This window comes from Variovorax sp. VRV01 (genome assembly GCF_014852545.1).
GTDB classification, from domain to species: Bacteria; Pseudomonadota; Gammaproteobacteria; order Burkholderiales; family Burkholderiaceae_C; genus Variovorax; species Variovorax beijingensis_A.
On record NZ_JACVBS010000017.1, the window covers coordinates 1 to 55,440 of the forward strand.

Annotated in this window: 54 protein-coding genes and 3 pseudogenes (1 of these 57 only partly in view); 44 read left to right on the forward strand and 13 right to left on the reverse strand. The window is 66.1% G+C overall.

Going from position 1 to position 55,440, the window contains the following annotated elements:
- Positions 1 to 127, reverse strand: a pseudogene (locus IB278_RS25305) (5-dehydro-4-deoxyglucarate dehydratase); the annotation flags it as partial.
- A 295-nt stretch (positions 128 to 422) separates the two neighbouring features.
- Here IB278_RS25305 and IB278_RS25310 point away from each other — a divergent pair.
- Genes IB278_RS25310 through IB278_RS25320 form a run of 3 tightly spaced genes read left to right on the forward strand, consistent with a single transcriptional unit; the run spans position 423 to position 5,417 of the window.
- Positions 423 to 2,171, forward strand: a complete 1,749-nt coding sequence (locus IB278_RS25310) for a PHB depolymerase family esterase (RefSeq protein ID WP_192326327.1) — start codon at positions 423 to 425, stop codon at positions 2,169 to 2,171.
- 19 nt (positions 2,172 to 2,190) lie between these two features.
- Complete coding sequence (locus IB278_RS25315; protein WP_192326329.1) at positions 2,191 to 4,581, forward strand: MBL fold metallo-hydrolase; 2,391 nt, start codon at positions 2,191 to 2,193, stop codon at positions 4,579 to 4,581.
- Positions 4,578 to 5,417, forward strand: coding sequence for a tetratricopeptide repeat protein (locus tag IB278_RS25320; RefSeq protein ID WP_192326331.1), 840 nt, complete (start codon positions 4,578 to 4,580; stop codon positions 5,415 to 5,417). The genes IB278_RS25315 and IB278_RS25320 overlap by 4 nt, the downstream gene beginning before the upstream one ends.
- A 24-nt stretch (positions 5,418 to 5,441) precedes the next feature.
- On the opposite strand, the gene IB278_RS25325 is transcribed toward IB278_RS25320, so the two are convergent.
- Positions 5,442 to 6,458 (reverse strand): LacI family DNA-binding transcriptional regulator, encoded by a 1,017-nt coding sequence (locus tag IB278_RS25325; protein ID WP_145746990.1) that lies wholly within the window; start codon positions 6,456 to 6,458, stop codon positions 5,442 to 5,444.
- A gap of 91 nt (positions 6,459 to 6,549) precedes the next feature.
- Between IB278_RS25325 and IB278_RS25330 the strand changes: the two genes are divergently transcribed.
- From IB278_RS25330 to IB278_RS25345, 4 genes are all read left to right on the forward strand, one after another.
- Entirely contained in the window at positions 6,550 to 7,632 is a 1,083-nt protein-coding gene (locus IB278_RS25330) for a LacI family DNA-binding transcriptional regulator (RefSeq protein WP_192326333.1), read from the forward strand.
- Between the two features lie 82 nt (positions 7,633 to 7,714).
- Complete coding sequence (locus IB278_RS25335; RefSeq protein WP_225613160.1) at positions 7,715 to 8,818, forward strand: mandelate racemase/muconate lactonizing enzyme family protein; 1,104 nt, start codon at positions 7,715 to 7,717, stop codon at positions 8,816 to 8,818.
- 22 nt (positions 8,819 to 8,840) lie between these two features.
- A complete protein-coding gene (locus tag IB278_RS25340) occupies positions 8,841 to 9,830 on the forward strand; it encodes a tripartite tricarboxylate transporter substrate binding protein (RefSeq protein ID WP_225613161.1) in 990 nt (329 codons plus the stop codon).
- The gene (locus tag IB278_RS25345) at positions 9,823 to 10,383 is read left to right on the forward strand and encodes a carboxymuconolactone decarboxylase family protein (RefSeq protein WP_192326335.1); all 561 of its coding nucleotides are present in this window, start codon (positions 9,823 to 9,825) and stop codon (positions 10,381 to 10,383) included. The genes IB278_RS25340 and IB278_RS25345 overlap by 8 nt, the downstream gene beginning before the upstream one ends.
- A gap of 31 nt (positions 10,384 to 10,414) precedes the next feature.
- On the opposite strand, the gene IB278_RS25350 is transcribed toward IB278_RS25345, so the two are convergent.
- The gene (locus IB278_RS25350; RefSeq protein ID WP_145746987.1) at positions 10,415 to 11,200 is read right to left on the reverse strand and encodes a helix-turn-helix domain-containing protein; all 786 of its coding nucleotides are present in this window, start codon (positions 11,198 to 11,200) and stop codon (positions 10,415 to 10,417) included.
- 127 nt (positions 11,201 to 11,327) lie between these two features.
- Positions 11,328 to 12,041: a response regulator transcription factor gene (locus IB278_RS25355; RefSeq protein ID WP_192326337.1), complete on the reverse strand. Its 714-nt coding sequence runs from the start codon at positions 12,039 to 12,041 to the stop codon at positions 11,328 to 11,330.
- Between the two features lie 28 nt (positions 12,042 to 12,069).
- On the opposite strand from IB278_RS25355, the gene IB278_RS25360 reads away from it, so the two are divergent.
- From IB278_RS25360 to IB278_RS25370, 3 genes are all read left to right on the forward strand, one after another.
- On the forward strand, positions 12,070 to 14,160 hold the full coding sequence (locus IB278_RS25360; RefSeq protein ID WP_192326339.1) for a sensor histidine kinase: 2,091 nt from the start codon (positions 12,070 to 12,072) through the stop codon (positions 14,158 to 14,160).
- Between the two features lie 220 nt (positions 14,161 to 14,380).
- Positions 14,381 to 14,662, forward strand: a complete 282-nt coding sequence (locus IB278_RS25365; protein ID WP_192326341.1) for a YlcI/YnfO family protein — start codon at positions 14,381 to 14,383, stop codon at positions 14,660 to 14,662.
- Positions 14,659 to 14,985 carry a type II toxin-antitoxin system RelE/ParE family toxin gene (locus IB278_RS25370; protein ID WP_192326343.1) on the forward strand — a complete coding sequence of 109 codons (327 nt, stop codon included), beginning with the start codon at positions 14,659 to 14,661 and terminating at the stop codon, positions 14,983 to 14,985. Before IB278_RS25365 ends, IB278_RS25370 begins: the two co-directional genes overlap by 4 nt.
- A 356-nt stretch (positions 14,986 to 15,341) precedes the next feature.
- Here IB278_RS25370 and IB278_RS25375 read toward each other — a convergent pair whose 3' ends face one another.
- Positions 15,342 to 15,770 (reverse strand): GNAT family N-acetyltransferase, encoded by a 429-nt coding sequence (locus IB278_RS25375; RefSeq protein ID WP_192326345.1) that lies wholly within the window; start codon positions 15,768 to 15,770, stop codon positions 15,342 to 15,344.
- Between the two features lie 96 nt (positions 15,771 to 15,866).
- Here IB278_RS25375 and IB278_RS25380 point away from each other — a divergent pair, with 96 nt between their 5' ends.
- The 8 genes and pseudogenes from IB278_RS25380 (at position 15,867) to IB278_RS25415 (ending at position 21,779) form a co-directional block, all read left to right on the forward strand.
- Positions 15,867 to 16,091, forward strand: coding sequence for a hypothetical protein (locus IB278_RS25380; RefSeq protein ID WP_192326347.1), 225 nt, complete (start codon positions 15,867 to 15,869; stop codon positions 16,089 to 16,091).
- Between the two features lie 284 nt (positions 16,092 to 16,375).
- Complete coding sequence (locus IB278_RS25385) at positions 16,376 to 16,975, forward strand: TetR/AcrR family transcriptional regulator (protein ID WP_192326348.1); 600 nt, start codon at positions 16,376 to 16,378, stop codon at positions 16,973 to 16,975.
- 41 nt (positions 16,976 to 17,016) lie between these two features.
- Positions 17,017 to 17,538, forward strand: a complete 522-nt coding sequence (locus tag IB278_RS25390; protein ID WP_192326351.1) for a DUF2147 domain-containing protein — start codon at positions 17,017 to 17,019, stop codon at positions 17,536 to 17,538.
- Positions 17,535 to 18,536, forward strand: coding sequence for an NADP-dependent oxidoreductase (locus tag IB278_RS25395; protein WP_192326353.1), 1,002 nt, complete (start codon positions 17,535 to 17,537; stop codon positions 18,534 to 18,536). Before IB278_RS25390 ends, IB278_RS25395 begins: the two co-directional genes overlap by 4 nt.
- A gap of 49 nt (positions 18,537 to 18,585) precedes the next feature.
- A complete protein-coding gene (locus IB278_RS25400; RefSeq protein WP_192326355.1) occupies positions 18,586 to 19,290 on the forward strand; it encodes an SDR family oxidoreductase in 705 nt (234 codons plus the stop codon).
- Positions 19,291 to 20,127: an alpha/beta fold hydrolase gene (locus IB278_RS25405; RefSeq protein WP_192326357.1), complete on the forward strand. Its 837-nt coding sequence runs from the start codon at positions 19,291 to 19,293 to the stop codon at positions 20,125 to 20,127.
- Positions 20,128 to 20,576: 449 nt separating this feature from the next.
- A pseudogene (locus IB278_RS33955) lies at positions 20,577 to 20,771 on the forward strand (HipA N-terminal domain-containing protein); the annotation flags it as partial.
- A gap of 486 nt (positions 20,772 to 21,257) precedes the next feature.
- Entirely contained in the window at positions 21,258 to 21,779 is a 522-nt protein-coding gene (locus IB278_RS25415; RefSeq protein WP_225613163.1) for a Dps family protein, read from the forward strand.
- A gap of 64 nt (positions 21,780 to 21,843) precedes the next feature.
- Here IB278_RS25415 and IB278_RS25420 read toward each other — a convergent pair whose 3' ends face one another.
- Complete coding sequence (locus IB278_RS25420; RefSeq protein ID WP_192326361.1) at positions 21,844 to 22,578, reverse strand: response regulator; 735 nt, start codon at positions 22,576 to 22,578, stop codon at positions 21,844 to 21,846.
- 164 nt (positions 22,579 to 22,742) lie between these two features.
- Between IB278_RS25420 and IB278_RS25425 the strand changes: the two genes are divergently transcribed.
- The 6 genes from IB278_RS25425 to IB278_RS25450 all read left to right on the forward strand — a co-directional run bounded on the left by IB278_RS25425 (position 22,743) and on the right by IB278_RS25450 (position 29,766).
- On the forward strand, positions 22,743 to 23,132 hold the full coding sequence (locus IB278_RS25425; protein WP_192326363.1) for a response regulator: 390 nt from the start codon (positions 22,743 to 22,745) through the stop codon (positions 23,130 to 23,132).
- The gene (locus IB278_RS25430; RefSeq protein ID WP_192326365.1) at positions 23,129 to 25,240 is read left to right on the forward strand and encodes an ATP-binding protein; all 2,112 of its coding nucleotides are present in this window, start codon (positions 23,129 to 23,131) and stop codon (positions 25,238 to 25,240) included. The genes IB278_RS25425 and IB278_RS25430 overlap by 4 nt, the downstream gene beginning before the upstream one ends.
- A 343-nt stretch (positions 25,241 to 25,583) precedes the next feature.
- Positions 25,584 to 26,282, forward strand: a complete 699-nt coding sequence (locus IB278_RS25435; protein WP_192326367.1) for a YoaK family protein — start codon at positions 25,584 to 25,586, stop codon at positions 26,280 to 26,282.
- 135 nt (positions 26,283 to 26,417) lie between these two features.
- On the forward strand, positions 26,418 to 27,764 hold the full coding sequence (locus IB278_RS25440) for an Nramp family divalent metal transporter (RefSeq protein ID WP_412556336.1): 1,347 nt from the start codon (positions 26,418 to 26,420) through the stop codon (positions 27,762 to 27,764).
- Positions 27,765 to 28,084: 320 nt separating this feature from the next.
- On the forward strand, positions 28,085 to 28,792 hold the full coding sequence (locus IB278_RS25445; protein WP_192326371.1) for a VOC family protein: 708 nt from the start codon (positions 28,085 to 28,087) through the stop codon (positions 28,790 to 28,792).
- Positions 28,793 to 28,827: 35 nt separating this feature from the next.
- Positions 28,828 to 29,766 (forward strand): tripartite tricarboxylate transporter substrate binding protein, encoded by a 939-nt coding sequence (locus IB278_RS25450; RefSeq protein WP_192326576.1) that lies wholly within the window; start codon positions 28,828 to 28,830, stop codon positions 29,764 to 29,766.
- Positions 29,767 to 29,803: 37 nt separating this feature from the next.
- On the opposite strand, the gene IB278_RS25455 is transcribed toward IB278_RS25450, so the two are convergent.
- From IB278_RS25455 to IB278_RS25460, 3 genes are all read right to left on the reverse strand, one after another.
- Entirely contained in the window at positions 29,804 to 30,070 is a 267-nt protein-coding gene (locus tag IB278_RS25455) for an amidohydrolase family protein (RefSeq protein WP_263864268.1), read from the reverse strand.
- Between the two features lie 38 nt (positions 30,071 to 30,108).
- On the reverse strand, positions 30,109 to 30,237 hold the full coding sequence (locus IB278_RS34125) for a hypothetical protein (protein ID WP_263864269.1): 129 nt from the start codon (positions 30,235 to 30,237) through the stop codon (positions 30,109 to 30,111).
- Positions 30,238 to 30,485: 248 nt separating this feature from the next.
- Positions 30,486 to 30,932: a hypothetical protein gene (locus tag IB278_RS25460; protein ID WP_192326375.1), complete on the reverse strand. Its 447-nt coding sequence runs from the start codon at positions 30,930 to 30,932 to the stop codon at positions 30,486 to 30,488.
- 360 nt (positions 30,933 to 31,292) lie between these two features.
- On the opposite strand from IB278_RS25460, the gene IB278_RS25465 reads away from it, so the two are divergent.
- Positions 31,293 to 31,967 carry a TetR/AcrR family transcriptional regulator gene (locus IB278_RS25465; protein WP_192326377.1) on the forward strand — a complete coding sequence of 225 codons (675 nt, stop codon included), beginning with the start codon at positions 31,293 to 31,295 and terminating at the stop codon, positions 31,965 to 31,967.
- 36 nt (positions 31,968 to 32,003) lie between these two features.
- On the opposite strand, the gene IB278_RS25470 is transcribed toward IB278_RS25465, so the two are convergent.
- Positions 32,004 to 32,993 (reverse strand): LysR family transcriptional regulator, encoded by a 990-nt coding sequence (locus IB278_RS25470; protein WP_192326379.1) that lies wholly within the window; start codon positions 32,991 to 32,993, stop codon positions 32,004 to 32,006.
- Positions 32,994 to 33,042: 49 nt separating this feature from the next.
- Complete coding sequence (locus tag IB278_RS25475; RefSeq protein ID WP_192326381.1) at positions 33,043 to 34,014, reverse strand: LysR family transcriptional regulator; 972 nt, start codon at positions 34,012 to 34,014, stop codon at positions 33,043 to 33,045.
- A gap of 111 nt (positions 34,015 to 34,125) precedes the next feature.
- On the opposite strand from IB278_RS25475, the gene IB278_RS25480 reads away from it, so the two are divergent.
- A complete protein-coding gene (locus IB278_RS25480) occupies positions 34,126 to 35,346 on the forward strand; it encodes an MFS transporter (RefSeq protein WP_192326383.1) in 1,221 nt (406 codons plus the stop codon).
- Positions 35,347 to 35,357: 11 nt separating this feature from the next.
- Here the strand turns inward: IB278_RS25480 and IB278_RS25485 are convergent, their stop codons facing one another.
- On the reverse strand, positions 35,358 to 36,698 hold the full coding sequence (locus IB278_RS25485; RefSeq protein ID WP_192326385.1) for an MFS transporter: 1,341 nt from the start codon (positions 36,696 to 36,698) through the stop codon (positions 35,358 to 35,360).
- 411 nt (positions 36,699 to 37,109) lie between these two features.
- Here IB278_RS25485 and IB278_RS25490 point away from each other — a divergent pair, with 411 nt between their 5' ends.
- The 12 genes and pseudogenes from IB278_RS25490 to IB278_RS25545 all read left to right on the forward strand — a co-directional run bounded on the left by IB278_RS25490 (position 37,110) and on the right by IB278_RS25545 (position 48,819).
- The gene (locus IB278_RS25490) at positions 37,110 to 38,360 is read left to right on the forward strand and encodes an ABC transporter substrate-binding protein (RefSeq protein ID WP_192326387.1); all 1,251 of its coding nucleotides are present in this window, start codon (positions 37,110 to 37,112) and stop codon (positions 38,358 to 38,360) included.
- Positions 38,361 to 38,394: 34 nt separating this feature from the next.
- Positions 38,395 to 39,255, forward strand: a complete 861-nt coding sequence (locus IB278_RS25495; protein WP_192326389.1) for a branched-chain amino acid ABC transporter permease — start codon at positions 38,395 to 38,397, stop codon at positions 39,253 to 39,255.
- On the forward strand, positions 39,252 to 40,187 hold the full coding sequence (locus IB278_RS25500) for a branched-chain amino acid ABC transporter permease (protein ID WP_192326391.1): 936 nt from the start codon (positions 39,252 to 39,254) through the stop codon (positions 40,185 to 40,187). The genes IB278_RS25495 and IB278_RS25500 overlap by 4 nt, the downstream gene beginning before the upstream one ends.
- Positions 40,188 to 40,252: 65 nt before the next feature.
- Positions 40,253 to 40,924 (forward strand): annotated as a pseudogene (locus tag IB278_RS25505) (ABC transporter ATP-binding protein); the annotation flags it as partial.
- On the forward strand, positions 40,914 to 41,639 hold the full coding sequence (locus tag IB278_RS25510) for an ABC transporter ATP-binding protein (protein ID WP_225613164.1): 726 nt from the start codon (positions 40,914 to 40,916) through the stop codon (positions 41,637 to 41,639). The pseudogene IB278_RS25505 and the gene IB278_RS25510, both read left to right, overlap by 11 nt.
- 41 nt (positions 41,640 to 41,680) lie before the next feature.
- Complete coding sequence (locus tag IB278_RS25515) at positions 41,681 to 42,823, forward strand: amidohydrolase family protein (protein ID WP_192326395.1); 1,143 nt, start codon at positions 41,681 to 41,683, stop codon at positions 42,821 to 42,823.
- A 23-nt stretch (positions 42,824 to 42,846) separates the two neighbouring features.
- On the forward strand, positions 42,847 to 43,959 hold the full coding sequence (locus tag IB278_RS25520) for an NADH:flavin oxidoreductase/NADH oxidase (protein WP_192326397.1): 1,113 nt from the start codon (positions 42,847 to 42,849) through the stop codon (positions 43,957 to 43,959).
- Positions 43,960 to 43,994: 35 nt separating this feature from the next.
- Positions 43,995 to 44,477 carry a (2Fe-2S)-binding protein gene (locus tag IB278_RS25525; protein ID WP_192326399.1) on the forward strand — a complete coding sequence of 161 codons (483 nt, stop codon included), beginning with the start codon at positions 43,995 to 43,997 and terminating at the stop codon, positions 44,475 to 44,477.
- Positions 44,474 to 46,588, forward strand: a complete 2,115-nt coding sequence (locus IB278_RS25530; protein WP_192326401.1) for a xanthine dehydrogenase family protein molybdopterin-binding subunit — start codon at positions 44,474 to 44,476, stop codon at positions 46,586 to 46,588. The genes IB278_RS25525 and IB278_RS25530 overlap by 4 nt, the downstream gene beginning before the upstream one ends.
- 52 nt (positions 46,589 to 46,640) lie before the next feature.
- Positions 46,641 to 47,111, forward strand: coding sequence for a VOC family protein (locus tag IB278_RS25535; RefSeq protein ID WP_192326403.1), 471 nt, complete (start codon positions 46,641 to 46,643; stop codon positions 47,109 to 47,111).
- Entirely contained in the window at positions 47,108 to 48,358 is a 1,251-nt protein-coding gene (locus tag IB278_RS25540) for an FAD binding domain-containing protein (protein ID WP_192326405.1), read from the forward strand. The genes IB278_RS25535 and IB278_RS25540 overlap by 4 nt, the downstream gene beginning before the upstream one ends.
- A 131-nt stretch (positions 48,359 to 48,489) precedes the next feature.
- Positions 48,490 to 48,819 (forward strand): cell envelope biogenesis protein TolA, encoded by a 330-nt coding sequence (locus IB278_RS25545; protein WP_192326407.1) that lies wholly within the window; start codon positions 48,490 to 48,492, stop codon positions 48,817 to 48,819.
- A 6-nt stretch (positions 48,820 to 48,825) separates the two neighbouring features.
- Here IB278_RS25545 and IB278_RS25550 read toward each other — a convergent pair whose 3' ends face one another.
- Positions 48,826 to 49,746: a LysR family transcriptional regulator gene (locus tag IB278_RS25550; RefSeq protein ID WP_225613165.1), complete on the reverse strand. Its 921-nt coding sequence runs from the start codon at positions 49,744 to 49,746 to the stop codon at positions 48,826 to 48,828.
- A gap of 109 nt (positions 49,747 to 49,855) precedes the next feature.
- Between IB278_RS25550 and IB278_RS25555 the strand changes: the two genes are divergently transcribed.
- The 6 genes from IB278_RS25555 to IB278_RS25580 form a co-directional block, all read left to right on the forward strand.
- Positions 49,856 to 51,313 carry an NAD-dependent succinate-semialdehyde dehydrogenase gene (locus IB278_RS25555; RefSeq protein ID WP_225613166.1) on the forward strand — a complete coding sequence of 486 codons (1,458 nt, stop codon included), beginning with the start codon at positions 49,856 to 49,858 and terminating at the stop codon, positions 51,311 to 51,313.
- 34 nt (positions 51,314 to 51,347) lie between these two features.
- Complete coding sequence (locus IB278_RS25560) at positions 51,348 to 52,343, forward strand: Bug family tripartite tricarboxylate transporter substrate binding protein (RefSeq protein WP_192326411.1); 996 nt, start codon at positions 51,348 to 51,350, stop codon at positions 52,341 to 52,343.
- Positions 52,344 to 52,357: 14 nt separating this feature from the next.
- Positions 52,358 to 53,353, forward strand: a complete 996-nt coding sequence (locus tag IB278_RS25565) for an NAD(P)H-quinone oxidoreductase (protein ID WP_192326413.1) — start codon at positions 52,358 to 52,360, stop codon at positions 53,351 to 53,353.
- Between the two features lie 278 nt (positions 53,354 to 53,631).
- The gene (locus IB278_RS25570) at positions 53,632 to 54,210 is read left to right on the forward strand and encodes a hypothetical protein (protein WP_192326415.1); all 579 of its coding nucleotides are present in this window, start codon (positions 53,632 to 53,634) and stop codon (positions 54,208 to 54,210) included.
- 245 nt (positions 54,211 to 54,455) lie between these two features.
- Complete coding sequence (locus IB278_RS25575) at positions 54,456 to 54,797, forward strand: carboxymuconolactone decarboxylase family protein (RefSeq protein WP_192326417.1); 342 nt, start codon at positions 54,456 to 54,458, stop codon at positions 54,795 to 54,797.
- Positions 54,798 to 54,808: 11 nt separating this feature from the next.
- Positions 54,809 to 55,440, forward strand: partial view of an FUSC family protein gene (locus tag IB278_RS25580; RefSeq protein ID WP_192326420.1) — the beginning only. It continues 1,492 nt past the right edge of the window; only the first 632 of its 2,124 coding nucleotides appear in the window; the start codon lies at positions 54,809 to 54,811; its stop codon lies off the right edge, out of view.

Sequence of the window (55,440 nt, forward strand, 5' to 3'; positions counted from 1 at the left end):
AGGGAGCGAGCCATTCGAGACGCTGCTCGTAGCCCTTCTTGTTGAAGTCCCCGTTCGCGTCGAAGTCGGTCAACGGGAACGAGAGCAGGCCGGAGCCCATGATGGATTTGAGTTCTTGAGGGTTCATGAGGAAAGCGCCCCAGGCGGAGCGGGGATGTGCCTGACAAGAGATGCTCGCGCGGCGACGGGCCGTGCGATCTGCGCAGCGCATGTTAACGTTAACAGTCAATTTGCCTCTTGGGACTAACCCCAACCTGCCTGGCGAGCGCCAAGTGCGCACCCCTGCCCTCGCTTCCACTGGGAAAACAAACCCTCCCTGCCGGGTTTATCCGAATGAACGATCAATTTGGTTGCGCTAACAATTCCATTTGTTAACGATAACTATCCCGCGCCGAGGGCGGGCCATCCACAGGAGACAAGGCATGAAGAAATTCACGATGCTGGCGGCTGCATCGGTTGTGGCCGCAGGATGCGGTGGCGGCGGGTCGAACGGATACGCCTTCATTCCAGCCCCCGCGGCACCTCCGCCAGCCCAGGCGACGGTGACCGACGACTGCGCCGCCGTGCCGGGCGCGGCAGCAGCGGCTCCCTCTTCGGCAGCACTTCCCCTCGTCCTGCAGACGATCAAGGTCAACGGCGAGGACCGCCAGTATTACGAGTACGCGCCGCGCGACGTCGCTGCCCTTCGCGACCAGGATGCCAGGGGCGTGGAAGTGGTCGTCTCGTTGCACCGGGCGGGGCAGTCCGCGGAGGACAACGCCCGTCTCACCGGCTGGCCCACGCTCGCGGAAGAGAAGGGCTTCGTCGCGATCTTTCCGGTGGCCAAGCCGACGGGCTGGAACACGGCCAAGGACACGGCCCGCTCCGACGATCACGCGTTCATCGTGGCAGCGGCCGCAGCCGTGCGCACGCGCTACGGGCTTCCATCGACGATGTCCACGTTCCTGACCGGCGCAGGATCCGGCGGCGTCATGGCGCAGGAGCTCGCCATGCGCGAGCTCGGCGTCATGGCCACCGGCGTCGCGTCGTTCGGCGCCGCCGCCGAACCGGCAACGCTCGATCTCCCCGCGGAAAGTCTGCCCAGGACCGCGATGGCCGTCTGGCAATTCCAGTGCGGCGCCGATCCATTTGCCAAGCAGACGGGCTTCTGGCGGCAGGCGAACGCAACGGATGCGCAGAACCAGCAGGCGGTTGGCGACCTTCCGACAGTGACGGATTTCGTGAAGGACAACCCGGTCCAGCAAGTCAGGCTGTCACGGCTCGACCGACCGGCGGAATCGCCCGCGATCTCGAGGCTGGTGTGGGAAGAGCTGTTCGGCAAGGTGGTGCGCTTCCCGGACAACAAGTCCTACAACGGAACGCTGCATGCGGAAAGGAGCATTGCGGACATGGGGCTCACGGAAACGATCAAGAGCCTGCGCCCCGGCGAGCCGCGGCGCTGGTTGACCTACGTCCCTCCGCAATACCAGAAGCTGGTGGCGGAAGGAAAGAAGCTTCCGCTCCTGTTCTCTTTTCACGGCCGCAATGGGTCGGCACGCTTCCAGGCGGAGATTTCGGAATGGCACGACGTGGCGCGCGACGAGGGCTTCATCGTCGTGTATCCGCATGGTCTCAAGGCGACCTGGACGACATCGATCGATGCAGACAATCCCGACGTCCAGTTCTTCCTCGACCTGCTCGATGAGATGAAAAGGACCTACCAGATCGACGATGGCCGTGTCTTCCTGAACGGATCGTCGCAGGGCACCGCGCTCACGAACCGCATCGCCGTGCAATACCCGCAGCTGTTCGCGGCGATCGCGCCTTGCTACTCGGGGCACCTCTCGGCCGCCAGCTATGCGAATCCCATTGTGCGGACCGATATCGCACTGCCGGTGTGGCAATGCCGGGGGGAGCAGGAACTGCCGAGCGAATTCCCCGGGGGCACCGCGGGAGAGACCGCCGCGAGGACGTTCTGGCGCGAAACCGTCAACCAGAACTTCTCCTCGCCGGCCATCGCGATCGACGGGCGGCGCACGACCGAGATCTGGAACAGCGGACGCGCGGAGTACCGCTGGCAGATCACCTCGGACATCGGGCATGCGTGGCATCCGGGCCAGGCCCGAAAGATGTGGGACGAGATGCTGAAGCGCTATCGCCGCAACCCCGACGGCTCCCTGCAACGCCTCTGAAGCCCACCTGAGACCCATCATGAAAACAGTCCTGAACCAACGGCGCATCTTTCCTGCGCTCCTCGCATCCTTGCTGGTGCTCGGCTGCGGCGGAAGCGACTCGCGCGGCAACGGAGGTATTTCGATCCCTGGCCAGCTCCCGGGCCAGATCCCGGGCGCAGGACCTGAGAACCCGCCGGAGCCACCTGCTGCGCCGGTCTTCAGGGCCGCCGGCCTGGTGTACGGGACACCCGCCGCGACCTCGGACGACAAGGGCAACGACACCATCAGCATCCCGGTGCTCACCCAGAGCGGCGCCAGAAGCCTGTCGGTCGCCGTTCCCACTGCGAAGACGGCCGCCCTCCTCGCCAGCCTCGCGCCCGGCAACCTGGTGGACTGGATACCCGGCAGCGATGCCGGCACGGTGGCCGTTCCGGCCGGCACCACGCCGGTCTTCAACGTCATCCTCGCGAAGGGCAAATCGACCGCCGCCCAGTTCAACCTGAAGAAATACGGCGCGGCGGTCAGCCGGAACGACAACGCGCCCGGACCGATGGTCGCGGCGGGCTGGGTCTACGACAAGACGGGAGCCACCATCACCGTGGGCGACGGCCACACCCTGACGGCGGACCAGGCCGGCCGGCCCTATGCGCAGCCGATCAGGCGCTACGAGGAGACCTATGCGGTCTCGCCCGATGTGAAGGTGTTCAACGTCAACACCGCCGACTATGCGAAGAGCGCCGTTTCCGACTTCGCTTCGATTCCGGTCACTGCCAGCTACGACTACGGCACCACGTCGCGCCAGAGCGCCTATCTGCTTTTCGACAACAACTACCTCGCGGCCGATACGGCCAAGGTGGTCGCGATCTGGTACTTCACGCCGCCATCGACCACGGACGGCAAGCCGGTGTGGGACGTGCCCACGCTCAGCACCATGCTGGACGACAAGGGCAGCGATCCTGTCTCCGGTCAGCCCTACAGCAAGATCAACGCGACCTCGCCGTCGTCGGCGCCGTACTCCCGCAGCACCGAGCCGTTCGAGATGGTGAAGAACACGATGTACTACGTGGGGGACAACGAAGTCGCCTCGTACCTGCTCAAGGCCGACATGGGCACGCCCAATGATCCGTCGGACGACAAGGTGATCAAGGTCGATGCCGGATGGCCCAACAGCGGCTACCAGTACTGGAAGAACATGGAGCTCGTCGGCGTCGATCCGCGATCGGTCACCGACATCTGGCTGACGCATGGCCACAGCGACCATTACGGCACGGTCGTCGAGCAGCTCAGGATGATGGACAACGCCGGCAAGCCGATCGCGCTCTGGGCGTCGAAGGAAGATGCCGTGGGCGTCACGTCCGACCTGCAGGGCAACGCCTGGAACATCACGGGGGCGCTGCCGGCCAGCGAGACCGTGATCCGCGAGCGCATCTCCCATTCGTACGAATACGACAAGTGGTACGACTACGGCAACGTGAAGATCATGGTGATCTGGTCGCCGGGCCACACACCGGGCAGCACCAACATGCTGTTCAAGGTGAAGAACCCCGGCGACGGCAAGTTCTACACCTTCGGCTACCACGGGGGCTACGGCTTCAATGGCCTCAACAGCCCGACCGCCGCCAATGGCTGGCTGCGCCTGTCGTTCCAGCATGGCTTCAGCTACCTGCAGAACACGCTCGATGTGGACTTCGTGGCGCCGCAGCACACCAACCAGTTCCCCATCGTCGAGGTCTACCAGGCGCTGAAGGCCTACAACCGCGACCCGGCGAACGCGGGCGCCCCGCTGACCATGCTCGATGCGATGCGCTCGAAGGTGTTCGATTCGCCCGCCGTCGGCGGCGTGAACATCACCGGCGAGTTCTCCAACCAGTTGGAGAAGCGCCGCTCGGTGGCGTCCTACGCGGCGAGCGACGCCGCGAATGCGACGTACAAGAGCATCGAGACCTCCGGTCCCTTCAAGCCCGGCCGCGAAGCCGGCCTGGCCTCCGTGTCGGCCAGGATCCTGGACGACGGGAAAATCATCCAGGGCTTCGTGGGTCCGCAGAACAAGAACCCGAAGCTCCCCCTGCTGGCGAACGGCATCACGACCTCGACGGACCAGTACGTGAACGATCCGGGCGGGTACTACGTGCAGGTCGCCATCGACGTGCAGGACACGGTCTACAAGGGCTACATCCCCGAGGGCTTCACGCAGTTCAGTCCGGGCCTGGGGGCCACCATCACCTACAAGGGCGGCCCGGTCGAGTCCGTTCATGCGGACAAAGGCAGCTTCCATCCGCCGGAGTACCTGCGCACGCAGCGCCTGGGCTCGCTGGCCGACGCGCAGGCCGTGCTCGCCACCATCGCCAAGGGACAGACGAAGACGATCTCGCTCACCCGGGCGAGCGAGATCGTCGTGCCGGCCGTCGTCACCCAGACCTTCCAATGAAGCGGGGCCGCTGTGCGAGGAAGGCGGCCCGCCTCCTTCCTGCCCTCCTCGCGCTCTGCCTCGCCGTTCCTGGTTGTGCCGCAGCGGCGCAACCGGATGATCCCGAAGCGCAATACGAGCGGGCACGGCGATACGGCAACGGCGCGGGGGTGCCGATGGACAGGGAACAGGCGTTCAAGCTCTACGCGGCCTCCGCCGCCCAGGGCTTTGCGAAGGCGGAGTATGAGCTCGCCAACCACTACCGCGGCCAAACGGGCCGGGCACTGGACCTGGACATGGCATCCGGCTATCTCGAACGGTCGGCGCGGCACGGGTACGCACCGGCCCAGGCCGACCTGGGCTTCGTCTACTTCAACGGAAACGGCAGCACGCCCAGGGACCTCGCGAAATCATTCCACTGGTTCAAGCGCGCCGCGGACGGCGGCGCCGTGATCGCGCAATGCATGGTGGCCGACTTCTACAAGCAGGGGCTGGGCGGCGTCGAGCGAAACCCTCGTGAGGCATTCAGGTGGTACCGGCTGACCGCGACCCGCGCCGACCGATGCGCCGCCAAGTCTCAGTATGAGCTGTACGCAAGCTATGCCTCGGGCAGTGGCGTCCGCAAGAACCTGCCCGCGGCCATGGCTTGGTTGAAGCGCGCAGCGGAAGCCGGCAACCCCCAGGCTCAACGCGCCCTGGGCCTGGCTTACGAGAACGGTGCTGGCGTCGAGCGCAACCCGGTGCTCGCGCGCACGTGGCTCAAGAGATCCCGCGAAGGGGTCGCACCGCACGATGACCATGCGCACGAGGACGAACCGAAGCCGGGGCGCGTCCCCGCCCCGGGGCACGCCCACTGAGGTGCGCCAGCAAGGCCCGGGACGCTAGGCGCTTGCCCGACGAACGATCGTGAAGCCCACGTCGACGATCAGCTCCGGCGGACGCCGTCCCGCGGCCCGCTCGACGATGCAGTCGGCCGCGATCTGGCCGATGCGCCGCCCGTCGATCCGCACGGTGGTCAGCGCCGGGTCCAGGTCCGCCGCAAAGTTCAGGTCGCCGAAGCCGACGACCGAAAGATCGGCGGGAACGCCGAGGCCGGCGGCACGCGCTTCGGTCAGCACGCCCAGCGCCAGCATGTCGGAACTGCAGAAGACCCCGTCGACCGGCAGGTTGGACTGCAGGATCGAGCGCAGGGCCCGCCGGCCGTCGCTGAGCTTGGTCGGCGCGGGGACGAGATGCACGATCGGGGCCACGGCGCCCTGTGCCTGCGCCATGGCCGTGAACGCTTCCGCTCGGCGCACCGACCGGGGGTCATCGCCGCCGATCAGGGCGAGCCGCCGGCGACCCTTCTGCAGCAGGTATTCCGCGACGCTGCGGCCGACGGCCTCGTGCGAGAAGCCGACCAGCATGTCGATCGGATCGAGCGCCACATCCCAGGTCTCGACGATCGGAATGCCCGCCGCGAGGAGCCGCTGGCGCCCGGGCTCGCTGTGCACGACGCCGGTGAGCACGATGCCGTCGGGCCGGCGCCCGATGATGTCGCGCACGAGGTCGTCCTCCGTCGAAGTGCTGTAGCCACTCTGCCCCACCATGAGCTGGTAGCCGTGCTGCTGGAGCCGGGAATTCAGCGCCTCGATGGTGTCGAGAAAGACAGGCCCCGACAGGGTCGGCACCACCGCCGATACCAGGCGTGTCCTGGCGGAGCGCAGCCCGCCCGCGCCGCGGTTCGGCACGTAGCCCGTGGACGCCACGGCCGCCTGCACCCTGGCGAGCGTCTTGGCGTTGACCGAGTGGGGCGCATTGAAGACCCGCGACACCGTCATCGCCGACACGCCCGCGAGCTTGGCGACGTCCATCACGGTGACGCTCAGATGGCGAGGCTGCAAAGGACGATCGGTCATGGTTGGAAGCGGACTATAACGGCCGGGGCTGGCGCCTTCCGGGGCCCGCACCGGGAATCAGGTTAAGCTTTTCGCGCCCTTGTCACCGTCCATGCCGCCCCCTTCGAACAAACAACCTGCCGCAGCAGGGCGTTCCGCGCCCTCGCCGCTGCCGCCGCGCCGCGGAAGAGTCGCCGGCGGCATCACCCTGCTCGAAGTCGCGCGCCTGGCGGGCGTCTCCGCGATGAGCGTGTCGCGCGCGCTGAACGCGCCCGAGCAGGTTTCGGCCGCCATCCTCGCGAAGGTTCGCGCGGCGGTCGAGTCGACAGGCTACGTCGCCAACCGGGTGGCCGGAAGCCTGGCTTCCCAGCGGAGCCGCCTGGTCGCGGCTGTCGTTCCTTCGATTGCCGGGCCGGTGTTCCAGGAAATGGTGCAGTCCCTCATCGCCGAACTCGCGGCCCGCGACCACCAGTTGATGCTGGGCCAGAGCGGCTATGGCACGCAGGAGGAGGACGCCCTGCTCGACGCCATCATCGGACGCCGGCCCGACGGCATCGTGCTGGGCGGCGTCGTGCCCTCTGCGGCCGGCCGGCGGCGCCTGGTGGCCTCGGGCATTCCCGTGGTGGAGACCTGGGACATGGTGCAGGATCCGATCGACATGCTGGTCGGCTTCTCGCACGAGGCCATCGCGACCGCCGTGGCCACGTTCCTGATCGAGCGCGGCCGTCGTCGCCTGGGGTTCATCGGCGGGAATCACGAGCGTGCGGCCCGGCGGGCCGGTGCTTTCGTCGACTCGGCGCTGCGCGGCCCGGCGCGCAGGCGCGCGGTCGCTGTACAGGTCGAGACCGTGGTGGCGCCGGCCACCGTGCGCAGCGGCCGCCAGGCGCTGGGCGAGATGCTGCGGCATCAGCCCGGGACCGACGCCATCTTCTGCAGCTCGGACGTGCTGGCGCTCGGCGTCGTCACCGAGGCCGCGGCGCGCGGCCTGCGCGTGCCGCAGGACCTCGCCGTGGTCGGCTTCGGCGACCTCGATTTCGCGGCGGACGTGTCGCCCTCGCTCACCACCGTGCGCATCGACAGCACGCGCATCGGCCAGCTCGCGGCCCGGTTCATCGTGAGCCGCAGCGAAGGCCTCGAGGTCGGAGAAACCAAGGTCGACGTGGGCTTCTCCATCGTGACGCGCGAGAGCGCCTAGATAGAAACCCGCACACGCGGGACCGTATACGGCCGTACCATCGGCTTTTTGGTAGCGCTACCAATTGATCAAAGAAAGCCTGATGTCCACCACCATTCGATCGATCGACTGCCTCCAGCTTCGATTGCCCTTCGACCACGGCGCGCCGGCACCATTGTTCGCCGGGCGGCCGAGAACCACGTTGGACAGCGGCCTTGTGCGCGTCGAACTCGACAACGGCTTGGTCGGCTGGGGCGAATCGTATGGCGCCGAACTCGACGCGCTCTCGGCGATCTTTCGCGGCCGGGTCGCCCCCCTTGCGACAGGCCGGGACGCGGCGGACCCCGGGCTCATGGCTTCGCTCGAACGCACGCTGCACAACATGGGCCGCTCGGGGCCGGTACTGCATGCGCTGAGCGGCCTCGACATCGCGATCTGGGACCTGAGGGCGAAGATCGCCGGCGTGCCGCTGCATGAGCTGCTCGGCGGCGCGCGACGCACCCGCCTGCCCGCGTACGCGTCGCTGCTTCAGTACTACGGCGACACGGCGCTGGTGGCCAGGAATGTGGAGCGTGCGCTGGCGGCCGGCTTCGAACAGGTGAAGCTGCACGAGAAGACACCCGAGGCCGTGGCCGCTGCGCGCGGCGTGATGGGCCCGGACATGCCGCTGATGGTCGACGCGAACTGCGCCTGGACGGTCGACCAGGCCGACGAGGTGGTGGCCAGGATGTCGGCCTTCGGCCTGCACTGGATCGAGGAGCCACTCTGGCCGCCGGAGGACTTCGAAGCGCTTCGTGCACTGCGCGTTCGAACCGGCGTGCCGACCGCCGCCGGCGAGAACGCCAGCAGCGTGCATGAACTGAGCGTCATGGCGAAAGCCCGGGCCGTCGATTACCTGCAGCCCTGCGCGATCAAATCGGGCGGCGTCACCACGCTGCTGCGGCTCTCGCGCGAGTGTGCCGGCAGCGCCGTGCATTGCGCGCCGCAGTCGGCCTTCTTCGGCCCCGGGTTGCTGGCCACGCTGCACGTGCTGGCAGCGCAGGAGGACGAAGTGCATGTGGAGCGACTCTTCTGCGATCTCGGCTTCACGCCCTACGGCGACACCGTGCCCTGCATCGACGGCGCCTTCCAGCTGACGGACCGGCCCGGGCTGGGCGCCGACCCGGAAGCAGCGCTGCTCGACAGCGGCTTCGTGCGCCGCATCTAGAACTTGTTCTCAGGAGACTGAAATGCCCATGCATCAACGGCGCTCGCTGATCCTCGGTGGCGCCGCGCTTTCCTTGGTGGGGTCGCTCGGCGCGGGCCGCCTCGCGCTCGCCGACACGAAGACGCCGGTCCGCCTCATCGTGCCCTACCCCCCGGGTGCCGCCACGGACACGCTCGGCCGCCTGATGGCGCAGGCCCTGGAGCCCGCCATCGCGGCGCCGGTGATCGTCGACAACCGGGGAGGTGCCGGCACGCAGATCGGCACGCGTGCCGTCGCCACCGCGGCACCGGACGGCCGCACGCTCGGCTTCGTCGACACGGCGTTCGTGATCAACCCCGGGCTTTTCGGCAGCGCGCTGCCGTATGACACCGAGAAGGACTTCGCGCCGATTTCGCTCATGGCATCGGCGCCGCTGGTGCTGATCGTGCACAGCGCGGTTCCCGCAGCGACGCTGAAGGAGTTCGTGGCCCTGTCCAAGGCAAAGCCGGGCAGTCTCAACTACGGATCGGCCGGCGTCGGCAGTGCGCCGCATCTGGCCGGCGAGCAGTTGCGCAAGGCCGCCGCGATCGACATCAACCATGTGCCGTACCGGGGCGGCGGCACCGTGCTGAACGACCTGCTTGCGGGTCACGTCCAGTTCGGGTTCACCACGGTCCCCACGATGATCGACCACATCCGCGCGGGCACCGTCCGCGCCCTGGCAGTCACCGGAATGCGCCGGGCCGCGCAACTGCCCGACACGCCGACGATGCAGGAAGCCGGGCTGCCCGGCGTCGACGCCACGCCGATCTTCGGCCTGATCGGTCCGGCCAGATTGGCGCCGGACACCGTGTCCCGGCTGTCGTCCGCCGCGGCCCAGGCCGTGCGCGCGGGTCCGCTGCATCAGAAGCTCGTCGAGCTCGGCTTCGTGCCGGTCGGCAGCAGCGCCGAGGAGTTCAGGGCCCGCATCCGCCAGGAGATCGAGAAATGGGCCGCCGTGGTCAAGGCCGGCAACATCAAGCCCAATGCCTGAGACGACGCCCGCAGGCCCGCATGCAGCCCCTCGTTTCCCTGCGACGGCCGAGGCCTCGCGCTCCGCGGAACAGCGCGCGGCCTATGACCTGATCGAACGGCGGCGCGGTCGCGTGCCGGCCCCCTACCTGCCGCTGCTGGGGAGCCCCCGAATTGCCGATCTTCTGGAGCAACTCTCGACCGAGCTTTGGACCGGCACGCTGCCGCAGCGGGTGCGGGAAGCGGTCTTTCTCATGACCGCGCACAGGCAGCAGTGCCGCCACCAATGGGAGACCCACGCAGCCAAGGCCCTGTCGGCCGGACTTTCGCCGGAGATGGTCGAGGCGATTGCGGCCGGCAGGATTCCAGAGGATGGCGGACCCGTGGAGGCCGCAGGCCGATTCTTCCTGGCGCTCACCGAACACCACCGCGTCGCGGACGACGTGTTCGGGCAAGTGCAGCGGCATTTCGGAGAACACGGCATGGCCGAACTGGTTGCATTCTGCGGGCTGGCCGGCACCGTCGCCCTGCTCTTGAATGTGCAGGTCCCCGAAGCCCCGGCCTGCTCCGCCTGAGCGCTGCGCTGGCTGAGCGGAACGCAGCGCTTCAGGCGTCGCACACGGAGCCGCGATACAGCCGCCGATACGCCGCGGGCGTGCTGCCGAAGCGTTCCCTGAATGCCGTCGTGAAATTCGCGGCACTCGAGAACCCGATCGCATGCGCCAACTCCTCGATGCCGAGCGGCGTCTGGGCGAGCAGATGCTGCGCGCGCAGCAGCCGCGCCTCGCGCGCGAACTCGAGCACGGTCCGCCCCGTGTGCGCACGGAATGCCCGCGTCAGCCGCTTCTCGTGCGTGCCCACGCGCGCGGCGAGCGCCGGCAGCGGTGGCACGTTCGCAAGGTCGCCCTCGATGAGCCGCTGCGCGGCCGTGACGATCACGCGGTCCAGGTCGTGGGGTTCGTCGTCTTCGGACGCCGGCGGTTGCGTGCCGCGGCGTGCGAGCGTGAGGTGGACCGCGACGCGAACCAGCACCTCTTCGGGTTCGAAGGGCTTGAGGATGTAGTCGACGCCGCCCTCTCGCAGACCGGTCAGCCGCTCCTCGAGCGTGGCACCGGCGGTGAGAAAAATCACCGGGATGTGCGCGGTGGCGTGGTCCGCCTTCAGCAGCCGGCACACCTCGAAGCCGCTGGTGGCACCCAGGTGTACGTCGAGCAGGATCAGGTCAGGCTGCAACACCCCGGCGCGGCGGTAGCCCTCGAGCGCGTCGAAGGCAAGGCTGATGCGGTGGCCGACGCGGCGCAGCGCGGCAAGCAGCACCTGGAGCTCCTCGACGCTGTCGTCGATGACCAGGATGTGCGCACGCTCGGTGGAAGATTGGAGCCAGTAGGACATGAAGATGCGGCACATGGCGCGTGCCGCATGGTGCAAGTCCCGACCGTTTGTTTCATGTGCCCTTCCTGACCTTTTCTGACGGTTCCTCACCATGCGCCTGGCCCGTCCGCCCGGCACCCGGGGGGCGTCAGCTCGCGAGCACGTACCCTTTGCCGCGCACCGAATGCAGCGGCAGGCGCATGCCGAGCTTCGCGGCCTTTCGCCGCAGCCGGCTGGCGATCGCGTCGATGCGGTGCTCGTCGAAATCGAACACGTCGCCACCGAGCGCGCGGATCAGGTCGTCGCGGCTCACCGCTGTGCCGCGCTGCCCGAACAGGCAGCCGAGGAAGGCGCGCTCGCTGGTCGTGAGCGCCATCTGCCGGCCTTCGGGATCGCCGAGAATCCAGTCGCCTTCGAGCAGGCGCCAGGCGGCGGGTTCGGACGGCGCAGGCACTGCGTTCCCCTGCGGTGCGGCCGTGAGCCGGCGGCCGACCGCATTCAGCGTCTCGGCCAGTTCCAGCATGTTCACCGGCTTCACCATGTAGGCGTCGGCACCTTCGCGCAGGCCCAGCAGCCGGTCTTCGAGCTTGCCCCGCGCGGTGACCAGCACCAGCCCGAGCCGTCGCTGCACCGCGCGCAAGTGTGAAACGACCGCGAGGCCGCTCTCGCCCGGCAGTCCGATGTCCACGACCGCGATGTCGCAGGGCTGGACCGCGAACGCCTTGTAGAACGACGGGGCATCGCCGAAGCCCTCCGCGTCGAAGCCGAGCTCTCCGAGTGCGAAGACGGTTTCTGCACGGATGTCTTCGTCGTCTTCGATCACATGGATGCGAAGACCGGTGCGCGGGCTCGGGGATGGCATGGCGCGGAAAGTATAAAGTCGCGCCCCAATGCGCCTCGACGTCGAAACCACCCGGGCAGGCCCCGGCTGCCTGCTCGTTCTTCTGTGCCTGCTGCTGGGGTGCCTTGCGATGCCTGCCAGGGCGCTGGTCCTGTCGGCATCCGACGGCGTCGGCCGCGGCGTGCAACTCTCCGGGGCCCTCGAGATCCAGCGCGATCCCTCGGGCCGGTGGCGCATTGCCGACGTCGCGCGCGGTGCGCAGCGAAGCGGCTTCGCGCCGCTCGAAGGGCCGGTGCAGGAAGGCTTCGGCCGCGACGCGGTGTGGCTGCGCTTCTCGCTCGCGCGCACGGCCGACGCGCCCGCGCGATGGCTGCTGCGCGTGCGACCGCCGCGCATCCACGAAGCCACCCTGTATGCGCCGGACGGGCGCGGCGGATTCGTCGAGACGCCGCTCGGCGACGCCCGCCCGTTCGCGGCGCGCGAGATCCCCGACCACAACTTCGTGTTCCCGCTCGACCTGCCGACCGAGCCGGCCGTCTATTTCCTGCGGCTGCGCAACGACGGGCCGTCGCTGCGGGCCGAACTGGACCTGTGGCAGCCCCTCGGCTTCGAGCGCGACCGCACGGCCGACTACGCCACCATGGGCGTGCTGCTCGGCGCCGCCCTGCTCGCCGTCTGCATGAACCTGATCTTCGGGGCCTGGCTGCGGGACGGGCTCTACGCCCACTACGCGCTCTACGTGCTCTGCATCGCGGCCCTGTCGGTCAACCGCCAGGGGTTCGCCGCGCAGTGGTTCCTCGACGATCGCCCCGAGCGCGTTGCGCAGACGCTGCTGGCCGTCAACTGCTTCTTCAACATGGTGGGTACCGCGTTCATGTCGCGCATCTTCCAGTTCCGGCGCCACTGGCCGCCCGCGGCATATTTCTTCAATGCGGTCGTGGTGTTCAACTTCGCTGCATTCGTGCTGGCCCTGGCCGGCCATCACGCCGCCGTCGCGACCTGGGTCAGCGCGGGCAGCACCGCATCCACGCTGTTCGGCGCGGTCTTCGCCTGCTATCTGCTCTTCGTGCGGCGCCAGTTCCAGTACCTGCTTCCGGCCTCGGCCTTCGCGGTGGGAACGGTGCTGGGACTCTACGGGCTGTTGAAGCTCTGGTTCGGCGACCGCGTGCCGGGCGTGGCGCCCGACCGCATCTATTGGCTCGGCACCATGTTCCACCTCATCCTGCTGAACGTGGCCGTGGCCGACCGGACGCGTCGCGCCGAGCGCGACTTCCGCGCCGAGCGCGAGCGCGTGCTCGCGGTGCGGCTGGAGGCCGAACAGGCGCTCGAGGGCACGGTCGCGCGGCGCACCGCCGAACTGCAGCAGACCAATGCCGCGCTGCATGAGGAGATCGCGGCCCGTGCCCGCCTCGAAGCCCGGCTGCGCGAGTCGCTCGAGGTCGAGCGCCAGGCGATCGCGCAGCAGCGCGAGTTCGTCTCCATGGTGTCGCACGAGTTCCGCACGCCGTTGACAGTGATCGACGGCGCGGCGCAGTCGCTCGACATCTCGAAGCTCGGCGCGGAGCCCGTGGTGAAGCAGCGCACCGAGCGGATCCGGCGCGCCGTGCAGCGCCTGACCATGCTGATCGAGAACATCCTGCTGGCCGACCGCCTCCAGCCCGAGAACCGGACGCTTCGCATCGAAGCCCTCGACATGGCGGCGCTCGCGCGCGGCCTGTGCGAGAGCTTCCACTTTCCCGGCGCTTCGCGCCTGGTGCTCGACGTGCACGAGCCCCTGTCCAGGGTGCGCGGCGATCGGGCGCTGCTCGAGATCGCGCTGCAGAACCTGATGCAGAACGCATTGAAGTACTCGCCGCCGGAGCAACCGGTGCATGTCGTGCTGCGGCAGACGGACAACACCGTGCAGGTCGACGTGATCGACCGGGGGCCCGGGGTCGCACCGGCCGATGCGGCCCGCATCTTCGAGAAATACTTCCGTGCCGAAACCGCGAGCGCAGTGGCCGGCACCGGACTGGGGCTTCACCTGTCGCGCGAGATCGCGATCCGCCATGGCGGCGACGTGGTGCTGCACGAAACGGGCACCGGCGGGTCCACATTCCGCCTGGCGATTCCGGCTGCGCCGCTCGGGCCGGGCGCATGACCGTGCGGCGCGCATGTCGGAACATCGCGTACGCACCGGCCGTGGCCTCGGAAACATAGCGTCGGACGGGTCCGCCTGTATGCAGCCAGCCGCGGGAAATCATCGCTCGGCGGTGCGATGACCGCGGTCCGCAAACGTCGGGCCCAGACACTCGTTACCTTCCAATACCAGCGTCGGGACAAGGCGGCGAAGGCATTACAAATGTGCCACACTCGCCGCCATGAAATCGTGCACCTTGCCTGCCGTTCGCGTCGAGCCGGAACTGCGTGCCGAATTGGAATCGGTCCTGGGTAAAGGAGAAACCATCAGCACCTTTGTGGCCGATGCCGTGCGCCGGGCAGTCGACTTCCGTCGAGTCCAGACGCACTTTCGCGCGCGCGGCGAGGCCGCTTGGCAGGACTACTGGCGAACCGGTGTTTCGCACCCCGTGGACGAGGTGTTTGACCGCCTCCAGGCCCGCATCGATGCACGACGTCGCGAATTGCAAAGCCCCAGCACGTGACTGAGTTGTTCGGGGTTGAGAGGACCCCGCAGGCCGAGGATGAGCTTGAACGGTTGTTCGAGTTCCTCGTCGAATGGTCAGAGACCTGGGAGGAACTGGACCAAGCTCAGCATGTTTTGCACCAGCTTCGCACCGGCATCAAGAAGCGGCTGGCCGAGAATCCTCGGGCGTATCGGAAGGCGGGAGATGGCAGGCGTACAACGCGCCGAGAGTTGATCGCAGGCCTTGGTTCCACAGGCCATGTGGCCCTTTGCGAAATCCTTCCGGGGCGGGAGGTCAAAGTGTTGGCCGTTCGTCATCAGCGCGAAGAGGATTACCACTGAGCCCCATGCGGCTGTACGCGCGGCGGGCGTGCGGCAGAATTTCGGCCATAACCAGCCTTCACTGCTCCGGCAGAATTCGCCCAAGAGAGGCTTCTCGACCCCGTGGCAGTGCCCATCAAGAGGCGCCCGCCCACCGATGCCACCAGACAGAGAAGGCGACTCAACGCAAGGATTGACGGACAAAAATGCCGCTTGCTGCACGAAAACCCCACGCCGGCAAGTCGCTCACTCCGGCCCTTCTCCAGTCTTCATGTTCAGGTCAGCCTCGATGGTCATGCTTCCGGAGTTGAGGGGCGAACTGGCAGGCGGCCGGGAACGTTCGGTGTTGGCCGGCAGCCAAAGCAAGCCTGCGCTGCTCAGCGCGCCAGCGTCTTCTTCATGGACGCCAGGTAGAAGCCGTGCGCGTAGCCTTCAATGCGCGCGTACTCCTCGTAGCCGTGCTTCTGGTAGAACGCGCGCGCCTGCCACTCGAAGGTCTCGAGCTTGGCGTTCGTTGCGCCCAACTCGATGGCTTGCCGCTCGGCCTCGGCGAGCAGACGGCTGCCCAGGCCCGAGCCGCGTACGTCCGCTTCGACAAACAGCACGTCGATGTGGAGCCAGCAGAGGAACACGAAGCTTCGCAGTCCGCCGAGCAGCCGGCCGTTCCCGTCCCTGGCGTTGAGGCGGATATACCGCTGCTCGGGATACTCGCCCACGAAGCCGTAGTTGAAATGGCGCAGCCGTCGACCGAGCTCGCCCGATTTCACTTCCTCTTGTGTCGCTTCGGCGATGGTCCAGGCTGTCATGGAAGGCTCAGGATGTTGCGGGCGGCCATTCTGCCCGGTCTTCGGGTCGGCCCCGGGCCGGTGGCCGTCCTTCCACCGAAGGCGCTGAGCCTCCGAATGGAAAGACGTTCAATCCTCGTCCTTGTCTGGCGGCACTCGCTCGATGACCCACTTCGCGCCAGGACCCTCTCGAGCGGCCTGGAATCCGGGCGCAAGGTCGGCAAGTTCAACTATCGCCGGATCGATTTCCAGGACATGGTCGAGCCCGGCAAGAGCAAGGTCGTCCAGCGCTTCACTTATCCCGTCCAGGAACTGCCACCCGTGATCATCCTCGTCATGTGAAACCAGCAGGATTGGGCTGCTTCGATCCAGGACGCTTTTCGAGAAGACCGTCGCGCAGTTGCGCGGTTGATCGAATGGCCATTTCATGATGTCGTTGGCATTTTCAGATGGGCTGTGGTTGAGTGTCGCTTCAGGTCGACCTGCTGCGCGCCACGAAAGCGATACCCATCCGGTTGGCCGCATCCCCCTACGTCAGAGATCGGTGCAATCGTCCTGCCGCAGCAACCCTGCTGCGGCCATGGCCGGATCGACCCTGCGCGCTTGCGTCTTGCCTAGTAGATTGTATGATACGCATCATGCGAAATACAAAGCACAGCGTCAGGGCAGCGGCCAAGGAGGCCTCGCACGAGCGCATCGTGTCCGTGGCTGCCCGGGCGATCCGGCGCAGCGGCTACGACGGCACCGGCGTGGCCGACATCATGAAGGAAGCCGGCTTGACCCATGGCGCCTTCTACGCCCACTTCCCGTCGCGCGAGGCCATGCTGGCCGAAGCCGCGGGCCGGGCCTGCGCGGAATCGGCGGCCGCGGTGGCGAAGGTCGCCTCCGAGGCCCCCCCCGGGCAGGCCCTGGCCGCCATGCTGGGCGCCTATCTCTCGCCGGAACACGTGGCGCGGGCGGAAACGGGGTGCCCACTGGCCGCGCTGGGCTCGGAAACGCCGCGCCAGGCCGCCGAAGTCCGCCGGGTGACCACCCGGCACGTCAAGGAAATGATCGATCTCGTCGCGCGCCAGTCGCCCGACTGGGGACAGCCCGCCGCACATGAACGCGCACTCGTGACCGTCGCCACCATGGTGGGCACCTTGCTGCTGGCGCGTGCGGTCGACGATCCGGCGCTGTCGGACGGCCTGTGCGAGGCCGCGCTGAAGCACCTGGCTCCGGCCTGAATCCGCCACCGCGGCACGAATCCTTTTTCTCGCCAACAAATATGATGATTATCATGCGACATGAACGACGTCCGGCCGGCGGCCCCCGCGCGCTCCCGCTCCTTGTCGTGCTCGCCTTCCAGGGCCTCTCCGCGGCCGCAGCGCTCGCGGCGATGCCGGCCCGTGCGGACCAGACATCGCCCGTTGGCCTGTGGAAGAACGTCGACGACGTCAGCGGCAAGCCGCGCGCGCTGATCCGCCTCACCGAGTCGAATGGCGTTCTCCAGGGAAAGATCGAGAAGGTGTTCCCGGCCCCGGACGAAGACCCGAATCCGACCTGCGACAAGTGCGAAGGCGCCAACAGGAACGCACCGATCGTCGGACTGGTGATCCTCAGCGGCCTGAGCAAGGAGGGCGACGAATATGCCGGTGGCCAGATCCTCGATCCCGACAACGGCAAGGTCTATCGCAGCACCGTACGCCTGACCGACAACGGCAAGAAGCTCAGCGTGCGCGGCTACATCGGTGTGCCCATGCTGGGCCGTTCACAGACCTGGATACGCCAGGAACAAGGAAGACCATGAAAGCATTTGTTCTCGATCGATACGCCAAAAAGGGGGCGCTGCGATCGGCAGACGTGCCGATGCCGGAACTGCGCGACGACGAAGTCCTGGTCGAGGTGCATGCCGCCGGCCTGAACGTGCTGGACGCCAAGATCCGGGATGGGGAGTTCAAGCTCATCCTGCCGTACCGCCTGCCCCTCGTGCTGGGCCATGACGTGGCCGGCGTCGTGGCCAAGGTCGGCCCCCGCGTGCAGCAGTTCAAGCCGGGCGACGAGGTCTATGCGCGGGCGGACGATTTCCGGATCGGCACCTTCGCCGAGTTCGTCGCAGTCAAGGAGGCATCGCTCGCACCCAAGCCGCAGGGCCTGACGATGGAAGAAGCCGCGTCCATTCCGCTGGTGGCCTTGACGGCCTGGCAGGCGCTGGTCGAGAAGGCCGGGCTCAAGAAGGGACAGAAGGTCTTCATCCAGGCGGGCTCCGGCGGCGTCGGCACCTTGGCGATCCAGCTGGCCAAGCACCTGGGCGCCACCGTCGCCACGACCACAGGCCCGACCAATGTCGCGCTCGTGAAGCGCTTGGGCGCGGATGTCGCCATCGACTACAGGACGCAGGATTTCGAGGATGTGCTGCGCGACTACGACGTGGTCCTGAACAGCCAGGACGGCAAGACGCTCGAGAAATCCCTGCGCGTGCTCAGGCGCGGCGGCAAGCTCATCACCATCTCCGGCCCACCCGATCCCGAGTTCGGCAAGCAGATCGGCGCGCCCGGTTTCGTGAAGCTGGTCATGCGGCTGTTGAGCGCAGGCGTCCGGCGCAGGGCCCGAAGCCGCGGCGTCGATTTCTCGTTTCTCTTCATGAAGGCGAACGGGAGCCAGCTGCGCGAGATCACGCGCCTCATCGAGGCTGGCGCCATCCGCCCCGTGGTGGACCGGGTCTTTCCGTTCGATTCCACCAATGAAGCCCTGGCCTATGTCGAAGCGGGCCGCGCCAAGGGCAAGGTCGTCGTCAAGCTCAAGTGAGCCCCGTTCATTTCCTGTCCGTTTCTTTTTTTTTTTTTGGAGACTCCTCATGAAGATCGAAAATTCCGTCGCCCTTGTCACGGGCGCCAACCGCGGCATCGGCCTGGCGTTCGCGCACGAGCTGCTGGCCCGCGGCGCGCGCAAGGTTTACGTGGGCGCTCGCAATCCCGAAACCGTGACCCAGGCCGGCGTCCAGGCGCTGCGCCTGGACGTCAACAACCCGCAGGATGTGGCCGCTGCCGCGGCACTGGCGACCGATGTGACGCTGGTGGTCAACAACGCCGGCATTGCGCAGCCGGGCGGCTTTCTCGCGGACGATAGCGAAGACACGGCACGCCGCATTTTCGAGACCAACTTCTTTGCCGTGCTGCGCATGAGCAAGGCCTTTGCCCCCATTCTCAAGGCCAACGGCGGCGGCGCACTGCTCAACGTCCTGTCGATCGCCTCTTGGGTGAACGGCGGCGAGCTGGCGGCCTATTCGGCAAGCAAGTCGGCCGCGTGGTCGCTCACCAATGCTTTGCGCAGCGAACTGGCGGCGCAGAAGACGCAGGTGCTGGCGCTGCACATGGCCTATGTCGATACCGACCTCACGCGCGGGTTCGATGTGCCGAAGACGAGCCCCGAATTGATCGTGAAGCGTGCGCTCGACGGGCTCGAATCGAATCTCGACGAGGTGCTGGCCGATGAACTCACCCAGCAAGTCAAGCTCGGGATGACGGCGCCGAGGCCCAGCTACCTTCCGCAGGTGGCCTGAGTGCACCGCTGGACGGACGTTCCAACGAAGTCCATCTCGGCCGGTGGCGTGGACTTCGCCTACCGCGAACTGGGAGCGCACAAAGGTGCAACCCCGGTGGTGTGCCTCGTTCACCTCGCGGCCGTCCTGGACAACTGGGACCCTCGCATCATGGACGGCCTCGCCGCGAAGCACCACGTGATCGCCTTCGACAGCCGCGGCGTCGGCGCGTCGAGCGGCTCGCCATCCGATTCGATGGAACAGATGGCGGACGACGCCATCGCCTTCATCAAGGCAATGGGCTTCGCGCAGGTCGACCTCTTCGGCTTTTCGATGGGCGGCATGATCGCCCAGGAAATCGTGCTGAAGGAGCCGCAGCTCGTGCGCAGGATGATCCTCGCGGGCACCGGCCCCGCGGGCGGCAAGGGCATCAGCACGGTGGCCAGGGTGTCGCACTGGGACCTGCTGCGGGGCCTCGTCACCGGCCAGGACCCCAAGCAGTTCCTGTTCTTCACGCGCACGCCGGGCGGCATCGAGGCCGGCAAGGCCTTTCTCGCGCGATTGAAGGAACGCTCGGACCACCGCGACAAGAAGATCACGATCGCCGCATACCTGGCGCAGCTGCGGGCACTGAAGGCCTGGGGCCGCAAGAGGCCCGTCGATCTTTCGGCAGTCAGGCAGCCGGTGCTCATCGTCAATGGCGACGACGACCGGATGGTCCCGACATCGAACTCGCATGAACTGGCTCGGCGGCTTCCGAACAGCACGCTCTTCATCTATCCCGACGCCGGCCATGGCAGCGTGTTCCAGTTCCATGCCGACTTCGTACCCAGGGCGATCGAATTCCTGGGCCGGTAGAGTTCCGAGGACGGCGCTTCCGGCCGGTTGCCCATCGCATGGGTATTCATTGAATTACCCGTGTGATGGGTTTTTGACAGATACCCATTGGATGGGTAATCTCAGGGATACCAACCTCATTGGTATCAACACGCGGCAAGTCCTTTCGGTTTCCTCCCAGCTCGGCGTGCTGCTCTGGGCCGCGCGCAAGGAGGCAGGCATCTCACAGGTGAAGCTGGCCGAGCGGCTCAGCATCAGCCAGGCCGCATGTCCCACATGGAGCTCAACCCCGGCTCGGTGAGCCTGGAGCAACTGCTGGCGCTCTTCGGTGTGCTGGGCCTCGAGATCACGGTCGGCTCGAAAAATCCAGCAAAGCGCTCGACTGCGCAAGCACCAGATGCCGGCCACCCGAGCGCAAGACACGTCGCCAACGAGCAGCCGGCTCCGGAGTGGTGGCGCGTCTATCGAACATGCCGGCGCTTTCCATCTGGGCCAACGGCGAGCGCGTCGACAGTCAGGCCATGCGCGACCGCATCGCGAGCCGCTCCAGGACACGCACGGCGCAGCCCTTCGACCTCCTGCAGGCCATCTGCCGCGATTGCGTGGGCGCCATCCAGTTGCTGGGCGAAGACGACAGTCCGGCGGATGTCGATCGCATCGAGGGGCGCCAGCAGATCGAGAAAGCGCATGTCACTGGCCGCGACGGTCAATTCCGCGGCTGGCCGTCTGGCCATCGGGCTGTGCGTGCGGCGGGCTCGATGCGGGTCTGGGAGGCTTGCATGGGAGGCTACTCGGCGGATGAATCGGGCGGCGAAGCCTCATCGCGCGAGATGCTGCTCGCAGCGCGGTTTCATGCAGGCTGCGAAATATTTCATCTGCAGCGCAGCACGACGAAGAGCCGGATGCGCATCTCCTCGTCGTCGATCGCCTCGAGGCGGAATCGAAGGTGTTGCCCGGCACCGCGTCGCTCGTGACGCCGACGTTCACCAGCGTGTACGGCGAGAGGGAATTGCATCTGCAACATCGCCGCCTCAAATGAAATGACCCGGCAACCGGCCCACCGCAAAGTACACCCATGGACCACCGGCTAAGCATCGGCAAGTGGTCCATCCACCCATCCGATGCAATCGATACAACCTGCAGGCCCTTCCATGACCATGACACCCGAATCCACCATCAGCCGCCACCAAGCGCCATTGCACACGCCGACGGCGCTCGGTACCGAAGCCCGACGCGACATCGGCGGCGGCCTCTCGGCCCTGCTGGCAGACAGCTTCGCGCTGTACCTGAAGACCAAGAACTTTCACTGGCACATGTCGGGTCCGCACTTTCGCGACTACCACCTGATGCTGGACGAGCAGTCGGACCAGATCTTCGCCATGGCCGATCCCATTGCCGAGCGTGCCCGCAAGCTCGGGGGCGCCACGCTGCGCTCCATCGGCGACATCACGCGCCATCAGCGCCTGTTGGACAACGATGCGCCGTTCGTCACACCGGCCGACATGCTGGCCGAGCTGCGCGAGGACAACCTGCGCCTGATCGACTTCATGCGCGCCACGCACGCCATGTGCGACGGCTATGGCGATGTGGCCACAGCCAGTCTGCTGGAGGTTTGGATTGACGAGACCGAACGTCGCGCCTGGTTTCTGTTCGAGAGCGGCCGCGACTTCTGATCGGCCCTTGCAAGACGCATGCAGCACGGGCGCCCACAGACGGGCATTAAGCTTCAGCGCATGTTCAGTGCAGCACCTGCACCTGCGGCTCGAACACGTAGCCTGCGCCACGTTCGGTGCGGATCATCTTCGGCGCCGCGGCATCTACCTCGATCTTGCGGCGCAGCCGCAGGATCTGCACGTCGATGGAGCGGTCGTACACCTCTGCGCCGTGCAGGCGGGACAGCTCCAGAAGCTGGTCGCGCGAGAGTACGCGCTGCGGATGCTCGCACAGCGCCAGCAGCAAGTTGAATTCGCCGTTGCTGAGCTCCACGCGCCGTCCCTCGGGCGAGGTCAGACGGCGCGCCAGCAGGTTGAGTTCCCAGCCCGCAAAGCGGTAGGCGCGGCGCTTGGTGCTGCGGCCCGCTGGCACGGCGTCGGTGCGCGCCTGGTAGCGGCGCAGCACGGCACGGATGCGTGCCAGCATCTCGCGGTTGCTGAAGGGCTTGATGACGTAGTCGTCGGCGGCAATCTCCAGGCCCATGACGCGATCGGCCTCGTCTTGCTTGCCGGTGACGATGATGACCGGCAATTCGCTGTTGTCGCGCAGGCCGCGTGCCAGTTGCATGCCGTCTTCGCCGCCTAGGCGCAGGTCGAGCAGCACCAGGTCGATCACGCTGTCCTGCAGCACCGCGGTCATCTCGTTGCCAGTGGCCACGGCGGTCACCTGGAACTCGTTTTCCGTCAGGTACGCGATCATCAGCTCGCGCAGTGCTGGGTCATCGTCGACCACGAGGATGTGGGGGGTAACGGTGTTCATGGCGCCCGAAGCGTAATTCAATCGATCCTACGGAAGCCTACCGCCAGATTACAAATGAAATGAAACATCTCGGATCTGAAATCGCGAGCGCATGCTTTTTCGCTCCAATCGAGTGGATGCGGCGGTGCACCACCACGGACGCCGGCAGGAACAAGGACAGATTCATGTCGAAAATTATTGTTATCGAGGAAGATGGCGCGATGCGCGTGCTGATATCCGAATGGCTGACCAGCGAAGGACATGACGTCCGCTCGCTATTGCGACATGGCGGCCCATTCGACGCCGCCGCGAACGCTGCGGCCGATGTCACCGTCGATCTCGTAGTTCTCGACTTGCCACACCCGCGCTCGCGCGGCGGAGAAACCGCCGGCGCCGTGCAGGCGGTGCACAACGCTTATCCGCATTCGTCGATCATTGGAATCTCGACGCAGGTGCCGCGCAGCCTGGGCAGCGACTCGGACGTGGCCCGCGCGTTAGGCGTGAGCCGACTCCTGGCCAAGCCCTGTACCCGAGATGAACTGCTTGGCGCCGTGGCGGCCACGCTCTCCGAATGATGTCGAGCGAGCGTCTACGCCAGCGAATCGTCGCGGCGGGCATTGTGCTGGTGGCAGCCTTTGCCGGTTCGGCGATCTACGATGGCTGGCGACTGCATCAGCAGATCATGTTCGCGACCGAGCGGGAACTCGGCAACCTAGCCAAAGCCCTGGCCGAGCAGGGCGCGCGCAACCTGCAAGCAGTGGACCTGCTGCTGCGTGATACTGGTGAATGGTGGGAAACCGCCGGTCAGGCATTGCCGCCCGACGAAATCTCGGCCGCGCTAGCGGCCCGTGTATCAGGTGTGTCTCAAGTGAGCGTCCTGACCCTGGTTGATCGAGAGGGCATGCAGAAGTACCGCTCACGCGTCACCGGCGAGCCGTTGGCCGATGTGTCGGACCGACCGTATTTCCAGAGCCAGCGCGAGGGTTCTGCGAGAGGTCTTTACATCAACGAGCCGGTGGTCACGCGCACCGACAGGCGCCCTGCGTTGGTCGTCTCACGCCGGCTTACCAAGCCTGACGGCAGCTTCGACGGTGTCGTCACGGCCAGCGTGACTTTGCAGGAACTGCAGGCTTCTTACTCGGCGATCGAATTGGGCGAGGGCAGCGCGCTACTGCTCACGCTCGACGACGGCACGCTGGTCGTGCGCCAGCCAGACGAACCCGGCATTCCGAGTGGACGGCGCTTCCCGGAACTGACGGGTTTCAAGGGTGGACCACTGATCGACCGCTCCGTGAGCCCCGTCGACGGCCGCGCCAAATTAGTTGCCGCCGTAGGCGTAGGTAAGCGGCCGCTCACGCTCACGATCACACGTGACGAGGATCATGCGCTGCGCCCGTGGTACGACGAGATGCAAAGCGCCATCATCCGAACGCTGCTGCTTGCAACCCTGGTCGTGGTCACGATTGCCGGGTTGCTGCGCCAACTGCGGCGCCTGGAAGCCGGAGAAGCCGAGAAGGCTGCGCTGCAGGCTCGTCTGCAAAAAGCGCAGCGACTTGAATCACTGGGAACGCTGGCCGGCGGCATAGCGCACGACTTCAACAATATCCTGGGCGCAATCCTCGGTTTCGGCGAAATGGCGCAGCAGCATGCCGCGCCGGGCAGCGATATGCGCCGCTACATCGACCGAGTGATGCAGGCCGGCGCGCGAGCACGCGTGTTGGTGCGGCGAATTCTTGAATTCAGCCGCAGCGGCGTGGCTGAGCGGGTACCGGTGAACATCCAGTCGGTGGTGGACGAGGCTCTGACCATGCTGCGGCCCACCCTACCTGATGCGATCCGTGTCGACACCCGCCTGGACGCCGGGCTGGCTGCCGTGCTGGGTGACAGCACCCAGTTGCACCAAGTCGTGATAAACCTGTGCACCAACGCCGCTCAGGCGCTCGGCGACGCGGGCACCGTCGCGATCGAACTCGATCGAGTGACCTCGCCAAAGCCAAAGCCGCTGCTGCATGGCGAACTGGCACCCGGCGACTACGTCCGTCTGGTGGTGTCGGATACCGGTGCAGGCATGTCCCCCGAGGTATTGCAGCGCGCCTTCGACCCCTTTTTCACCACCAAGAGGCTGGGCGAGGGAACCGGCCTGGGACTGTCGATGGTCCATGGGATCGTCAACGACCTGGGAGGCGCCATCGACATTGCGACCGAGCCCGCGCCAAGTCCCGGGCATGGAACGCGTGTGACGGTGTGGCTGCCGGTGTGTTGCGAGTCCGAGGCGCCGCCGGCGCGTCCCGACCCAGCCTGGCCACGGGGCAACGGGCAAGTCGTGATGGTGGTGGACGACGAGCGCCCTCTGGTCGAGTTGGCCGAGGAACTGCTCGCCGAGCTGGGCTATGAGCCGGTCGGCTTCGACTCCAGCGAGCGCGCGCTCGAGGCCTTTCTGGGCGACCAGCAGCGCTTCGATGCGGTACTCACCGACGAGATGCTTCCAGGCATGGCCGGCAGCGATCTCGCGCTGAAACTGCTCGCGGTGCGTCCCGACCTGCCAGTGATCTTGGTCAGCGGCAACGTTGGGGCAGCGCTCGAGCAGCGTGCACACGAAGCTGGAGTGGTCGCGCTGCTTCGCAAACCGCTCGGTCTGCAAGAGTTGGCCGAGAGCCTGGCCCGCACGCTTGGTTGTCGCTAAAGAAAAGCCCAAGCGCGCGGCGCTTCAGGCGGCGTTGCCGATCGGTGCGGCGCGAGGCGGCCGAGCCGTACGGACAGCCCTCGCAAGACGATGACAAGGCGCTACAAGCCCCGTCGGACGTGCAAGTGGTGCTGCGTGAGCGACTGCCCCGCTTAGCTTTGGATGCCCAGGCGAACCAAAGCGCAGCAGGCGCCATCGCTTTGGCGCGGTCCAGGGCAGGCAACGGGTCGAGCCTCGTTTGTAAGGCAGGTACGAGATGGAACCACAGCCGATCTTGCAAATGAAATCGAATGTCATCTGATTGAAGTACATCCGGCACTCGCCTTGTAGAGGATCTCCTCTCATGACCTCCAGCCCTGACCGCCCCGACCCCACGAGGGCTTTGCAAATAGCGCTGATCATGTCTTTCGTGGGCGGTTTTCTCGACGCGTACTCCTATGTGGGCTGGGATGGCGTTTTTGCTGGAGCGCAGAGTGTGAACATCATTGTGACAGCCATCGCTGTCGCTCAAGGTGACTGGCTTGCTGCTACGCGCCATCTCCCCTCCATCGCTGCCTTTTGCATGGGTGTGGTGTCAGCCGGCTCGCTTAAAACACCTCGCATGGCGTCATTGTCTGTTCGATTGGATCTTGCTGTTCTCGCTCTGGAAGGGACGATCCTGCTTTTGATCGGCATCCTCTCCCCCCTGCTGTCCGCGTCGCTCGCGACAGCGGTCATGGCCTTTGCTGCAGGCTTGCAACTGACTTATTTCGGGCACTTGCATGCCTGGACCTACAACTCCACGATGACCACTGGCAACTTGCGTAATCTGCTCGAAGCCTTGACGAGCATCACTTTCAATCGAAACGCCGCCGCAAAGGAGCAGGCGATCGCCTTGAGCAAAGCCATCGCAGCGTTCGCGGTCGGAGGAGCGGTCGGCGGCATGGCAACGCTTCAGCTTCATGGCCGCGCAATCTGCATGGCAGCACCGGTTCTGTTTGTTGGCATTTGCAAGCTCTCAGGGTTGAGCCATCGCTCTTCACCAACCGGCACGTCGGCATAGTTTCTTTCGCCCAGGCGATCCGGGGCGTTTCAACTGAAATTTGGCCTTCCGTACTGGAACAGACCTGCAACGTTCAACTGCGAGCATTGAACCATGGCTTCACCGGTAGTGAACGCCGTCAGCTTAAGGACTGCCATGCCTCCATCGAATATCGTACAGATCAACGCGCGCCTTCCGATCCAGGCGACCGCCCCCAGCTTACCTGGAGCGTATCGCTCGGTGGGTGTGCCGAGCGGCGTGGGAAACTTCTGGCGCAAGCTCGCGGCCTTCGTGGGACCGGGCTACCTAGTTGCCGTCGGCTACATGGACCCTGGCAACTGGGCCACTGACATCGCGGGCGGGTCGGCGTTCGGGTACACGCTGCTGTCGGTGATCCTGTTATCGAGCCTGATGGCGATGCTGCTGCAGTCGTTGTCCGCCAAGCTCGGGATCGTCGCAGGGCTGGATCTGGCACAGGCTTGCCGCGCCCGGTACAGCGCCCCGACTCGCGTTGCCCTTTGGATCCTCTGCGAGATTGCCATTGCCGCATGCGATCTGGCCGAAGTCATCGGAACGGCGATTGCGCTCCAGTTGCTGTTCGGAATTCCGCTCGTTGTCGGCGTCTGCCTCACCGCGTTCGACGTGATTCTGATCCTGATGCTTCACCAGCGTGGATTCCGGCAGCTCGAGGCCTTCGTGGTGGCGCTGATGGTGGTCATCGCGGGGTGCTTTGCGGCAGAGTTGCTGCTGTCGAGACCTGATCTGGCGGCGGTAGCGAAGGGCTTCATTCCGACGGCAACGATCGCCACGAACCCGGCGATGCTCTATGTAGCGATCGGCATCCTGGGCGCTACCGTCATGCCGCACAACCTGTATCTGCATTCGGCGCTCGTGCAGACACGTCGCTTCACACAGACCACAGAGGGGATGCGCGAAGCATTGCGTTTCGCCACGATTGACGGCACAGTCGCGCTGGTCTTCGCCATGTTCATCAATGCGGCGATCCTCATCCTTGCGGCGTCTGCCTTCCATGCCAACGGGCGGGGCGACGTGGCAGACATCCTCCAGGCGTATGACCTCTTGTCGCCGATGCTCGGTGGCGCTTTCGCCAGCGTGCTGTTCGCCGCGGCGCTGCTGGCCTCGGGCCAGAATTCAACGGTGACGGCGACGCTGGCCGGCCAGATCGTCATGGAAGGGTTCATCGACTTGAAGGTCGCGCCGTGGGCGCGGCGGCTGGCGACCCGGCTGCTTGCGATTGTTCCGGCCGTCATCGTCACGTTGCTCTACGGTGAAAGCGGAACCACCAAGCTGCTCATCCTGAGCCAGGTGGTACTGAGCCTGCAGCTTCCGTTCGCCGTGGTTCCGCTCGTGAGATTGACCAACGACGCGAAGCTCATGGGCGAGTTCGCCAACCGGGGTTGGGTGAAGCTCACGGCGTGGGCGGTTTCGGGCGTCATCATCGGCCTCAACCTGAAGCTCTTGATCGGCCTAGTGACCGCTTGACCGAGGCCATCGGCCTGGCATTGGCCTTGCGACCCGCGAGCCGGAAGGCACGCTGTCGCCGTCGAGCTCCCGCCATGCCGTGAAGGCCGTCCTGGCGGGGCACGTCCGAGGGCCTTGCCCGTGATCTCGTATTCGACACGGTGAAACACCTCGGCATCCACCACCTTGTCTGAATGACCTGCAATGTCATAAATATTGATAAATATTGTCCTTTCCAGACATAGTGAAGACATCGAAGATTCGGGTCGAACGCGCACCGGGGCGCCTCCCGGTGCAGCACCCGCATCCAACGATAGCCGCCACTCTGGAAGGACCTCGAATTGATCCATTTCGACCATCTTTGCCTTGCAACGCCCAATGTCTACGAATCCACCTTCAGACTCAGTCAGGAGACGGGCCTGGGCAACTACGACGGGGGCTTTTTCCCTCTCTACGGCGTCGGCCATCGCGTGATGCCGTTGGCGCCAGACGTGTACATCGAGCTTGAAAGCATCGTAGACCAGAGAAAGCTGCGAGACGGTGTTCCTTTTACGGCCTTCATGGAGCGCCAGACGCAGGAGGGCGAACGCTTCATCGGGTGGTGCCTTCGCGCGGACACTCGCGACGAACTCGACGCTTTCGCCGCACACCATCGCACGACGGTGGACGAGCGCACGACCGGCAAGGACGCCGGGCGCCAGATGATGAACGGGGCACGCGGTTTCGCGCTGCAGACACCCAGCGCGCTGACGGCATGGCCGTCGGGCAAACCCAACCTGTATTTCAAACCTGACGCAGGCGCGCATGCGGCGAGCCTGCCGGTCGTCCCCGGATCCGGCACCACCTGCGGGCGCGGCATCGCGTGGATCGAGATCGGGGAGTCCGAGACGGCGCTGGCCGCCTGGCTGGGCGATGTGGCCTCTCCTCGCGGCTTTCCCTTCGAGATCCGCTATAACGGCGGTCCAGCCGGCTTCTACGCCGTCGGCGTGGATACGGATGAAGGCATCAAGGAGATCCGGCGCGCGGCCGTGAAACTGGAGGCACCGTGAAAACGCCGCTTCGCGCGCGCGGCGTGCTGGCGCTGATGGCGACGTTGTTCGCAGCGAGCCTTGCGCAGAGCCAGACCGCCTACCCGAGCCGTCCCATCTCGATCGTCATTGGCTACCCGGCGGGGGGCAGCGTCGATGCCGTGGGGCGTGCCGTGGCCGACGGCCTCGGCAAGCAACTGGGCGCCACCACTGTGGTCGAGAACGTGGGCGGCGCCGCCGGGGCCATCGGCGTGCAGCGCGTCGTCAATGCCGCACCGGACGGTCACTTGCTGGTCTTCGGCTCCAGCAGCGAATTCGTCGCCACGCAGCTGCTCAATCCGGCACAGAAGTACGACGCCTCGAAGGACCTGGTGCCCGTGGGCTATGTCGGTGCCATTCCGCTGATGCTGGTCGCGTCCACGCAAAGCGGCGTGAAGACGCTCGACCAGTTCGTATCGGCCGTGAAGGCGAATCCGGGGAAGTACAGCTACGGAACCTCGGGTATCGGTTCGATGCTGCACTTCTCTGGCGAGCTGGTGAAGAAGCAGGCGGGGCTGTCGATCACGCACATTCCCTATCGCGGGGCGGGCAACATCGGCAGCGACCTGGCTGGCGGTGCGATCGAGTTCGCATTTCTCGGCCCCGGGGCTGCCAAGCCCTTCATCGACAGCGGTCGCATCGTGCCGATCGCGGTAACCAGCGCCCAGCGCATCGCCCTGCTGCCGTCCATTCCTGCACTGGGCGAACATCCGGCGCTCAAAGGCTACGACCTGGTGGCCTGGTATGCATTGATGGCGCCGCGCAAGACGGCGCCGGACATCGTCACGAGGCTCCAGGCCGCCCTGAAGGAATGCTTGCGCGACCCGGCCTTGCGCCAACGCCTGGAACAGATCGGCGTCGTCGTCGGCCGGGGCGACGAGAACCTCGCGCAGATCATGGCAAAAGACGCAGGCCAGTATCGGCGCATCGTCGATTTCGCGGGCATGCGCCAGTAGAACGCGCGGCTCGCGCGGGTCGATCCCGCGCGACGGGTCAGCCGCCCCTGCGGGCCGCATCGCAGATGGTCGCCCTCGACTGCGAAACCAGCTGCGCGGTGCGGCTTGCATCCTGGTTCAGCAGCCGCCCGCCGGACAGCAGCGCCTGCCCGTCCACGAACACCGTGTCGATCTCACGTGCGCTGGTTTGCATCAGGAGGTGGGTGCACAGATCGTCCTCTATCGAATCGCCGAACAGACCCTTTCGCACGAGCACGATGTCCGCACGCTTGCCTGGCTTCAGCGAGCCGAACCGGTCGGCCATGCCTAGCACTTCCGCACAGTCGATGGTTGCGCGGCGGATCAGGTCGGCGGGCCGCAGCAGGGGAATGCCTGGGCGTACCGCAGGCCAGGGCCGGTGATTTCTTCGCGGGCACGCGCCGTCAGGCCGTCGATGAAACCATGCACGGCGTACATCACGCGCAGCTGCATCAAGGGGTCCGACGCCACGTGACACCGAACGTCGCAGCCGAACACCACCGACACACCGTGCTGGGCAGCCCCCGCACCCCGTCGGCGGGTGTGCCCAGCACGTCTGCTGAAGGCGTGAAGCACAGTGGCATTCCGGTGCGCGCCATGCGTTGCAGCTCCTCGTCGGTGAGCAGATTGCCGTAAATGCCCAGCAGATCAGGACCCAGCAGGCCCTGTTCGTCCAGCGCCGCGACGTCGCCCCGGAGCGTTCAGGTGAATGCAGCGCGCTGCGCCCAGCGAGCAAGCGCGAGCTGGCCGCCCACGTTCACCGTCCCGACCGATTCGATGCCGAAGTTCACCGTCGTGCGGCTGCGCGCATCGTCGAAGCGCTCGAACACCCGCTGCGCATCCGCGAAGCGCGCGACCTCGCTGTCGAAGGCATCGGGCAACTCGCTCATGAACGAGTAGGTGAAGACGTGCCGGATACCGGACTCGCGCAGCCCCTCGATCACGGCGTCGGCATAGGCGGGCGCGCGAATGTTGTGGCAGCAGTCGATCACCGTCGTTGTGCCGTAGGAGAGCGTCTCGTGGTCACCGACGTAGCCCGAATTGAAGTTGTCGCGCGGCTGAAAGTACCGGCGCAGCGGCAACAACCGGGTGAAGTAGTTGCCCGTCCACAGGTCGGGCACATAGCCGCGAAGCACCGTCTGCCACATGCAGTTGCGCGCATCGAGATGCCCGGCAGCGCGATCATGCCCGTGGCGTCCACCACCGCTGCGCCCTCGCAGCGCGGCCCATGGCTGGACGCGATGTCCGGCGCGATCAGCACGATGGCGCCGTTGTGGAGCAGGATGTCGCATCCCCGGATCTCGCCGCATGCATCTTCCATGGTGATGACGTCGGCGTTGCGAATCAGGGTCCACTGGTTCATGGGATCATTTCCGTCGCGTCGCGTCGCGTCGCGTCGCGTTGCGCCCGCCTTGACGTGCAAGACGCCTTTGTTTATCGTCCGGTCACTTTGAAGTGGGCGGCATAATTTGTCGATCGATCAATAAACTAGAGGCATCCCGACCCACATGGCTACCAGCAAGCCCCTCGGGGTCCACGACGGCGCAGCGCCGCCGGCGCGACGGCGCCTCGCGCCGGAGGACCGTGAACACCAGATACTCCAGGCGGCAACCGCGTTCTTCGCGCGCAAGGGCTTCGATGCCAGTACCCGCGAACTGGCCAGCGAGCTGGGAATCACGCAGCCCCTGCTCTACCGCTACTTTCCCACCAAAGAGGCCCTTGTCGACCGTGTCTACGAGGACGTCTTCGTCAGGCGATGGAACCCCGAGTGGGAAGAATGGCTGGCGGACAGGTCGGTGCCGCTGCCCGAGCGGCTCAAGCGCTACCTGAAGGACTACGCGCGCTTCGTGCTGCGCGGGGAATGGGTGCGCATCTTCATCTACGCGGGCCTCAGCCGCGGCGGCATCAACCAAAAGTACCTCGCGCGCCTGCGCGAGCGACACTTCGTGGTGATTGCCCGCGAGCTGCGTCACAGCCACGGCATTCCCGAACCGCGCGACGCCCAGGAAGAAGACGAGGAGGTCGAGCTCGTCTGGGCCATGCATTCGAGCGTCTTCTACATCGGCGTGCGCAAGTGGGTCTACGAACTGCCCACCCCAAAAAATCTCGATCGGCTCATCGACATGCGCGTCGATGCCTTCATTGCCGGCGTGCCGGTCGTGCTGAAAGCGCAACGGTCCTGACAGCGACTGCAGGCCCTGCGGCCGCGCACCGAGCGCTCAGCGTTTCGAGGCACGGGGGCGAGCGCTCTCGATGCGCCCGCGCACCGGCCGGACCTGATTGTTCTTCGCCGCGGCTGCGCGGCGCACGCGCGCGGGGTGCGGCACCTGCGGCAGCGCATCGAGAAAGCGCTGCGCCGCGGGCGACACGGCCTCCGGCCGCCAGACGATCCGATACTCGGTCTGCATCTGCAGCAGCGGCAGCGGCCGCGCGACGATCATCTCACCCGCGAACTGCACCAGGCTCTCCTGGGCCGCACACAACCCGAACTCGTTGGCGACCAGTGCGAGCGCCGAGACAATGTCGCCCGCCACGCAGGCAACGCGCGGCTCGAACCCTAGCCGGCGGCAGGCCGTCATGAACTTCGCGCGCAGCGAAGGCCCGCTGCGTTCGGGCGTCACCACCCATTCCGCGTCGACGAGCATCTGCAACGGGATCTCGGCAACCTTGACCAGCGAATGTCGCTTGGGCATGAGCAACACGTAGTTCTCGGTGCTGTAGAGCCGTGACGCCAGCGCGGGGTCGGTCACCTCCTGCGTCTGCACGGCGAAGTCGAGCCGGCCGCGGCGCAGGGCTTCGAGTTGCTGAAGTTCCTCCGCGCCCTCGAACTGGAAAGCGATCGAGGGATGGGCAAACTGCACCTGCCGCGCTGTGCCGGGGATGATGCCGTTGTACAGCGCGCCGGCCATGTGACCGATCACAACCGTGCCGCCGATTCCGTCGGCCCTGCGCTGCAGATCGCGCATCAGGGTCTCGTTGCTCCTGAGTAGCTGGCGCGCATTCACCAGCAGTTCTCGACCGGCATTGTTGAGGCGCAGCGAACGGCCCACGCGTTCGAACAGCGCGAAGCCCACGCGCGCCTCGAGTTGCAGGATGGTGCGGCTCAAGGGCGACGCCGAAATGTGCAGGGCCTCGGCCGCGCGGGAAATGCTTTCGTGCTCGGCCACGCTGACGAATTGGCGGAGCATCCGAAGTTCGATCAGATGCATGCGGGTCCTGGGTCGGTCCAACGGGAAGCCGGAATTCTAGGCACGGGTCTTATGTTCCGGCCGTAGCGGTTGCGACGGGTGCGGCGGTGTCCAATGCAACGGGCACCGACTGGCGAACGAGCTCGAGGAACTGGCGCAGCTTGGCGGGATAGAACCGTGCGGGCGGGTAGGTGAGAAACACCGGAAGCGGCGGTGCCTGCCAATCGGGCACGACCTCGACGAGCTCGCCCCGCACAAGGTCGTCCTTGAAGAGCCAACTGGACCCGACGCACACGCCCAAACCGTTGAGCGCCGCGCTGCGCAGCGCGAACAGGCTGTCGGTGATCATGCGCGGGGCGATCGACAACTGCTGCCGTTCGCCGGTAGATGTGTGCACGAGGACAATCTCATTGCGGTAGAAGGTGCGCAGCGCCAGCCAGGGCCAGTCCGCCAGCATGCCAGCGTGCGCGGGGGTGGGGCGGCCAGCCAGCACGCTCGGGGCCGCCACTGCAATGCGCGGCACTTCGGAGAGCTTGCGAGCCACCACCATCGCATCGGTCACCTCGCCGACATGGATGGCGCAGTCCACGCCCTCGGCAACGAAGTCGGGTCGCCTGTCATGAAGCAGCCATTCCACGGACACCCGCGGGTAGCGGCGCAGGTATTCCGCCAGCGGGCGCACCAGCAGTGCCTGCCCGAAGGCGTGGGGGACGACCACGCGCAAAGTACCTTCGGGTTCGTTGTCGACGCCCCGCATTTCAGCGTCGAACGCGTGCCAGTCTGCCAGCATCGCCTTGGCCCGATCGAAACACCGCTCGCCGTCTTCGGTGAGCTTCATCGCGTGGGTCGATCGTTGCAGCAGCTTCACGCCGAGCCAGAGTTCCAGGGCCTGCAGGCGGCGGCTCACCGTCGGCTGCGTCGAGCCCAGTTGCACGGCCGCCGCAGACAGGCTGCCGGCCTGCACGATGTGAACAAAGGTTTGCAGAAGCTCCACGCGGTCGCTGCTGGAGGCGGTGATGTGATCTGGGCGAGCGGATGGCATGAACCCCTCTTGTATACGTCGCACGAATAAACGTTGTTCGGTTCGCGATGCTACCAATCAAGTACAGGCGAGGTCAGACTTGCGACATCGAAACGTTTAAGGGTTAACACCATGTCGCATATTCAAGATGTGCATGCATCGAATGCTTTGAGGGTCCGGCCGGCCGAACCGGCAGGACTCGCGCCCTCGCTCACCTGGATGCTGGCAGCCGGAGCTGGCTTGTCCGTGGCGTCGCTCTACTACAGCCAACCGATGCTGGGCGTGCTGAGCGCAGACATCGGCGCCTCGACACAGTCCGTAGGCCTGTTGCCGACGCTCACCCAGTTCGGCTACGCCATGGGCATCCTGTTGCTGGCGCCGCTGGGCGACCGCCGCGACAGGCGCAGCATCATCCTGATCAAGGCGGCCGTGCTCTGTGCCGCACTGTTCATGGCCGCGCTCTCGCCTTCCATCTCCACGCTCTTCGTGGCCAGCCTGGTGATCGGTCTGGCCGCCACGATGGCACAGGACATCGTGCCGGCAGCTGCCACGCTCGCGCCCGAGACGCATCGCGGCAAGGTTGTCGGCATGGTGATGACGGGGCTGCTGTCTGGCATCCTGCTCTCGCGCGTGGTTAGCGGGTTCGTCGCCGAGCACTGGGGATGGCGGTCGATGTTTGCGTCGGCCGGTGTCAGCATCGCGTTGGTCGGCCTCGTCGCCTGGTCCCGCCTTCCCCGCTTCAAGGCGACCACGCAGCTGTCGTACTTTGCGCTGCTTCGCTCGCTCGGCGCGCTGTGGAACCGGCACGCCGAACTGCGTCGTGCGACCTGGTCGCAAGGCCTTTTGTCTGTCGGATTCAGTGCCTTCTGGTCGACCTTGGCTGTCATGCTGCATGCAGCGCCTTTCCACCTCGGCGCCGCAGCAGCGGGCGCGTTCGGCCTGGCGGGTGCAGCCGGCGCGCTCATCGCGCCGGTGGCAGGCCGCATCGCTGACCGGCACGGTCCCGCACTCGTCACCCGCCTGGGCGCGGGTCTGGTCGTCGGGTCTTTCGCGGTCATGGGGCTGTCGGCATTCATGGCGCCGGGTGCACAGCTCTGGCTGCTCGTGGCGAGTGCCGTCGGGTTCGACCTCGGCATCCAGGCTGCATTGATCGCCCATCAGTCGATCGTCTACGGCATCGATCCGGGCGCACGAAGCCGGCTCAACGCAGTGCTGTTCACCGGCATGTTCATCGGCATGGCCATCGGCTCCGCGCTGGCGGCGGTGCTGTTCGCCCATTTTGGGTGGATGGCGGTCACGGCCCTTGCCACCGCTTCCGCACTCGCGGCCCTCGTCCTGCGCATGGCACGCTGATGGCTCGCGCCTCAGGCCCGCTCGACGCGCACGGCGGCGCGCGGGTCGTCGGCACCCAGCAGTCCGGCGCGCCGCATCGCGAGACTCGCGACCAAAACCAGCGCGGCGCCAAGCAGCGCCGCAATGGCAAGGAACAGCAGTCCCGCGTCATAGGAGCCCGTACGGTCTTTGAGGTAGCCGATGAAGTAGGGACTGAACATGGAGCCCACGATGCCAAAGCAGTTGACATACGCGAAGACGACGGCCGCCGTCTTGCCCCGGACGCCGATCGCGGTCAGCTGCCAGATGCAGATCGGCCCGCTGACCAGGCCGGCTGTCAGCAGGGACAGTCCGAGGATCGACGCGGAAAGGTTGTGCACGCTTACAAGAATGGCAATGCCCACCGCGGCCGTGACGAAGGAGGCAATCGCGTGCCAGACGCGTTCGTTCGTCCGGTCGGAGTGCGCGACCCAGAACCAGTACAGCGTCATTCCGATGATGCTCGGAATGGCGGACAACAGGCCGACCTGTACGGTCGACAGCGTGGTGCCGAAGAGGCGCCCGAATTCCTGCACGATCTGCGGCGTGAAGATCAAGCTCGCGTAGAAGCCCATCTGTGCCGTCGCATAGGCGAGCGACAGCAGGACGAGGTGAGGTTGCATGAGCGTGGCGCGCAAGGGCTTCTCGACATGCTCGGGCACTGCTACGCCATCGGACTCCCGGGCTGCGATGACCTCGCGCTTTTCCGCGTCCGTGAGCCACTCCGCTTCCTCGGGCTTGGAGGTCAGGTAGCGGGCGGAATAGAAGCCCAGCAACACGGGCAGCAAGCCCTCGACGAACAGCATGATCCGCCAGCCCGAGAAGCCCATGAGGCCGTCGGCGTACTGCACGATGGCGGCCGACATCGGCGTGCCGACGATCACGGCCCAGGGCAGGACCAGGATCACGAGCATGCGCCCACGCATGCTCGGCGGAAACCACAGCGCCAGGCAATAGATCAACCCCGGGAAGAGTCCCGCCTCCGCAAAGCCGAGGAGCATGCGAACTGCAACGAGTTGCCAGCCGTTCTGCACGAAGGCGGTGCAGGCTGAGAGGAGTCCCCAGGTGACCATGATGCGTGTGAGCCACACGCGCGCGCCGATCCTGTGCAGGATGATGTTGCTGGGAATCTCCAGCAGCAGGTAGCCGATGAAGAACAGGCCGGCGGCCAGGCCGAAGACCTGCTGGGAGATGCCCAGCTCCGCATTCATGCGCAAGGCGGCCGTGCCGATGTTGATGCGGTCCAGATAGGCCATGGTGTACATCAGCATCAGGATCGGGACGATGCGCCGGATCACCTTTCGCTGGACGGACGCGGAAAGAGTAGCAGTCATTTCGTGAGCCAATAACGTCGGGAAGTTGGCGAGCGAGGCTCGCATTCGAGGTCCGCCGGCCCGGTCCGGGGTCCGGCGTTGATCAAATGATCAATGTCACCTTGACGTCCGAAAAGGACAATATTTCTCTGCATGTCGGACATTTCAGATCTGATCAGCAGGAGCTTCGGATCCAGGAGCAGCGGTGCGCGCCGGGCTTCCCCTCCCAGGGTACGCTCGCGCGTAGCGAGCTATCGGCTGATCATTAAAGAAACGCAGACCGCATCCCACCGATTCGGGAAAACCCGTCCTCTTCATCGTCAGTCCGGTCTTGCCGCCGTGCTTTTGAGCGAATATTATTGATCAATCGATCATTAGATAGACGCTGACGATCGACGCAGGACGAGTTCCACCCCACAGATCGGAGACACCATGACCATCGACCGCAGGCGCTTCATCGCCACCGCTGCCACTGCCGGCGCCACGCTCGGCCTGCCCATGCTGGCGCGCGCGCAAGGCGCAACCGAACCCTTGCGCCTGGGGCTGCTGACAGCCAAGACCGGCCCGTTCGCCTCGGGCGGCCTCGACATGGAGCGCGGACTGCAGACCTACCTTGCTGCCAACGGGCAGATGCTGGGAGGACGCAAGGTCGAGCTGATCGTTGCCGACACCGGCGGCGTGCCGTCGACGGCACGCACCAAGACACAGGAACTCGTCGAGCGCGAACGCGCGCAGGTGTTGATGGGCCCGCTGGCGGCCTTCGAGGCGCTGGCCACCGACGACTACATGCGCGCCCGCAAGATCCCGGTGTTCCCCGTGGCCGCAGCCGAAGACATGACCCAGCGCAAGGCCAGCCCCTGGCTGTTTCGCGCAAGCTCGACGTCGGCGCAATGCGCCCATCCGCTGGCCGACTACTGCGCGAAGAAGCTCAAGTACAAGCGCATGGCGCTCGTGGCGGACGACATCGCGTACGGACACGAGATGACCGCAGGTTTTCAGCGGGTCTTCGAAGAGGCGGGCGGCAAGGTCGTGCAGAAGCTCTTCCCGCCCCTGACGGCACCCGATTACGGCACCTTCCTGGCGCAACTGAGCCGCGAGGCCGATGCAGTGTTCCTCGGCTTCGCCGGTTCCAACGGGTTCCGCTTCATCCGGCAGTTCAACGAGTACGGCCTGCGAGGCAAGTTCGCGCTGGTCGGCGGCATGACCGCACTCGATGAGGCCGTGCTTCGCAACATGGGGGACGAGGCCCTGGGCATCGTCACGGTGAACTGGTACTCGGCAGAACTCTCCAATCCGATCAACGCTTCGTTCGTCGCGTCTTTCCGTAAAGCCTACAGCTACGACCCCGGTTTCTATGCGGCCTGCACCCACGTCAGCGCCTCGGTGCTCGATGCGGCACTGGCGCCGATAAAGGGCAAGCCCTTCGACAAGGAGCAACTGCGCGTGTCGCTGCGGCAGACCCAGGCGATGACGGCACGCGGCCCTGTGAAGTTCGACAGCTACGGCAACGTGGTGGGTAACGTCTATGTGCGAAAGGTCGAGCGCAAGGAAGGCCGGCTGGTCAACAGCATCATCGATACCTACGACAACGTGAGCCAGTTCTGGACGTACGACCCGAATAAGTTCCTTGCCGAACCGGTCTATTCGCGCGACTGGCCGCCCGCGCGGAATCTGGTGGGCTGAAGCCACCGAAGAACCCCGGCGTACCGGCAGAACCATGCAATTCTGGTTGACCCAAACACTCAACAGCCTCGCCCTCGGCGGCCTGCTGCTGTTGCTCTCGTCCGGCTTTGCGCTCATCTTCGGATTGATGCGCATCGCCAATCTCACCCACGGCGCGCTGTTCATGATGGGCGCCTACGTCGCGGCTAACGTGGCGCGCGCAGGCTGGGGATTCGCCGCCGCGGTGGTGGCCGCGGCGCTCGCCACCGCAGCCATCGGCGGGCTGATCGAGCGGCTGGTGCTGCGCCGCCTCACAGGCAATTCGCAGGCGCAGGTGCTTGCCACGTTGGGCCTGTCGTTCATCGCGGCGGACCTGTGCCTGGTACTGTGGGGCGGCGACCCGATACCGGTCGCGCCGCCATCCGTGCTGGCAGGCCCCGCCAGTGTCTTCGGCTTCAGCTTTCCGAGCTACCGCCTGGCGGTCATCGTCATCGCGGTCGGTGCGGCGGTCGTGCTGTTCCTGCTGCTCGAGCGAACCCGACTGGGCGCGCGTATACGTGCGGGCGTCGACGACATGCCGATGGCGCGCGCCGTGGGCATCCGGGCCTCGGCGCTCTTCACGAGCGTGTTCTGCCTGGGCGCGGCGCTGGCCGGGCTGGGCGGGGCCGTGGGAGGGCCGATGCTGTCGGCCTATCCGGGCCTGGACGCGGACATGCTGCCGCTGGCGTTGATCGTCGTGATCCTGGGCGGTGTCGGCAGCCTCGTGGGCACCTTCATTGCGAGTTTCATCATCGGGTTTATCTACACCTTCGGCACCGCGCTGGTTCCCGACCTGGCGTATGTGATCCTCTTCCTGCCGATGATCGTCGTGCTGGCCTTCCGGCCCGCCGGCCTGCTGGGGAGTGCACGCGCATGAAGAAGTTCGCCTGTCTCCTGCTGCTGGCGCTGCTGGCCCTGCTTCCGGCGGTGCTCGGCGAGTACTACGTCAACCTCGGCAGCCAGATTATGATCGCCGTGATCTTCGCCACCAGCCTCAATCTGCTGGTCGGCTATGCGGGCCTCACTTCGTTGGGGCATGCGGCCTACCTTGGCCTGTCGGCGTACATCGCTGGCTGGCTGGCACTGCACCTTGGCCTCGGCCACGCCATGGCGGCGCCGCTCACGCTGCTGGCCACCACCGCCATCGGCGGGGTGTTCGGGTGGATCGCGCTGCGCGCCTCGGGCCTGAGTTTCCTGATGCTGACACTGGCGCTGTCGCAGGTCGTCTGGGGTGTGGCCTACCGGTGGACCGCCGTCACCAACGGCGACAACGGACTGTCCGGACTCACGCGGCCCATGCCGTTTGGGATCGATATGGAGGACAGCAACGCCTACTACTGGTTCGTTCTTTTGATCACGGCCCTGGTCCTGGTCGTGGTCGCACGCCTGGTCGACTCTCCCTTCGGCGCGTCGCTGCGCGGCACGCGCGACCAGGCGCGGCGCATGAGCTCGCTGGGCTACAACGTCTGGGCGATCCGCTGGTGCGCCTTCGTCGGGGCCAGCTTCCTGGGCGCGGTGGCCGGCCTGCTGTACGTCTACTTCCACAAGTACGTACATCCCAGCGCGCTGTCGGTCACCGCCTCGGCGGAGGTGCTGCTCAGCGTGATCGCGGGCGGCGCGGGCACGCTGGCCGGACCGGCCATTGGGGCGGTGCTGGTCGTGCTGTTGAAGAACTACGCATCGGGCTACATCGAACGGTGGAACATGCTGCTTGGCGCAGTGTTCGTCTTCATCGTGCTGGCGATGCCGCACGGCATCGTGCCGGGGGTGCGCGCGATGCTCGCCCGAGGCAAGGGAGACCGCGCATGACCGCCGCGCTCGAAGTCCGCGGACTGAAGAAGTCGTTCGGGGGCATTGCCGTGACGCAGAACGTCTCGCTCACCATGCAACCGGGCGAACGGCGGCTGATCATCGGACCCAACGGCGCGGGCAAGACCACGCTGTTCGGGCTGATCGCCGGCGAGATCCGCCCTGACGCGGGCACGGTCCGCATCTTCGGAACCGATGTGACACGCCTGCCGGTGCCGGCGCGCGCACGTTGCGGGCTGTCGCGCACCTACCAGATCATCACCCTGTTCCCCAAGGACACCCTCGCGCACAACGTGGTGCTGGGCTTGCTTGCACCGATGGCGCTGCGGCACAACGCAGCCGTCGACCTGTCGAAGCGAACCGCCCTGCATGACCACGCGGTCGAACTGCTCGAGGACGTGGGGCTCGGGGCCAAGGCACTGCAGCGGGCATGCGACGTGTCATACGGCGAGCAGCGCCGAGTCGAGCTCGCCCTGGGCCTGGCGCAACGCCCGCGCCTGCTGCTGCTCGACGAGCCGCTGGCGGGCCTGTCGCAGGACGAGCGCACCGTGGTGCAACGGCTCATCGCGAAGGTGTCGCGCGAGACCGCCATCCTGATGATCGAGCACGACATGGATGTCGCGCTCGAGTTCGCCGAACAGATCACCGTGCTGCACTACGGCCAGGTGATCGTCGAGGGTGACCGCCAGACGGTCGTGAACCATCCGAGAACCAAGGAGATCTATCTTGGTCACTGAAGCATTGCACGTGAACAAGCTCGACATCTGCTACGGGCAGAGCCAGGTGGTGCACGGACTGTCCCTGTCACTGAGCGAAGGCCGCGTGCTTGCGCTGCTGGGCCGCAACGGCGCCGGCAAGAGCACGTCGCTGAACGCGTTCGCAGGGCTGCTGTCGCCGCGGGCCGGCACCATCCGGCTCGGCGGCACGGCCGTGGAGCGCATGTCGCCCGAAGGCATCGCGCGCGCCGGCATGCGGCTGGTGCCGCAGGGCCGCCGCATCTTTCCCAGCCTCACGGTGCTCGAGAACCTGCAGGTTGCGCAACAGGCCGCCACGCGCAACACGCCGTCGGCGCAGGCCTGGAATCTCGAGCGCGTGTACGCCACCTTCGCCCGCCTGCGGGAGCGCTCGCGCCAGCGGGCGCGCACCCTGTCGGGCGGCGAGCAGCAGATGCTCGCGATCGGCCGCGCGCTGATGGGCAACCCGCGCGTGCTCCTGCTCGACGAGCCCTCCGAAGGGCTGGCGCCCATGATCGTCGCGGAGGTGGCACAGGCCATCAAGACGCTGAAAGCCGACCGGCTCTCCATCGTGCTGGTGGAGCAAAACTTCCACCTGGCGCTCGACGTCGCCGACGACGTGGTTGTGCTCAACACGGGCCATGTCGTGCATGCCGGCACGGCCGACGCGGTGCGGGCCGAGCCGACGTTGGCGACGCGCCATCTCGGCGTGTACTGAACTTTTCACTCATCCTTTTTTGCTACCCACGGAACACCCCCATGCTCTACACCTGCTCGCCCCATTGCACCGACCCGACCCACGCGCACGGCGCCTCCGCCGCGCCTCGGCGCCGCGCGTCTGCGCTCTCTGCGCCGCGCGCTGCCAGCGCATCGAGCCCGGCGCGCAGCCAGCGCAACCCCGTGGTCGACGTCCATTGCCACTACCTCAACCCCGACGTGGTGAAGGCCAGCGCAGACCTCGACGTCGGATCGCATGACCCCAGCGTGATCTACGCCAACGAACTGACACGGCAGACGAACGTCGCGCAGATGCGCGATCGCGCCCCCAAGCTCATGGGCATCGACGAGCGGCTCGATGACATGGACCGCATGGACATCGACATCCAGGCTGTCAGCCCGGCACCTTTCCACTACTTCTACTTTGCGCCGCCCGAGCGCGGCGCCAAGCTGGCCCGCCAGGTGAACGAGGGCATCGCCGCGCTGGTGGCCGCCACGCCCGAGCGCTTCGTCGGCCTCGGTTCGGTGCCCCTGCAGAACGCCGAGCTCGCGATCCAGGAGCTGGACCATGCCGTCCGCACCCTGGGCCTGCGCGGTATCGAGATCAACACCAACGTGAACGGATGCAACCTCACGGACCCGTCGCTCGGCCTGGAGCCCTTCTTCGCGCGCGCCGACCAGCTCGGCGCCGTGCTGTTCCTGCACCCTGTCGGGTACTCGGACGGTGCGCGGCTGACCAACCACTACTTCAACAACGTCATCGGCAACCCACTGGACACGACGGTGGCCGTGAGCCATCTGATCTTCGACGGCGTGGTTGCCCGCTATCCGAACATCAAGTTCATCGCGGCGCACGGCGGCGGCTACGTGGCGCACTACTGGGCGCGCATGGACCATGCATGGCGCGCTCGCCCCGACTGCCGCACGGTGATCGACCGCGCGCCTTCGAGCTACCTCAAGACCTTCTACGTCGACACCATGGTCTTCGACCCCGAGATGCTGCGGCACCTGGTCGACACTTTCGGTGCCGACCGCGTGCTCATGGGCACCGACTACCCCTACGACATGGGTGAGGAGCATCCGCGCGAACTCATCGCGCAGGTGAAGGACCTGAGTGCCGACGAGGTTGCACGCATCGAAGGGCTGAACGCGGTGAAGCTGCTGAACATCGCGCCGGTGCGCTGAGTACTCTCTAGGAGCGCACTGCCATGTCCCCCCTATTCGAAGAGCTGCGCATCGACCATGTGCATTTTCCGAATCGCATCGTCGTCTCGCCGATGTGCCAGTACTCGGCCGTCGACGGCATGGCAAACACCTGGCACCTGCAGCACCTGATGCAGCTCGCCATGTCGGGTGCCGGCTTGGTCATGGTCGAGGCCACGGCGGTCGAAGCGCGCGGGCGCATCACCCACGGCTGCCTCGGTCTGTACAGCGACGAGGCCGAAGCGGCATTGAGCCGGGTGCTGAATGCGGCACGCGCCGTGTCGGCGCCGGGCACGCGCTTCGGTATCCAGCTCGGGCATGCGGGCCGCAAGGGGTCGGCCCATGTGCCGTGGGAAGGAGGAGGGCCGCTGCAGTCGAAGACCTCGCACGCGCTCCCGTGGCAGTGCGCCGCACCGTCCGCCGTGCCCTTCGCCGAAGGATGGGACACCCCCCAGGCGCTTGACGAGGCAGGCATAGAAAGCCTCGTCGAGGCCTACGTTGACGCAGCGCGGCGGGCCGTGCGGCTGGGCTTCGACGTCATCGAGCTTCACTGTGCCCACGGCTACCTGCTGCATCAGTTCCAGTCGCCGCTGTCCAATCGCCGTACCGACGCGTGGGGCGTTGATCAGGCGGGGCGTGACCGCCTGGCGCTGCGCATTGCACAGCGGCTGCGCAGTCTTGCACCGACGAGCCGTGTGCTCGGCGCGCGCATCACGGGCACGGACTGGGATGCAGATGGGCTCGGCATCGATGATGCCGTGCGGCTGACGCAGTCGCTCCAGGACATCGGCTTCGGCTACGTGTGCGTTTCCAGCGGCTTCGTGGTGCCGGGCGCGCGCATTCCGTTCGGCCCGGGCTTCCAGGTCGGGTTGGCCCACGAGGTGCGCAAGCGCACCGGGATCGTCACGCGAGCGGTCGGCGGCATCGCCGAGCCCGCCCAGGCGGCCGCGATCATCGCGCAGGGCCAAGCAGACCAGGTCGCCCTGGCGCGCCCCTTCCTGGCCGACCCGCGCTGGGTATGGCGCGCGGCGGAGACGCTGGGTGTCGAACCCTTCTATCCGCCGCCCTACCGGCGCGCGGCTGGGTTGCGCAAGCCTTCGGCGATGCCTGCGGCTTGACGCATGACCGCCCCCTTCAACGCTCGAGTCCACCCATGACCCCTACCATCGAACTCCAAGTGAACGGCGTGAGCCATCGCGTGCAGGCCGGCGAAAACGACCTACTCCTCTACGTCCTGCGCAACGACCTGGAGTGCAAGGGCGTTCGCTTCGGCTGCGGTGCCGGCAACTGCGGGGCCTGCACGGTGTTGATGGACGGGCGGGCCGTGCAGTCCTGCGACATGCCGATGTGGGGCGTGGCCGGACGCTCTCTCGCGACCCCCGAGCAGCTGGCCGGCGACCCGATCGGCGCCGTGGTGCTCGACGCATTCCTGGAATTGCAGGCGGCCCAGTGCGGCTACTGCATCAACGGCATCATGATGTCGGTCACGGCGCTGCTTCACCGCACCACCTCCCCCACGTTGGCGCAACTGCAGGACACGCTGCATCGCCACCTTTGCCGCTGCGGCGCGCATGCGCGGATCCTGCGGGCCATCGAAGCCGCGGCCGCTCGCCTGCGTGCGGAGGCCTCGGCATGAGCCCCGGAGATACGCCACCGCCCGCCATCCAGGCACACCCCGTGCTGAACCAGTGGGTGCGGGTGGGCCCGGAACAACAGCTCACCGTGTTCACCGGCAAGGTCGAACTGGGCCAGGGCATCTCGACGGCACTGGTCCAGATCGCCTGCGACGCGCTGGGCCTGGCGCCGGCGCAGGTCGCGCTGGTGGCAGGCGACACCCACCTGTCGCCCGACGAGGGCTACACGGCCGGCAGCCTTTCGGTGCAGTACGGTGGGGCCGCCGTGCGCTGGGCCTGCGCGCACGTCTTTGCCCTGTTCCGCGCAGAGGCCGCAAGACGTTGGAACATCGCGCCCGAGCAGGTCCATGCCGATGCCGGATGTTTTCGGGATGCGGGCGGCGGCCGACAGACGAGCTACTGGGAACTCAGTGATGCGGTCAGCCTGGACGTGGGCATCCTGGCGCCGCCGCCGGGTCCTCGCCGCACCGAGACGCCCTACGAAGGGCGGTCGCTGCCGCGACTGGATTTCGCCACCAAGCTCACCGGCGCGGCCTATCTCCATGACCTCGTGATTCCCGGCATGCAGCACGCACGCATGCTTCGCGGACGGCATCCTGCCCAACGTCTGAGGTCGCTGCCGTTGGCACAGCTCCAGGCGCTCGACGGCGTGGCACAGGTGGTGCGTTGTGGCGATTTCCTGGCCCTGGTGGGGCCCCATGAAGGCGCGCTGGTCCGTGCGTTGCCCAAGGCGAGAAAGCTGCTCGAATTCACCGACGTGCCAGTGCCGCACGCGAGCGAGGACACCGTGTCGCTGCTGCAGCACATGCCCAGCCATGCGCAACGGGTGCATGAAGAGGGTTCGCCCGCCCCCTCCCGCCAAACCCACACCGCCACCTATTCGCGGCCGTATCTGGCCCATGCGTCGATCGGCCCGTCGTGCGCGCTGGCCGACCCGCGCGGCGACACGCTGCGCGTTTGGTCGCACACGCAGGGGGTCTTTCCGCTGCGCGGCCAGATCGCCCGCGCGCTGGGTCGCGACGTCGGCACCGTCGAAGTCATCCATGCGCCGGGTGCGGGCTGCTACGGACACAACGGCGCCGACGACGTGGCCTTCGACGCGGCGTTCATCGCCACGCGCACCGGCCTGCCGGTCAGGGTGCAGTGGATGCGGGAAGACGAGATGTCCGTGGCACCTTTCGGCTCAGCGAGCGCGGTGCGGCTGCAAGCGGGCCTCGACGAAACGGGGCGGATCGAACGCTGGGAGATGGCCATCTGGAGCCACACCCACATGAACCGTCCCGGCTGGGGAGAAGGCGTCAACCTCCTGGGCGCCTGGGAACTCGAGCCGCCGCAACACCCTTCGGTGCCGCGCGACATGCCGCTGCCCATGGGCGGCGGCCACCGCAACGCGATCGCCATCTACGACCTGCCGCACCAGCAGGTCGACCATCACTTCATTGCCGATTCGCCCGTGCGGGTCTCCGCACTGCGCTCGCTCGGCGCCTACGCCAACCTGTTCGCGATCGAGTGCTTCATGGACGAACTGGCCGCGCTGCGCGACGAAGACCCCGTCGCCTTCAGGCTGCGGCACTTGGCCGACCCCCGCGCCAGGGAAGTGCTGCAGACGGTGGCTGACATGGCCGGATGGTCGAAGCGCGGCGAGGCGGGCATGGGCAGCGGCCTGGGCATTGCACTGGGCCGCTACAAGAACCACGCCGCCTATTGTGCCGTGGTGACGCAGGTCGACATCGAGGAGAAGATCCGGGTCGAGAAGGCCTGGGTCGCCGTCGATGCGGGCGCCACGATCAACCCGGACGGGCTCGTCAACCAGATCGAGGGCGGACTCATCCAGTCGCTCAGCTGGACACTCAAGGAGTGCGTGACGTGGGACGCCACAGGCATCACGTCCTGCGACTGGGACCACTACCCGATTCTGGGTTTCGAAGAGATCCCCGAACTCGCCGTGCATGTCATCGACAGACCGCATGAGCCGAACCTCGGCGTGGGCGAGGCGGCCGCCGGCCCGGTGGCCGCCTCGGTCGCCAATGCCGTGGCCCACGCACTGGGCCTGCGTGCCCGAGACCTACCGCTAACGGCCGAACGCTTGGCAGCGTTCATATCCGCGGGCTGACGCGCGCGGATTCACTTCTTTCTCCATTCGTCTTCATTGCCCAAAGGACACAATGACCATCCAGACCCTCGCGCACTATTCGGTTCGCACGACAAATCTCGACGCGTCGCGCCGCTTCTACGTCGACGTGCTCGGCCTGCAGGAAGGGTTTCGCCCGCCCTTCGACTTTCCGGGGCTGTGGCTCTACAAAGGGGGCGACGACGCGCAGTTCGGCGTGGTGCACATCATCGGCATCGATGCCAGTTCGCCCGAAGGGCTGATCGCCTACCTCGGCGACAAGGCGCAGGCATCGTTGCATGGCAGTGCCGCGGTCGATCACCTGGCATTCCTGGCGAGCGATCTCCCGGACGTGCACCAGCGTCTGCGCGAGGCCGGCCTGGCGTTTCGCGAACGCACCGTTCCCAGTCTGGGGTTGCACCAGGTGTTCGTGGAAGACCCCTCGGGCGTCACCATCGAACTGAACTTCGCCGCGGAAGAGGCGCGGGCGCTCGCCGCAGGCACTGCGCCGGGAGCCGCGGCATGAGCACGTCGTCTGCGCCGGCTCGCAAGGCCCTGGTCATCGGCGGATCGCTCGGCGGCTTGTTCGCGGCCAACCTGCTGCTGCGCAGCGGCTGGGATGTCCATGTGTACGAACGTGTGGCCGACGACCTCGAGAGCCGCGGTGCGGGCGTCGTGACGCATCCGGAGCTCATGGAGGTACTGACGGCGGCTGGTGTCGACGTCGCGGACGGCATCGGCGTCGAGGTGCGCGAGCGAATCACGCTTGCGCGCGACGGTACGCGCGAGGATTCCAGGCCGCTGCCGCAGACGCTCACTGCCTGGGGGCGCCTCTACCAGGTATTGCGCCGGGCATTTCCGTCAGAGCGCTACCACAACGACAGGCAGTTGGTGTCGTTCGAGCAGGATGCGCACGGCGTGCGCGTCGTGTTCTCCGACGGCAAGGTCGAGCGCGGCGATCTGCTGGTGGCGGCCGACGGCCTGCGCTCCACGGTTCGCAAGGTCCTGCTGCCGCAGGCGGTACCGCAGTACGCGGGTTACGTGGCGTGGCGAGGGCTGGTCGAAGAAGCCAGCCTCTCGCCCCGCACGCTGGACGAGCTCTTTCCGTTCTTCGCCTTCGGCCTGCCGCCACGCGAGCAAATGATCGCGTACCCTGTCGCGGGACACGGCAACAGCGTGGTGCCGGGCAAGCGTCGCTACAACTTCGTCTGGTACCGGCCCGCCGACCAGGCCACCACGCTGCGCGAGATGCTGACCGACGCGTCCGGCAAGACCTGGCCCGACGGCATTCCGCCGCCCTTGATTCGCCCCGAGGTACTGGCTGCGGCAAGACAGGCGGCCCATGATGTGCTCGCGCCGCAGTTCGCCGAGGTCGTGGCGAAAACCGACAACCTCTTCTTCCAGCCCATCTTCGACCTGGAGAGCGAAGGCCTCGCCTTCGGGCGCATCGCCCTTCTGGGCGACGCCGCATTCGTCGCCCGGCCCCATTGCGGCATGGGCGTGACCAAGGCCGGCAGCGATGCAGCCATGCTGGTGCGCGCACTCGAAAGCCATGCGGATGTTGCCGACGCGTTGAAGGCCTACGAGCAGAGCCGCCTGGAGGCAGGCAGCTACATCGTGCGCCACGCGCGCGCACTCGGCGCCTACATGCAGGCACAGCTCAGCACACCGACCGAGCGCGCCATGGCCGAACGCTATCGCTCGACAGAGGCGGTGATGCGTGAGACCGCTGTACCCCCGGTGCGGCAGCAGGGCACGGTGTGCGACGGCTGAGTTACACGCGTAATCTGCGACCTCTTGTTTGAAATGCTTGCGAAGCGCCACGTTTGAAGAATCACTTCTGTGATGAGCGAACGGCGCCGTCACAGATCAGCAACTTATCTACAAGCAAACAGAGGTCCCAAATGAAAGCCATCTACACGCTCGCAGCCTTCGCAATCGCAGCCACGGCCGGCCTGGCCCACGCCCAAGCCGGCGGCGATGCATCGTCCATGCGTTCGCCAATTCTCGACAGCAAGCCGCAGCTGCGAGCCGAAGCGAAGAAGGACGCGAGAACGCCCGGCAAAGTCAAGGCAGTCGGCGGCGACGAGCTCAAGACGGCCGAGGACGATAACATCGGCAGCGACAAAGCTGCGAAGTCGGGCCAGATGCGCGTCGCATCGCGCGAAGCCCGCCATCCCGACCGCAAGCCAGCACAGCAGGGCGGCACGCCGGATCTGCCCGGCGCGAAGTAAGCGGCGTCAGCGGCTCCAGGCGGCCTGGTCCATGGCACGCTGCCAGCTCGCCGGGCGACCCACGAAATCGGTCAATGCGGTGGCAAAGGCTTTCAGGCGGGCACTCGGGCGCGGCAGCGCTCGCACCAGGTGGATGCCGGTCACCTCGGCCGGCGGTAAGCCCTGCGGTTGCAGCGCCACAAGCGCGCCGCGGCCGATGTCGTGCCCGACCACCCAGTCCGGCAGGCGGACGATGCCGACGCCATCGACGGCCGCCTGCCGCTGCGCATCGTAGTCGTCTGCTTCGAACACGCAACAGCCGTGCTGCGGCAGGTCGTCACCCAACACTTCGCGCCAGCCAAGCTGGCTCTGGCTGCGGCGCTTGTCGATCAGGCGGTGCGTGCCCAAGGCGTCAAGCGACTGCAGCGGGCCATGGCGCCGCACGTAGTCCGGCGCGGCGCATACCACGTAGGTCTGGTCGGCGAGCTTGGTGCTCACGAGAGCGCTGTCGGGCAGGTTGCCGAAGCGGATGGCCAAGTCCAGCCGTTCGGTGGTCGGGTCTGCGATGCGTTCGGTCAGGTCGAGCTCCACGCTCAATCCCGGATGGGCTTCGAACAATTTGGCAAGGCAGGGAACCACATAGCGCCGCCCGAAGGTTGGCAGGCAACTTACGCGCAGAACGCCCTCGACAGCGGCCTCAACCGAACTGACCTCGCTGCGGGCGTCGGCCAAGTCGCTCAGGATCTGCACGGCGCGGCGAAAGAGCAGCTCGCCCGCATCGGTGGGGCGCATGGCGCGGGTGGAGCGCGTGAACAGTGACGCCTTGAGTTCCTCTTCCAGCGCGTCGATCTGCCGCGCCACCGAGGACACGGCCACGCCCCTGCGCCGCGCCACGGCGGAGAAGGAGCCGGCACGCACCGTGTCGACGAAGACTTCCAGGTATTCCATCGTTCGAGCCTGGCTCACATTTGCGCTCCTTGCAAAGATGTTTCGCGGGGCGGGTGATTGTTCGCAAGCAATTGCCTCTCTACGATCCTCCGACATCACCGATTTAAGCATGCAAAGCAAAGGAGACCCCGTGTCCGAGCCCTACGACGAGTTGTTTCTGTTCATTGACGGCGACTGGATCGACGGCACCGGCCGCGACACATCGGCGGTGCTCAACCCGGCCACGGGTGAGGTGATCGGCCGCGTGCCGCATGCGCGCCAGGGCGACCTGGATCGCGCCCTGCAGGCGGCGGACCGCGGCTTCGCGCTGTGGCGCCGCACGCCGGCCTACGACCGGGCCAAGGTGCTGCGTCGTGCGGCAGGCCTGCTGCGCGAGCGCGCCGAGCCCATCGCGCGGCAACTGACCTTGGAGCAGGGCAAGGCCTTGCACGAAGCGCAATACGAAGTGGCGAGCTCGGCGGACTACTTCGAGTGGTTCGCCGAAGAGGGGCGCCGCGTCTATGGCCGCACCGTTCCTTCGAGGCGCCCCGAGGTACACCAGCGCGTCCACAAGGAGCCGATCGGGCCGGTCGCGGCATTCGCCCCCTGGAACTTCCCCGCCATCACACCCAGTCGCAAGATCGCGGCGGCGCTGGCGGCCGGTTGCTCGGTCGTCATCAAGCCCGGGGAGGAATGCCCTGCCACGGCACTGGCCATTGCGCGCGCACTAGACGACGCGGGCCTGCCCAAGGGCGTGTTGAACGTGGTGTTCGGCGTGCCCGAGCTGATTTCGCGGCACCTCGTCGAATCGCCGGTGATCCGCAAGGTCTCGTTCACCGGCTCGGTGCCGATCGGGCGCCTGTTGGCGGCCCAGGCCGGCCAAGCACTCAAGCCCATCACCCTGGAGCTGGGCGGGCATGCGCCGGTGCTGGTGTTCGCCGATGCCGACCTCGACGCGGCGGCCCGGCTGCTGGCGGCGAACAAGTTCCGCGGCACGGGGCAGATCTGCCTGTCGCCCACGCGCATCCTGGTGCAGCGTGCCGTGTACGATGCGTTCCTGGACCGCTTCGTCGCCGAGACGCAGGCCTTGAAGGTCGGCGACGGCCTCGATCCGCAGACGCAGGTAGGCCCGGTGTCGAACGCAAGGCGCATCGAGGCCATCGCAGCGCTCGTGGCCGACGCCTGCGCCGGCGGTGCCACAGTGCGCGCCGGCGGCGAGCGCATCGATCGTCCTGGGCTGTTCTGGCAGCCCACCATCCTCACGGACGTGCCGGCGCATGCCAAGGTCATGCACGAAGAGCCCTTCGGTCCGTTGGCTGTCGTGTGCCCTTTCGACACGATCGACGAAGCCCTCGCCGAAGCGAATCGCCTGCCGTACGGACTGGCGGCATACGCGTTCACCGAGTCGGCACGCACCGCGGTGCGCGTGGGCAACGAGCTGGAGGCCGGAATGATCGGCATCAATCATGCGCAGATGATCGTTTGCGAGCTGCCATTCGGCGGCATCAAGGACAGCGGTCACGGTTCGGAAGGCGGAGCCGAAGGCATCCAGAGCTACCTCAACACGAAGTTCATCAGCCAGGTCTGATTCAACATGCGTACAAAAAATAGGAGACATACCCATGAAGCTCACGAGACAAGCCATCCGGATCGGCGGTATTGCCGCACTTGCAATTTCACTCGGAACACTTTGCGGCGACGCATTCGCGCAAGACAACTATCCCAGTCGCCCGATCACGTTGGTCGTCCCGTTCCCGGCGGGAGGCGTTACCGACGTGGTGGCGCGTGAACTTGCACATCGCATGGGTACGGCTCTTGGGCAACCGGTCGTGGTGGACAACCGCGCAGGGGCCGGAGGCAACATCGGCACGCAGGCGGTAGCGCGGGCGACTCCAGACGGCTACACCCTAGGCGTCCTGACCGTCAGTGCGCTGTCGATCGGCCCCCACTTGAGCCGCAAGCTGCCGTTTGACCCCGCACGCGACTTCACGCCGATCACCAACCTGGTCAACACCCCAGGCGCAGTTATCGCGGGGCCTCGGGCGCCTTTCAATACATTCTCAGAGTTTGTCAAATACGCAAAGTCGAATCCAGGCAAGGTCACCTATGCGAGCGTGGGCCCGGGTTCGATCCCACACCTGACCGCCGAGATCCTGGCGAAGGCGATCAAAGTCGACATGGTTCACGTCCCTTACAAGGGGGCCGCACCGGCGATGCAGGATCTACTCGCCAACCATATCGACCTGTCATTCGAGACTTCGCTGGCCACCACCATGACCTACCATGCGAGCAAGCGCATCAAGGTATTGGCGATCACCGGCCCGAGCCGCGTATCGGTGCTGCCCGAGGTGCCAACCGTGGCTGAATCAGGCTATCCCAGCTTCGGCGTACAGGGCTGGTTCGGTTTCTTCGGCCCGCGGGGCCTTTCACCCGTCAACGTGGAAAAACTCAACAAGGCAGCTGCACAAGCCTTTGCCGACCCTGCGTTGCGCCAACGGCTCGAGCAACTCGGAATGCAGCCCGACACGGGAAGCGCCCAACAGTTTCGACAGTTTCTCGCGCAGCAGGACAAGGTCTGGGCCGAAGCGGTCAAGGGCCTGAACATCGTTTTGGAATAAAAGAGAAACAACTAATGCAAGCCATCGTTTTTGACGAGTTCGGCGGACCCGAAGTGCTCGTGACCCGCGAGGTCGCCCTCCCGGAAATCCGTCCCCATGACCTTCTGGTGGCCAATGCCTCGATCGGCGTCAACCGCGCCGACATGTCGCATCGCAAGGGTGCATACGGCCGCGCCAACTTCGGTGACTCGGACATCATGGGCCTGGAAATTGCGGGAACGGTAGTCGACGTGGGATCGGAAGTACAGGGCTACGCCATTGGCGACCGTGTCATGGGCATCGTGGGCGGGGGCGCCTATGCCGAACTGTCGCGCATCGATTACCGCATGGCCATGCAGGTCCCGCAGGGCCTCGCGCTGGTCGAGGCTGGCGCGGTGGCCGAGGTGTTTGTGACTGCGCACGAGGCACTGTTCCATCTGGCCCGCCTGCAAGCCGGCGACTCGGTGCTGATCCATGCAGCGGCAGGCGGGGTCGGGTCCGCCGCGGTACAGCTTGCGCACGCCGCCGGCGCGCGCGTGTTTGCCACTGCGGGCGGCGACAAGTGCGAGGCCGTCGAGAGTTTCGGCGCCGATGAGGTGATCGACTACCGCGCAGACGACTTCCAGGCCGTGGTTGCCCAGAGGACGGGCGGTAAAGGCGTGGACGTCGTGATCGACTTTGTCGGCCCTTCCTACCTTGAGCGCAACGTGCGTTCGCTGGCAGTGGGTGGCCGCATGGTGGTTGTGGGCCTGCTTGGCGGCATGGAAGGCGCAGCGCTGCCGATGGACGTGCTGCTGTACCGTCACCTGCAGATCTTCGGCACAGTGATGAAGTCGCGTCCGCCCGAGGTCAAGCAGGCCATGGTCCAACGCTTCGCGCAGCGATGGCTTGAAGCATTGGCGGCGGGGATGATCCGACCTGTGATCGACAGCACATATCCACTATCCGAAGCTGCTCAAGCCCATCGGCGCATGGAATCAGGCGAGAGCGTCGGCAAGATCCTTTTGCTGCCCAGTCACGCATCTCGATGAACGACGGGGCCAGCGCTTTGACCATCCGATGCGTGCTGGCCGGGCGCGACAGTGCTCAACGAACTAGGTCGCGCTAGTGCTATGTCATACACCAATGCGCAACTGCTCTTTCGATCCTGATTCTCCTGAGCGATTACAGCTGAAACGCTCGCTGCCGCGGCTGGAAATCCAGCCGAAACACGGGCTTGAGACATTGGATCCCGGCAACAGCGCTACGCGCAGTTGCCACCACCGGCGGGCACTCTCGCCTCCATCCAATGTCCTCTCAAGGAGTTCTCATGACCGACACCATCCGCAGCGACCTCGTACTCTCCCAATCGGCCTTCAGCCACATCATCGACGTGCCTATCGAGCAGATCGACATCGGCAAATGGCTCTTCAGCCTGCCCGAAGCCGAGTACCAACGGTGCGCCCCGCCGGACCATATCTCGTGCGGCACAACCAGTACCGATGATGGTCGACCGATGTCCATCAATGTGGAGCAGATCGGCACCGGTCTCGTCATCCAGCATTACGTGGGTGAAGTTGTCGGAAAGCGACGTTGTCTCATGGTCTCCACCTCGGACGTCTTCACCCCGGCAGGCCGCACGCGAGTGCAGGTCATCTGGGAACTCAGCGCCAAGGGCTTGAGTGACGGGCGCACGGAGTACACGAATTCCGTGGTGTCGCACCCGACTGAAGATTTCCTGAATTTCATCGCGAGCCACGGGGTGAGCTTTGAGCAGGCGTCGCATGATCGCCAGGTTGCCTCCGGCGATCACAACAGCCGGGAAACGCCGTTGTTCGCAGAGAGCATCGCCCGTGCAGCGCGGGCCAATGCCAAGGCCGCCAATGCCGGCACTGCTGTCGCCGCATAAGAAGCGGAGCCGGCGGCGACACGACGAGGTGTCGCTGCTTCTGCCCCCGAAGTCTCGACACCTGGCTTTGGCCTCCCGCGACAGGCTTTTTCTCGGCAGAGCCGACATCCGATGACTGCCCCACCGTCTGGCGGGCGGTTGGTTGTCGGTTCTCCTAATCGGCTGGAAGTCGACCTCGCCTGCCGAGCGACTTCCGGGCCTGGAAATTCGACACACCACCTACTTACCATCCCTGATGGAAGCTCATGAAAAGCGACAACCCCACCCAGTCGCCTCGCGAGGCGGCACGAGCCTTCACCCCTGAACTTTCAGCGCTTGTTGAGGACCCATTGTTCTCGAGAGTCTGGACTGATGACCGCCTCCCTCCGAAGGACCGGAGCCTCATAACTCTCGCCGCGCTGATCGTTCTGCACCGACCGGAGGAACTGCCGGCACATCTGCTGCGCGCGATCGACAATGGGTTGAAAGAATCACAGATATCGGCGCTCATCACGCATCTTGCTTTCTACGGAGGATTCCCCGCAGCCATTAGCGCCTCCGAGATCGCAGCGGAAGTACTTGGCCCATTGAATGCTGGCTCAAGGTGACGAGGCCGATCATGAGCGCCGTCTCCGCCTCTATTCCCCCCGAACGCCGCATTCATCTTCCCCTTCAGTCGTTCCGTCGGATGCCGGCCTGGGTGGTCAACGGCTTGACTGTCGCGTTAGGGCTGATGCTCGTACAAGGCTCCATATTGCTGATGGCAGGCGCCCATGCGGCTCAAGCCGCGATTGCAACAGCAGTTTGTGCCAGCCTTGCCGACGTCGTTACCACCACGGACCGCGTGGCACGGCGCGTCTTGGCCGCAGTCATCTCCAGTACCGCCGGCGCAACGGTGTTCCTGGCGCTCAGACCCTACGAAGCGATCCTGGTTCCGACCGTTGTTCTGATCGTGTTCGGTGCCATGCTCATCCAATCCTGGGGACCGAAGGCCGGGACGGTTTCATTTGCGACCACCATGTCACTCGTCTTCGCGATGTCCGTTCCCGCGTCGCAAGGGCTGACGCCCGACTATGTCGCCTGGGGTTTGGTTGGTTCCCTAGGTTATTGGATCTGGGCTGTCGCCACCGCGCATCTCTTGCAACCGACTTGGAGAAGACTTGCCCTGGTGACCGCGGTGCAAGAAATGGCGAGCCTTCTTCGTGCACTCGCTGCGCAGGCTCGCGATCCTGTCGATCTGTCGCTGCAAGA

What these genes read in the sequence shown, in the direction of transcription:
- IB278_RS25500 (WP_192326391.1), top strand. Translation starts at nt 39,252, where the DNA reads ATGAAGAAGTTCGCCTGTCTCCTGCTGCTGGCGCTGCTGGCCCTGCTT.
- IB278_RS25355 (WP_192326337.1), bottom strand. Translation starts at nt 12,041, where the DNA reads ATGCCATCCCCGAGCCCGCGCACCGGTCTTCGCATCCATGTGATCGAA.
- IB278_RS25555 (WP_225613166.1), top strand. Translation starts at nt 49,856, where the DNA reads ATGCAAAGCAAAGGAGACCCCGTGTCCGAGCCCTACGACGAGTTGTTT.
- IB278_RS25480 (WP_192326383.1), top strand. Translation starts at nt 34,126, where the DNA reads ATGTCGCATATTCAAGATGTGCATGCATCGAATGCTTTGAGGGTCCGG.
- IB278_RS25495 (WP_192326389.1), top strand. Translation starts at nt 38,395, where the DNA reads ATGCAATTCTGGTTGACCCAAACACTCAACAGCCTCGCCCTCGGCGGC.
- IB278_RS25315 (WP_192326329.1), top strand. Translation starts at nt 2,191, where the DNA reads ATGAAAACAGTCCTGAACCAACGGCGCATCTTTCCTGCGCTCCTCGCA.
- IB278_RS25430 (WP_192326365.1), top strand. Translation starts at nt 23,129, where the DNA reads ATGATGTCGAGCGAGCGTCTACGCCAGCGAATCGTCGCGGCGGGCATT.
- IB278_RS25390 (WP_192326351.1), top strand. Translation starts at nt 17,017, where the DNA reads ATGATGATTATCATGCGACATGAACGACGTCCGGCCGGCGGCCCCCGC.
- IB278_RS25540 (WP_192326405.1), top strand. Translation starts at nt 47,108, where the DNA reads ATGAGCACGTCGTCTGCGCCGGCTCGCAAGGCCCTGGTCATCGGCGGA.
- IB278_RS25545 (WP_192326407.1), top strand. Translation starts at nt 48,490, where the DNA reads ATGAAAGCCATCTACACGCTCGCAGCCTTCGCAATCGCAGCCACGGCC.
- IB278_RS25455 (WP_263864268.1), bottom strand. Translation starts at nt 30,070, where the DNA reads ATGGCCGACCGGTTCGGCTCGCTGAAGCCAGGCAAGCGTGCGGACATC.
- IB278_RS25535 (WP_192326403.1), top strand. Translation starts at nt 46,641, where the DNA reads ATGACCATCCAGACCCTCGCGCACTATTCGGTTCGCACGACAAATCTC.
- IB278_RS25345 (WP_192326335.1), top strand. Translation starts at nt 9,823, where the DNA reads ATGCCTGAGACGACGCCCGCAGGCCCGCATGCAGCCCCTCGTTTCCCT.
- IB278_RS25460 (WP_192326375.1), bottom strand. Translation starts at nt 30,932, where the DNA reads ATGTGGCAGACGGTGCTTCGCGGCTATGTGCCCGACCTGTGGACGGGC.
- IB278_RS25525 (WP_192326399.1), top strand. Translation starts at nt 43,995, where the DNA reads ATGACCCCTACCATCGAACTCCAAGTGAACGGCGTGAGCCATCGCGTG.
- IB278_RS25435 (WP_192326367.1), top strand. Translation starts at nt 25,584, where the DNA reads ATGACCTCCAGCCCTGACCGCCCCGACCCCACGAGGGCTTTGCAAATA.
- IB278_RS34125 (WP_263864269.1), bottom strand. Translation starts at nt 30,237, where the DNA reads ATGCAGCTGCGCGTGATGTACGCCGTGCATGGTTTCATCGACGGCCTG.
- IB278_RS25550 (WP_225613165.1), bottom strand. Translation starts at nt 49,746, where the DNA reads ATGGAATACCTGGAAGTCTTCGTCGACACGGTGCGTGCCGGCTCCTTC.
- IB278_RS25400 (WP_192326355.1), top strand. Translation starts at nt 18,586, where the DNA reads ATGAAGATCGAAAATTCCGTCGCCCTTGTCACGGGCGCCAACCGCGGC.
- IB278_RS25440 (WP_412556336.1), top strand. Translation starts at nt 26,418, where the DNA reads ATGCCTCCATCGAATATCGTACAGATCAACGCGCGCCTTCCGATCCAG.
- IB278_RS25340 (WP_225613161.1), top strand. Translation starts at nt 8,841, where the DNA reads ATGCCCATGCATCAACGGCGCTCGCTGATCCTCGGTGGCGCCGCGCTT.
- IB278_RS25330 (WP_192326333.1), top strand. Translation starts at nt 6,550, where the DNA reads ATGCCGCCCCCTTCGAACAAACAACCTGCCGCAGCAGGGCGTTCCGCG.
- IB278_RS25575 (WP_192326417.1), top strand. Translation starts at nt 54,456, where the DNA reads ATGAAAAGCGACAACCCCACCCAGTCGCCTCGCGAGGCGGCACGAGCC.
- IB278_RS25565 (WP_192326413.1), top strand. Translation starts at nt 52,358, where the DNA reads ATGCAAGCCATCGTTTTTGACGAGTTCGGCGGACCCGAAGTGCTCGTG.
- IB278_RS25470 (WP_192326379.1), bottom strand. Translation starts at nt 32,993, where the DNA reads ATGCATCTGATCGAACTTCGGATGCTCCGCCAATTCGTCAGCGTGGCC.
- IB278_RS25515 (WP_192326395.1), top strand. Translation starts at nt 41,681, where the DNA reads ATGCTCTACACCTGCTCGCCCCATTGCACCGACCCGACCCACGCGCAC.
- IB278_RS25420 (WP_192326361.1), bottom strand. Translation starts at nt 22,578, where the DNA reads ATGAACACCGTTACCCCCCACATCCTCGTGGTCGACGATGACCCAGCA.
- IB278_RS25520 (WP_192326397.1), top strand. Translation starts at nt 42,847, where the DNA reads ATGTCCCCCCTATTCGAAGAGCTGCGCATCGACCATGTGCATTTTCCG.
- IB278_RS25310 (WP_192326327.1), top strand. Translation starts at nt 423, where the DNA reads ATGAAGAAATTCACGATGCTGGCGGCTGCATCGGTTGTGGCCGCAGGA.
- IB278_RS25380 (WP_192326347.1), top strand. Translation starts at nt 15,867, where the DNA reads ATGGAAAGACGTTCAATCCTCGTCCTTGTCTGGCGGCACTCGCTCGAT.
- IB278_RS25465 (WP_192326377.1), top strand. Translation starts at nt 31,293, where the DNA reads ATGGCTACCAGCAAGCCCCTCGGGGTCCACGACGGCGCAGCGCCGCCG.
- IB278_RS25570 (WP_192326415.1), top strand. Translation starts at nt 53,632, where the DNA reads ATGACCGACACCATCCGCAGCGACCTCGTACTCTCCCAATCGGCCTTC.
- IB278_RS25425 (WP_192326363.1), top strand. Translation starts at nt 22,743, where the DNA reads ATGTCGAAAATTATTGTTATCGAGGAAGATGGCGCGATGCGCGTGCTG.
- IB278_RS25485 (WP_192326385.1), bottom strand. Translation starts at nt 36,698, where the DNA reads ATGACTGCTACTCTTTCCGCGTCCGTCCAGCGAAAGGTGATCCGGCGC.
- IB278_RS25530 (WP_192326401.1), top strand. Translation starts at nt 44,474, where the DNA reads ATGAGCCCCGGAGATACGCCACCGCCCGCCATCCAGGCACACCCCGTG.
- IB278_RS25375 (WP_192326345.1), bottom strand. Translation starts at nt 15,770, where the DNA reads ATGACAGCCTGGACCATCGCCGAAGCGACACAAGAGGAAGTGAAATCG.
- IB278_RS25335 (WP_225613160.1), top strand. Translation starts at nt 7,715, where the DNA reads ATGTCCACCACCATTCGATCGATCGACTGCCTCCAGCTTCGATTGCCC.
- IB278_RS25325 (WP_145746990.1), bottom strand. Translation starts at nt 6,458, where the DNA reads ATGACCGATCGTCCTTTGCAGCCTCGCCATCTGAGCGTCACCGTGATG.
- IB278_RS25395 (WP_192326353.1), top strand. Translation starts at nt 17,535, where the DNA reads ATGAAAGCATTTGTTCTCGATCGATACGCCAAAAAGGGGGCGCTGCGA.
- IB278_RS25450 (WP_192326576.1), top strand. Translation starts at nt 28,828, where the DNA reads ATGGCGACGTTGTTCGCAGCGAGCCTTGCGCAGAGCCAGACCGCCTAC.
- IB278_RS25560 (WP_192326411.1), top strand. Translation starts at nt 51,348, where the DNA reads ATGAAGCTCACGAGACAAGCCATCCGGATCGGCGGTATTGCCGCACTT.
- IB278_RS25415 (WP_225613163.1), top strand. Translation starts at nt 21,258, where the DNA reads ATGACCATGACACCCGAATCCACCATCAGCCGCCACCAAGCGCCATTG.
- IB278_RS25385 (WP_192326348.1), top strand. Translation starts at nt 16,376, where the DNA reads ATGATACGCATCATGCGAAATACAAAGCACAGCGTCAGGGCAGCGGCC.
- IB278_RS25350 (WP_145746987.1), bottom strand. Translation starts at nt 11,200, where the DNA reads ATGTCCTACTGGCTCCAATCTTCCACCGAGCGTGCGCACATCCTGGTC.
- IB278_RS25475 (WP_192326381.1), bottom strand. Translation starts at nt 34,014, where the DNA reads ATGCCATCCGCTCGCCCAGATCACATCACCGCCTCCAGCAGCGACCGC.
- IB278_RS25320 (WP_192326331.1), top strand. Translation starts at nt 4,578, where the DNA reads ATGAAGCGGGGCCGCTGTGCGAGGAAGGCGGCCCGCCTCCTTCCTGCC.
- IB278_RS25360 (WP_192326339.1), top strand. Translation starts at nt 12,070, where the DNA reads ATGCGCCTCGACGTCGAAACCACCCGGGCAGGCCCCGGCTGCCTGCTC.
- IB278_RS25490 (WP_192326387.1), top strand. Translation starts at nt 37,110, where the DNA reads ATGACCATCGACCGCAGGCGCTTCATCGCCACCGCTGCCACTGCCGGC.
- IB278_RS25365 (WP_192326341.1), top strand. Translation starts at nt 14,381, where the DNA reads ATGAAATCGTGCACCTTGCCTGCCGTTCGCGTCGAGCCGGAACTGCGT.